Annotated in this window: 51 protein-coding genes and 4 tRNA genes (1 of these 55 running past the window's edge); 20 read left to right on the top strand and 35 right to left on the bottom strand. The window is 73.7% G+C overall.

What is annotated here, in order from left to right; genetic code table 11:
* From AB0J24_RS24160 to AB0J24_RS24145, 4 genes are all read right to left on the bottom strand, one after another.
* On the bottom strand, nt 1–119 hold the start of the coding sequence (locus AB0J24_RS24160; protein ID WP_358685151.1) for an oxidoreductase. The gene continues 775 nt to the left of window position 1, outside the view; 119 of the gene's 894 nt are visible here — the first part of the coding sequence; the start codon lies at nt 117–119; its stop codon lies off the left edge, out of view.
* Nucleotides 120–180: 61 nt separating this feature from the next.
* Complete coding sequence (locus tag AB0J24_RS24155) at nt 181–1,563, bottom strand: PepSY-associated TM helix domain-containing protein (protein ID WP_358685149.1); 1,383 nt, start codon at nt 1,561–1,563, stop codon at nt 181–183.
* Entirely contained in the window at nt 1,560–2,342 is a 783-nt protein-coding gene (locus AB0J24_RS24150) for a DUF5134 domain-containing protein (RefSeq protein ID WP_358685147.1), read from the bottom strand. The genes AB0J24_RS24155 and AB0J24_RS24150 overlap by 4 nt, the downstream gene beginning before the upstream one ends.
* A gap of 142 nt (nt 2,343–2,484) precedes the next feature.
* A complete protein-coding gene (locus AB0J24_RS24145; protein ID WP_358685145.1) occupies nt 2,485–3,084 on the bottom strand; it encodes a sigma-70 family RNA polymerase sigma factor in 600 nt (199 codons plus the stop codon).
* A gap of 147 nt (nt 3,085–3,231) precedes the next feature.
* Between AB0J24_RS24145 and AB0J24_RS24140 the strand changes: the two genes are divergently transcribed.
* Nucleotides 3,232–3,906, top strand: a complete 675-nt coding sequence (locus AB0J24_RS24140) for an ATP-binding protein (RefSeq protein ID WP_358685143.1) — start codon at nt 3,232–3,234, stop codon at nt 3,904–3,906.
* Nucleotides 3,907–3,974: 68 nt separating this feature from the next.
* Here AB0J24_RS24140 and AB0J24_RS24135 read toward each other — a convergent pair whose 3' ends face one another.
* Nucleotides 3,975–5,129: an aminotransferase class I/II-fold pyridoxal phosphate-dependent enzyme gene (locus tag AB0J24_RS24135; protein WP_358685140.1), complete on the bottom strand. Its 1,155-nt coding sequence runs from the start codon at nt 5,127–5,129 to the stop codon at nt 3,975–3,977.
* Nucleotides 5,130–5,328: 199 nt separating this feature from the next.
* On the opposite strand from AB0J24_RS24135, the gene AB0J24_RS24130 reads away from it, so the two are divergent.
* Nucleotides 5,329–6,978, top strand: coding sequence for a GMC family oxidoreductase (locus AB0J24_RS24130; protein WP_358685138.1), 1,650 nt, complete (start codon nt 5,329–5,331; stop codon nt 6,976–6,978).
* Nucleotides 6,979–6,986: 8 nt separating this feature from the next.
* On the opposite strand, the gene AB0J24_RS24125 is transcribed toward AB0J24_RS24130, so the two are convergent.
* Nucleotides 6,987–8,120, bottom strand: a complete 1,134-nt coding sequence (locus AB0J24_RS24125; protein WP_358685135.1) for a DICT sensory domain-containing protein — start codon at nt 8,118–8,120, stop codon at nt 6,987–6,989.
* Nucleotides 8,121–8,246: 126 nt separating this feature from the next.
* Nucleotides 8,247–9,404, bottom strand: coding sequence for an aminotransferase (locus AB0J24_RS24120; protein ID WP_358685133.1), 1,158 nt, complete (start codon nt 9,402–9,404; stop codon nt 8,247–8,249).
* A gap of 379 nt (nt 9,405–9,783) precedes the next feature.
* Between AB0J24_RS24120 and AB0J24_RS24115 the strand changes: the two genes are divergently transcribed.
* Nucleotides 9,784–10,800 (top strand): AraC family transcriptional regulator, encoded by a 1,017-nt coding sequence (locus AB0J24_RS24115; RefSeq protein WP_358685131.1) that lies wholly within the window; start codon nt 9,784–9,786, stop codon nt 10,798–10,800.
* A 160-nt stretch (nt 10,801–10,960) separates the two neighbouring features.
* Entirely contained in the window at nt 10,961–11,752 is a 792-nt protein-coding gene (locus AB0J24_RS24110) for a TetR/AcrR family transcriptional regulator (protein ID WP_358685129.1), read from the top strand.
* Nucleotides 11,753–12,402: 650 nt separating this feature from the next.
* Here the strand turns inward: AB0J24_RS24110 and AB0J24_RS24105 are convergent.
* A complete protein-coding gene (locus AB0J24_RS24105; protein ID WP_358685127.1) occupies nt 12,403–12,819 on the bottom strand; it encodes a VOC family protein in 417 nt (138 codons plus the stop codon).
* Nucleotides 12,820–13,000: 181 nt separating this feature from the next.
* Nucleotides 13,001–13,306, bottom strand: coding sequence for a hypothetical protein (locus tag AB0J24_RS24100; protein ID WP_358685125.1), 306 nt, complete (start codon nt 13,304–13,306; stop codon nt 13,001–13,003).
* Here AB0J24_RS24100 and AB0J24_RS24095 point away from each other — a divergent pair.
* Nucleotides 13,305–13,619 carry a M23 family metallopeptidase gene (locus AB0J24_RS24095; RefSeq protein ID WP_358685122.1) on the top strand — a complete coding sequence of 105 codons (315 nt, stop codon included), beginning with the start codon at nt 13,305–13,307 and terminating at the stop codon, nt 13,617–13,619. The two genes, AB0J24_RS24100 and AB0J24_RS24095, sit on opposite strands and share 2 nt — an antisense overlap.
* Before the next feature lie 133 nt (nt 13,620–13,752).
* On the opposite strand, the gene AB0J24_RS24090 is transcribed toward AB0J24_RS24095, so the two are convergent.
* Nucleotides 13,753–13,837: transfer RNA gene (locus tag AB0J24_RS24090), tRNA-Leu, on the bottom strand.
* A 97-nt stretch (nt 13,838–13,934) separates the two neighbouring features.
* Here AB0J24_RS24090 and AB0J24_RS24085 point away from each other — a divergent pair.
* Nucleotides 13,935–15,278, top strand: coding sequence for a M20/M25/M40 family metallo-hydrolase (locus AB0J24_RS24085; protein ID WP_358685120.1), 1,344 nt, complete (start codon nt 13,935–13,937; stop codon nt 15,276–15,278).
* Between the two features lie 91 nt (nt 15,279–15,369).
* Nucleotides 15,370–15,750 (top strand): VOC family protein, encoded by a 381-nt coding sequence (locus AB0J24_RS24080; protein WP_358685119.1) that lies wholly within the window; start codon nt 15,370–15,372, stop codon nt 15,748–15,750.
* 6 nt (nt 15,751–15,756) lie between these two features.
* Here AB0J24_RS24080 and AB0J24_RS24075 read toward each other — a convergent pair whose 3' ends face one another.
* The 5 genes from AB0J24_RS24075 to AB0J24_RS24055 all read right to left on the bottom strand — a co-directional run bounded on the left by AB0J24_RS24075 (nt 15,757) and on the right by AB0J24_RS24055 (nt 22,775).
* The gene (locus tag AB0J24_RS24075) at nt 15,757–17,763 is read right to left on the bottom strand and encodes a glycosyl hydrolase (RefSeq protein ID WP_358685117.1); all 2,007 of its coding nucleotides are present in this window, start codon (nt 17,761–17,763) and stop codon (nt 15,757–15,759) included.
* A gap of 305 nt (nt 17,764–18,068) precedes the next feature.
* A complete protein-coding gene (locus tag AB0J24_RS24070; RefSeq protein ID WP_358685115.1) occupies nt 18,069–18,806 on the bottom strand; it encodes a hypothetical protein in 738 nt (245 codons plus the stop codon).
* Nucleotides 18,803–21,130 (bottom strand): glycosyltransferase family 2 protein, encoded by a 2,328-nt coding sequence (locus AB0J24_RS24065; protein ID WP_358685113.1) that lies wholly within the window; start codon nt 21,128–21,130, stop codon nt 18,803–18,805. The genes AB0J24_RS24070 and AB0J24_RS24065 overlap by 4 nt, the downstream gene beginning before the upstream one ends.
* A 229-nt stretch (nt 21,131–21,359) precedes the next feature.
* The gene (locus AB0J24_RS24060; RefSeq protein WP_358685111.1) at nt 21,360–21,650 is read right to left on the bottom strand and encodes a DUF5703 family protein; all 291 of its coding nucleotides are present in this window, start codon (nt 21,648–21,650) and stop codon (nt 21,360–21,362) included.
* 135 nt (nt 21,651–21,785) lie between these two features.
* Nucleotides 21,786–22,775: an aldo/keto reductase gene (locus AB0J24_RS24055; RefSeq protein ID WP_358685109.1), complete on the bottom strand. Its 990-nt coding sequence runs from the start codon at nt 22,773–22,775 to the stop codon at nt 21,786–21,788.
* A gap of 135 nt (nt 22,776–22,910) precedes the next feature.
* Here AB0J24_RS24055 and AB0J24_RS24050 point away from each other — a divergent pair, with 135 nt between their 5' ends.
* The 4 genes from AB0J24_RS24050 (at nt 22,911) to AB0J24_RS24035 (ending at nt 26,057) form a co-directional block, all read left to right on the top strand.
* On the top strand, nt 22,911–23,732 hold the full coding sequence (locus tag AB0J24_RS24050; RefSeq protein ID WP_358685107.1) for an undecaprenyl-diphosphate phosphatase: 822 nt from the start codon (nt 22,911–22,913) through the stop codon (nt 23,730–23,732).
* Between the two features lie 37 nt (nt 23,733–23,769).
* Nucleotides 23,770–24,489 carry a histidine phosphatase family protein gene (locus AB0J24_RS24045; protein ID WP_358685105.1) on the top strand — a complete coding sequence of 240 codons (720 nt, stop codon included), beginning with the start codon at nt 23,770–23,772 and terminating at the stop codon, nt 24,487–24,489.
* Nucleotides 24,490–24,585: 96 nt separating this feature from the next.
* Entirely contained in the window at nt 24,586–25,173 is a 588-nt protein-coding gene (locus tag AB0J24_RS24040) for a DUF3090 domain-containing protein (RefSeq protein WP_358685102.1), read from the top strand.
* On the top strand, nt 25,170–26,057 hold the full coding sequence (locus AB0J24_RS24035; RefSeq protein ID WP_358685099.1) for an SCO1664 family protein: 888 nt from the start codon (nt 25,170–25,172) through the stop codon (nt 26,055–26,057). Before AB0J24_RS24040 ends, AB0J24_RS24035 begins: the two co-directional genes overlap by 4 nt.
* Before the next feature lie 18 nt (nt 26,058–26,075).
* Here the strand turns inward: AB0J24_RS24035 and AB0J24_RS24030 are convergent, their stop codons facing one another.
* Nucleotides 26,076–28,445, bottom strand: a complete 2,370-nt coding sequence (locus tag AB0J24_RS24030; protein ID WP_358685097.1) for a UvrD-helicase domain-containing protein — start codon at nt 28,443–28,445, stop codon at nt 26,076–26,078.
* Nucleotides 28,446–28,608: 163 nt separating this feature from the next.
* On the opposite strand from AB0J24_RS24030, the gene AB0J24_RS24025 reads away from it, so the two are divergent.
* Nucleotides 28,609–29,484 (top strand): alpha/beta fold hydrolase, encoded by an 876-nt coding sequence (locus AB0J24_RS24025; RefSeq protein ID WP_358685094.1) that lies wholly within the window; start codon nt 28,609–28,611, stop codon nt 29,482–29,484.
* Between the two features lie 115 nt (nt 29,485–29,599).
* A complete protein-coding gene (gene gndA, locus AB0J24_RS24020; RefSeq protein WP_358685091.1) occupies nt 29,600–31,036 on the top strand; it encodes an NADP-dependent phosphogluconate dehydrogenase in 1,437 nt (478 codons plus the stop codon).
* 18 nt (nt 31,037–31,054) lie between these two features.
* On the opposite strand, the gene AB0J24_RS24015 is transcribed toward gndA, so the two are convergent.
* From AB0J24_RS24015 to AB0J24_RS23985, 7 genes are all read right to left on the bottom strand, one after another.
* A complete protein-coding gene (locus tag AB0J24_RS24015; protein WP_358685089.1) occupies nt 31,055–32,218 on the bottom strand; it encodes an FAD-dependent oxidoreductase in 1,164 nt (387 codons plus the stop codon).
* Nucleotides 32,219–32,290: 72 nt separating this feature from the next.
* Nucleotides 32,291–33,235 carry a pyridoxal-phosphate dependent enzyme gene (locus AB0J24_RS24010; protein ID WP_358685086.1) on the bottom strand — a complete coding sequence of 315 codons (945 nt, stop codon included), beginning with the start codon at nt 33,233–33,235 and terminating at the stop codon, nt 32,291–32,293.
* A gap of 23 nt (nt 33,236–33,258) precedes the next feature.
* Nucleotides 33,259–33,849 (bottom strand): DinB family protein, encoded by a 591-nt coding sequence (locus AB0J24_RS24005; protein ID WP_358685084.1) that lies wholly within the window; start codon nt 33,847–33,849, stop codon nt 33,259–33,261.
* A gap of 135 nt (nt 33,850–33,984) precedes the next feature.
* Complete coding sequence (locus AB0J24_RS24000; protein ID WP_358685082.1) at nt 33,985–34,287, bottom strand: hypothetical protein; 303 nt, start codon at nt 34,285–34,287, stop codon at nt 33,985–33,987.
* Between the two features lie 5 nt (nt 34,288–34,292).
* Nucleotides 34,293–35,954 (bottom strand): glycerol-3-phosphate dehydrogenase/oxidase, encoded by a 1,662-nt coding sequence (locus AB0J24_RS23995; protein WP_358685164.1) that lies wholly within the window; start codon nt 35,952–35,954, stop codon nt 34,293–34,295.
* A 165-nt stretch (nt 35,955–36,119) separates the two neighbouring features.
* On the bottom strand, nt 36,120–37,637 hold the full coding sequence (glpK, locus tag AB0J24_RS23990; RefSeq protein WP_358685080.1) for a glycerol kinase GlpK: 1,518 nt from the start codon (nt 37,635–37,637) through the stop codon (nt 36,120–36,122).
* Between the two features lie 48 nt (nt 37,638–37,685).
* A complete protein-coding gene (locus AB0J24_RS23985) occupies nt 37,686–38,537 on the bottom strand; it encodes an MIP/aquaporin family protein (protein ID WP_358685078.1) in 852 nt (283 codons plus the stop codon).
* Nucleotides 38,538–38,704: 167 nt separating this feature from the next.
* Between AB0J24_RS23985 and AB0J24_RS23980 the strand changes: the two genes are divergently transcribed.
* Together AB0J24_RS23980 and glpK (AB0J24_RS23975) are read left to right on the top strand one after the other, a co-directional pair.
* Nucleotides 38,705–39,466 (top strand): IclR family transcriptional regulator, encoded by a 762-nt coding sequence (locus AB0J24_RS23980; RefSeq protein WP_358685075.1) that lies wholly within the window; start codon nt 38,705–38,707, stop codon nt 39,464–39,466.
* The gene (gene glpK / locus AB0J24_RS23975) at nt 39,463–40,971 is read left to right on the top strand and encodes a glycerol kinase GlpK (RefSeq protein WP_358685073.1); all 1,509 of its coding nucleotides are present in this window, start codon (nt 39,463–39,465) and stop codon (nt 40,969–40,971) included. The genes AB0J24_RS23980 and glpK (AB0J24_RS23975) overlap by 4 nt, the downstream gene beginning before the upstream one ends.
* Nucleotides 40,972–40,999: 28 nt before the next feature.
* Here glpK (AB0J24_RS23975) and AB0J24_RS23970 read toward each other — a convergent pair whose 3' ends face one another.
* The gene (locus tag AB0J24_RS23970) at nt 41,000–41,578 is read right to left on the bottom strand and encodes a MarR family transcriptional regulator (protein ID WP_358685071.1); all 579 of its coding nucleotides are present in this window, start codon (nt 41,576–41,578) and stop codon (nt 41,000–41,002) included.
* A gap of 441 nt (nt 41,579–42,019) precedes the next feature.
* Between AB0J24_RS23970 and AB0J24_RS23965 the strand changes: the two genes are divergently transcribed.
* Nucleotides 42,020–42,922, top strand: coding sequence for a hypothetical protein (locus AB0J24_RS23965; protein WP_358685069.1), 903 nt, complete (start codon nt 42,020–42,022; stop codon nt 42,920–42,922).
* A 102-nt stretch (nt 42,923–43,024) separates the two neighbouring features.
* Complete coding sequence (locus AB0J24_RS23960) at nt 43,025–44,029, top strand: TerC/Alx family metal homeostasis membrane protein (protein WP_358685066.1); 1,005 nt, start codon at nt 43,025–43,027, stop codon at nt 44,027–44,029.
* A 43-nt stretch (nt 44,030–44,072) separates the two neighbouring features.
* Here the strand turns inward: AB0J24_RS23960 and AB0J24_RS23955 are convergent, their stop codons facing one another.
* The gene (locus AB0J24_RS23955; RefSeq protein ID WP_358685063.1) at nt 44,073–44,390 is read right to left on the bottom strand and encodes an antibiotic biosynthesis monooxygenase family protein; all 318 of its coding nucleotides are present in this window, start codon (nt 44,388–44,390) and stop codon (nt 44,073–44,075) included.
* A gap of 109 nt (nt 44,391–44,499) precedes the next feature.
* On the opposite strand from AB0J24_RS23955, the gene AB0J24_RS23950 reads away from it, so the two are divergent.
* The gene (locus AB0J24_RS23950) at nt 44,500–45,507 is read left to right on the top strand and encodes a WYL domain-containing protein (protein ID WP_358685061.1); all 1,008 of its coding nucleotides are present in this window, start codon (nt 44,500–44,502) and stop codon (nt 45,505–45,507) included.
* A 144-nt stretch (nt 45,508–45,651) separates the two neighbouring features.
* On the opposite strand, the gene AB0J24_RS23945 is transcribed toward AB0J24_RS23950, so the two are convergent.
* The 6 genes from AB0J24_RS23945 to orn form a co-directional block, all read right to left on the bottom strand.
* Entirely contained in the window at nt 45,652–48,222 is a 2,571-nt protein-coding gene (locus AB0J24_RS23945; RefSeq protein WP_358685059.1) for a PEP/pyruvate-binding domain-containing protein, read from the bottom strand.
* Nucleotides 48,223–48,324: 102 nt separating this feature from the next.
* Entirely contained in the window at nt 48,325–48,957 is a 633-nt protein-coding gene (locus AB0J24_RS23940; protein ID WP_358685057.1) for a methyltransferase domain-containing protein, read from the bottom strand.
* Between the two features lie 118 nt (nt 48,958–49,075).
* Nucleotides 49,076–49,151: transfer RNA gene (locus AB0J24_RS23935), tRNA-Lys, on the bottom strand.
* Between the two features lie 20 nt (nt 49,152–49,171).
* Nucleotides 49,172–49,244 (bottom strand) — tRNA-Lys (locus tag AB0J24_RS23930).
* A 92-nt stretch (nt 49,245–49,336) separates the two neighbouring features.
* A tRNA-His gene (locus AB0J24_RS23925) sits at nt 49,337–49,409 on the bottom strand.
* 90 nt (nt 49,410–49,499) lie between these two features.
* Nucleotides 49,500–50,141, bottom strand: coding sequence for an oligoribonuclease (gene orn / locus AB0J24_RS23920; protein WP_358685054.1), 642 nt, complete (start codon nt 50,139–50,141; stop codon nt 49,500–49,502).
* A gap of 80 nt (nt 50,142–50,221) precedes the next feature.
* On the opposite strand from orn, the gene AB0J24_RS23915 reads away from it, so the two are divergent.
* On the top strand, nt 50,222–51,790 hold the full coding sequence (locus AB0J24_RS23915) for a helicase HerA-like domain-containing protein (protein WP_358685052.1): 1,569 nt from the start codon (nt 50,222–50,224) through the stop codon (nt 51,788–51,790).
* Here the strand turns inward: AB0J24_RS23915 and AB0J24_RS23910 are convergent.
* Both AB0J24_RS23910 and AB0J24_RS23905 read right to left on the bottom strand, forming a co-directional pair.
* Nucleotides 51,753–53,324 (bottom strand): PH domain-containing protein, encoded by a 1,572-nt coding sequence (locus tag AB0J24_RS23910; protein WP_358685050.1) that lies wholly within the window; start codon nt 53,322–53,324, stop codon nt 51,753–51,755. The two genes, AB0J24_RS23915 and AB0J24_RS23910, sit on opposite strands and share 38 nt — an antisense overlap.
* A gap of 236 nt (nt 53,325–53,560) precedes the next feature.
* Nucleotides 53,561–54,106 carry a PH domain-containing protein gene (locus AB0J24_RS23905; protein ID WP_358685047.1) on the bottom strand — a complete coding sequence of 182 codons (546 nt, stop codon included), beginning with the start codon at nt 54,104–54,106 and terminating at the stop codon, nt 53,561–53,563.
* Nucleotides 54,107–54,247: 141 nt separating this feature from the next.
* Here AB0J24_RS23905 and AB0J24_RS23900 point away from each other — a divergent pair, with 141 nt between their 5' ends.
* Complete coding sequence (locus tag AB0J24_RS23900; RefSeq protein ID WP_358685045.1) at nt 54,248–54,733, top strand: GNAT family N-acetyltransferase; 486 nt, start codon at nt 54,248–54,250, stop codon at nt 54,731–54,733.
* A gap of 96 nt (nt 54,734–54,829) precedes the next feature.
* Here AB0J24_RS23900 and AB0J24_RS23895 read toward each other — a convergent pair whose 3' ends face one another.
* Both AB0J24_RS23895 and AB0J24_RS23890 read right to left on the bottom strand, forming a co-directional pair.
* Nucleotides 54,830–55,723, bottom strand: a complete 894-nt coding sequence (locus tag AB0J24_RS23895) for a carbohydrate ABC transporter permease (protein ID WP_358685042.1) — start codon at nt 55,721–55,723, stop codon at nt 54,830–54,832.
* Nucleotides 55,713–56,690: sugar ABC transporter permease (locus AB0J24_RS23890; RefSeq protein ID WP_358685039.1), on the bottom strand; the 978-nt coding region annotated here is incomplete at its 5' end. The genes AB0J24_RS23890 and AB0J24_RS23895, both read right to left, overlap by 11 nt.

Raw genomic sequence — 56,690 nt, 5'->3', positions numbered from 1 at the left:
ACCAGGGCGCGGGCGGTCTCCAGGCCGAGTCCGCTGGTGGCGCCGGTGACGATGACGGTGCGGCCCTGCTGGGGCGGGATGTCGTCGGTCGTCCAGGGAGCGGGTGAGGACCAGAACACTGCGGCTCCTTACGGGGTGCGGGCGTGCTCCGGTCTACCCGTTCGGCCACCGCACCATCCGCTACGACACGGGCCGCTGCGTCCGGTCCACCCCGGCGGGCGCCCGGCGGGCGGCGAGTGCGGCGTCCAGGAGCAGGAAGGCGATGAGCGAGATGCCGAGCACCGGCATGGCCAGTCCGATCCCGATCGCGGCCGCTGCCAGCACCGCCACCGACGCCGGTGACGGGCGCTCCCGTGAGCCCGGGGGGCCCGCGTACCGGCGGCCGCCGGGCAGCGTGGGCCGGCGCAGCCACCACATCCGGTACCCCCACACCACCAGGACGATCAGCGCGGAGGCCAGTGCGGCCAGCGCGACCTGGTTGGCGACGCCGAACAGCAGCCCCATGTGCGCGTCGACGCCCCAGCGGGCGAGCTTCGCCGCGACCGGCCAGTCGTCGAACGCGAGCCGGTCGACGATCGCACCGCTCACCGGGTCGACGGCGACCGAGTCCATCTGGGTGGGCCAGCTGCGCACGGTCCCGATCACCGACCACGCCTCGCCCGGATCACCCGGCAGCACCTCGACCGGACCGGTCAACCCGTCCGCCCGGGCCGCGTCCAGGACGAGCTCGGTGTCGGGACCGACGGTGTCCCCGGTGACCGGGACGCCTGCCGACCCGGCGAGCGGGGTGCCGCTGACCGAGGGGGTCGTCCAGTCCAGCGCGGTCCGCAGCGTGGACACGTTCGAGCCGGCGAACTGTGACCAGGTCAGGCCGGTCGCGGCCAGGAACAGGAAGCCGACCGACGCCCAGACCCCGACCGCCCCGTGCCAGGACAGGAGCCGGGAGCGGGGGGAGCCGGCGGCCCGGGGCAGCAACCGCTCGCGCCGGGCCCGCACCCGGCGGGTCAGCTGCACCACCAGCCCGGAGACGGTCAGCACCGCGAGCCAGGACGCGGCGAGCTCGGAGTAGACCTGTCCGGGTGGTCCGAGCAGCAGCGACCGGTGCAGGTTGTCGATCACCGCGCGGACCGGGAGCCACTCGGCGTAGGTGTCCAGGGTGGCCCGCACCTGCGCGGTGTAGGGGTCGACGAAGACGGTCCGGTTGTAGCTGGGGGGCAGATCGGCGTCGAACGACACCCGGGTGGTGACGCCCGGCCCGGGTGAGGGCCGGACCTCGGTGACCGGCAGTCCGGGTTGGGTCGCGACGGCGGCGGCGACCTGCTCGGCCACCGGCAGCTCGGGGCCGCTGACCGGGGCGTACAGCGCGTCGGAGTGCGCCCAGCGCTCGATCTGCGGGGTCAGCGTGTAGAGGAGCCCGGTGACCGCGGCGACCAGCAGGAACGGGCCGACGATCAGGCCCGCGTAGAAGTGGATGCGGGTGACCAGCGGGCGGAGCCCCCGGAACGTGGTGCCGCGGGGCGACGGGCCGGGGGTGGCGGGGCGGGTCCGGGACGCGGTGGTCACCAGCCGGCCACCATCGCCGCGAGCATCACGACCATGCCGATGCTCATCAGTGCGTGGCATCCCGCGTCGGTGCGCGGGCCGAACAGCGGCGGCCGCGCTGCGCCCGGGGCGGGCCGCTCGGCCGTGGCAGTTCCGGTGGCGCCTGCAGTGGCGGTGCTGGTGGTAGCGGCGGTGGGGGCACCGCCCCGCGGGCCCAGGGGGGTGCCGGGGAAGTCCCCGTCCGCGGCGTGCCCGTGGTCGTCGGCGGCCAGGGCCCGGACGGTCCAGAATCCGGCGACGGCCAGCAGCGCTGCGCACAGCACCACGGTCACCCCGACGGCCCAGCCGGCCTGTCCTGCAACGTGTGCGGCCTCGTCGGCGCCGGCCCCGTGCCCGGCGTGCCCGGTGTGCCCGCCACCGCCGGCCGGTGCCTCGACCGGGGCGGGCATGATCAGCGGCATCGCGGCGAGCATCCACACCATCGCCGCCGCCATGAGCGCGTGCGCCGAGCCGCCGGTGCAGCCGTGCAGCTGCAGGCGCCTGCGGCGCACCGCGTCGGCCGCGAAGAACACCGCGAACCCGCCGAACAGCAGGATCTGGAACCACAGACCGGCGGTCCCGTACCAGGTCCAGGTCATCACGACCATCGCCACACTCATCAGGAGGTGGGCCAGCTCCGAGGTGCGCCGCCCGGGCGGGGCGGACCCGGCGACGGCGCCCGACCAGCGCAGCAGCGCGTAGCCGCCGGTCAGCAGGAACAACACGGTCAGGGTGAGGGCCACGGGCAGGGACGCGATCACGGGATCTCCTGGGGGAGCGGTGGGTCCGACGGGGGCACGTAGCGAGTGGTCGTCGCCGTCACCCGGCCGGTTCCCGGTGCGATCCGGATCACGCCACCGGCCCCGATCCGGCTCCCGCGGCCTGCTCCGACCGGCCCCCGGATCAGCCCCGGATCATGCGCGGCGCGGCCCGGCGCGCCTGCCCGTGATCCGGTGCGCTGTCCGCCTCGAACGCGCGCACCAGGTCCTCCCGGGCTCGTGCGACCCGGGACCGGATGGTGCCGACCGGACAACCACAGACCTCGGCGGCCTCGGCATAGCCGAGATCCAGGAGCTGGGTGAGGACGAACGCCTCGCGGCGGTCGGGTGCGAGACCGTCGACCAGCGCCCGCAGCAGGACCGCCTCCTGCGCCCCGCTGCGCGGCACGGTCCGCTCGATCGTCCGCAGCGCGTCGTCGCCGAGCTCGCGGATCCGCGGCCGGCGCACGGCGGCACGGACGGCGTCGGCGGCGACCCGCCGGGCGACCGACAGCAGCCAGGTGCGCGCGCTGGAGCGGCCCTCGAACGTCGACAGCGTCCGCAGCGCCCGCAGATAGGTCTCCTGGGTGAGGTCCTCGGCGTCGGCGGGACCGTTCAGGTGCACCAGGAAGCGGTGCACGTCGGCCTGGGTGGCCCGGACGAACGCCGTCAACGCGGCCTGGTCGCCGGCCCCGGCGGCCAGCGACCATGCCGTCACGGTGGCATCGTCGTGGCGTTCGGGCATTCCGTCACGGTAATACGAGGATCGGCGGCCGCAACGGTCGCCCACCTGCCGATCCGCGGGCGGGGGACGCGTTGCGCGACGGATCGTGACCGTCCGGTTCGGGTGCTCGGTCGTTCCGGCGGTGGCGCAGCGGCTAGCGTCGCCGCCGTGACCGACGTCTGGGTGAGCTGGTCCGGCGGGAAGGACGCGGCGGCCGCGCTGGCCGCGGCGCGCGCGGCCGGGGCGCGGGTGACCGGGTTGCTCGCCACGACCGGCGTGCGCGACGGGCGGCCCGAGATCCCAGTGCACGGAGTCCCGCGGTCGCTCGTCGCGGCCCAGGCCGAGGCGCTCGGGCTGCCGCTGCACACCGTCGAGCTGCCGACGCCGTGCCCGGACGGCGAGTACACCGCACGGATGCGGACGGCGCTCGGTGCGGCCCGGGCCGCCGGGGTGTCCCGGCTGGTCTGCGGCGATCTGGCGCTCGCCGACGTCCGCGCGTTCCGCGAGGCCGTCCTGGCGGGGACCGGGGTCGACGGCCAGTTCCCGCTGTGGGGCACCGGCACGGCGGAGCTGGCCCGGCGGATCGTCGCCGACGGGCTGCGCGCGGTCGTGGTCGCCGTCGACCCCGCCCGGGTCCCCGCCACGCTCGCCGGACGGTCCTTCGACGACGCGTTCCTCGACGAGCTGCCCGCCGGGGCCGACCCGTGCGGCGAGAACGGCGAGTTCCACACGTTCGTCACCGGCGCGCCCTGGTTCGGCCACGAGGTCGCGGTGACGGTCACCGGTACGGTCGAGCGGGACGGGCACGTGCAGGCCGTCCTGGCCCCGGCCGGCGCCGGATGAGCCGTGCCCCGGGACACCGGTGCCGCGTGGCGGGCCCGGCGTCCCCGGGGCGCGGATCGAGACCGGGCTCAGCCGGCCAGCCGCCGGGCCAGCAGCCGGAAGGCCGGTGTCGGGAGTTCCGGCGCCAGGTCGACCGCGCAGGTGCGGGCGAGTATCTCCAGCGTCCGCGGGCAGGCGTCCGGGCCGTGGTCGATCTCGGCGTCGACCGCGGCGTACGGGTCCGCGGCCGGGTGCAGCGGGTTGCGGGCCTGCAGCGAGCGCCAGTTCGTGTAGACGTGCCGGCCGGTGTCGATCAGGCGGTGCACGCCGCGGTTCGCGCCGAACCCGGCGGCCGCGTCCGGCGAGTCGAACTCCAGCGCCAGCCCGACCGCGCGGGCCGGGTCGTGGTGCCTGACCGGCCGCAGGTCCCGTCCGACGCGCGAGGCCAGCGACTCCAGCACGATGCCGCGGTGCCTGCGCCGGCGGGCCAGCTGCGCGTCCAGCCCGGCCAGCTGCGGACGCAGCACGGCGGCGGACAGTTCGGGCATCCGCAGGTTCACCCCGACGATGAGGTCGGCGTCGGCACCGGAGAATCCGTCCCGCTCGTAGCTGCCGACGTCGTGGTACATCGAGGCCCGCTCGAACAGTCGCGGGTCGTTCGTCACCAGCGCGCCGCCCTCGCCGGAGCGGATGTTCTTGTGCTGGTTGAAGCTGAAGCACCCGGCGTGCCCGATCGACCCGGCCCGGCGCCCCCGGTAGGTCACGCCGATCGCCTGACAGGCGTCCTCGACGACCAGCAGGTCGTGCGCGGCGGCCACCTCCATGATCGCGTCCATGTCGGCGACGTGGTTGAGCATGTGCACGGGCAGCACGGCGCGGCTGCGCGGGCTGATCCGGTCCTTGAGGTCGACCGGGTCCATCGTCAGCGACTCGTCGACCTCCACCAGCACCGGGACGGCGCCGACGGCGAGTGCCGCGGCCGCGGTGGACACCCAGGTGTAGGCCGGTACCAGCACCTCGTCGCCGGGACCGATCCCGGCGCCGACGAGCGCGGCCACCAGCGCGCTGGTCCCGCTGTTGAGCGCCAGTGCGTGCCGGGTGCCGACCAGGTCGGCGAGTTCCCGTTCGAACCGGCCGACCTCGGAGCGGTCCCCGCCGGTGAACCGGCCGAGCTCACCTCGTCCCAGCACCCGGACGGCCGCAGCCATACCCCGCGCGCTCGTCGCCATCGCGGCGAGTCCCATACTTGTCCTCCTGGACCGGTGTTGCCGGACGAAGCCCGGCGCCCGGTCGTTCACGACATCGACCATTGCCCCGGCCACGACGGCGGAACCGGACAACGACGGTACCGACCGGCGCGCCGGAGCCGTGGCGCCCGCCCCGGGGCACCGGGCGGCAGGAGCCCTGCCGGCTCCGCCGACGACCTGAGAGGACCCGCGTCGCATGCTCATCGACACCAGGCGAGCGCTCCCCGGATCCTGGTTCGAGGCCGAGGTCTGCGTGATCGGGAGCGGCCCGGCGGGTGCGGCCGCCGCCGCGGAGCTGGCCGACCGCGGACTGCGGGTGGTCGTCCTGGAGGGGGGTGGCCCCGGCATGGGCCGCACCGCCAGGGACACCTACCGCGGGATCTCCGGGCGCGGCGCGCACGACCCGGTCGACGCGGTCCGGCAGAAGCGGCTCGGCGGCACCTCGATCGTGTGGGGCGGGCGCTGCGCCCCGCTCGACGACATCGACTTCACCGAACGCGAATGGCTGCCCGGCACCCGCTGGCCGATCACCCACGACGAGCTCCGCACGTGGTACCCGGTCGCGCAGCGCCATCTCGACGCCGGAGCTTGCGAGTACTCGGCGGCCCGTTCGGGCTTCCCGCCCACACCGCCCGGGGTGTCGTCGGAGACGCTGCGCTGGGACGACCTGTGGCGGTGGAGCCCGCCCACGTCGTTCGCGCCGCGGATGGAGGCGATGGCGAAGGCCGGCCGGATCCGGCTGTTCCTGCACGCCACGGTGGCCCGCCTGGAGCGCGATCCGGTGTCCGGTGCGGCGACCGAGGCGGTGGTCGTCCCCCGGCCCGGGCTGGAGGTGCGGGTCCGGGCGAAGCAGTTCGTCGTCGCGGCCGGCGGTCTGGAGTCGACCCGGATCCTGTTGGCTTCCGACGGTTACGGCGGAACCGGGCTCGGCGCCGGGATCGGGGACGAGTACGGGCAGGTCGGCAGGCACTACATGACCCACCCGGTCGGTGAGGTCGGCCGGTTGCGGTTGACCCGGGCCGGACGCGAGCTCGGCCTGGGCTACCTGCCCACCGACGACGGTGTGTACGCCCGCCGGATGCTGGCGCTGTCCGGCCGCGCCCAGGAGGATCACCGGCTCGGCAACCTCAAGGCCGCGCTGTGGTTCGCCGACCCGAAGGACCCCGACCACGGTGACGCGCTGCTGTCGACGTTCGCGCTGACCTACTGGGGGATGGGGAAGCTGCGGGCCGGGTTCAAGGCGGCCGGCACGCACGCCCAGTACGCGCGGACCACCGGCATCGGCCGGCACGTGCGCAACGTGGCGGCCGACCCGCTGCGGGTGGCCCGGTTCGCCCGCGGCTGGGTCCGGCCACGGATCACCGGGGAGCGACGGCTGCCCTCGTTCATGCCGCTGGACTCGGGGCACTGCCGGCTGCGGTTCGACGCCGAGCAGACCCCGGACCCGGCGAACCGGGTCACCCTGGACCGTGACCGGGACGCGCTCGGCCAGCACCGGCTGCGGGTGGACTACCGGGTCTCGGCGGCCGACCGGGACGCCATCGCGACGTCGTTGAGCCTGATCGGCAAGGAGCTGGAGCGGGCGGGCCTGGCGTTCGTCGACATGTCCGACGTGGAGCGCGTGCACGACATGGACATGACCGACGGCACCCACCAGATGGGCCTGCTGCGGATGTCGGACTCGCCGCGCACCGGGGTCGTCGACGCGCGGTGCCGGGTGCACGGGACGCCGAACGTGCACGTCGCCTCCAGCGCGGTCTTCCCGTCCGCCGGGGCGGTCGGGCCGACCCTCGCCCTGGTGGCGCTGGCCTGCCGGACCGCGGACCTGATCGCCCGGGAGTCCTGAGCCGCCGGTCAGCTCTGCAGCAGGGTGACCCCGGTGCCGGTCGCACCGTCGAGGGCGGCCCACAGGGCGTCCAGCGGGAGCGGCCGGTTCCGGGTGCGGGTGATCACGGCGTGGCAGGGTGTCGGCACGAACGGGAACGCCGAGGACAGCCCGGTGACCGTCTCGCACAGCCTGCGGGCCACGGTGGCGAGCGATCGGACGTCGTGCCCGGGCAGGATCAGCAGGAACTCCTCCCGGCCGACCCGGACCGCGCGTCCGGAGGCACCGGAGTGTGCGGTGAGCAGCCGGGCGACCCCGCGCAGCACGGCGGTCTCGGCCCGGAACCCGTGCCTGCGGTTGACCGTGCCGAGATCCTGCACCCGCAGCAGCACCAGGCCCAGCGGCAGCGTTCCGGAGGCGGAGCCGGCGGTCCAGCGGTCCAGGAACGCCCGGGTCGGCAGCCCGCTGCGCGGGTCCCGCTCCGCACCGGGTTCCAGCTCGTCGAGCCGGTTCTCGGCCTGGTCGGCCCGCCGGCGCTCCTCGGACAGCTGCCGGGCGAGCCGGTCGGCGGCGGCGTCGTGGCGGTGGTCGGTGGCGGTCCCGGGGATCGGGAGCACCCGGGACAGCACCTCGTCCAGCGCGCCGGTGCGGCGTGCGCCGAGCCGGGCCCCGAGCTGGTGGCGCAACCGCAGCAGCTCGGTGTGCGCGTCGGCGTGCCGGAACGACCAGCGGGCGGAGAACAGTCTGCCGCGTTCGAGCGACCGGGCCGAACCGTCGACCGACTCCATGTCGTGGGCCACGAGGGTCGCGCCGGACCGGGGGGTGAGCACCGTGACGCTCCACTCGCGGGCCGCCGGTTCGCCGTCGGCGAGCCGGACGCAGGCCAGCCCGGGCGGGATCTGCGGCGGTGGCGCCCCGGCCACCGCGACCGCGGCGCCGTCGCCGCACTCGTGAGCGATCCGTTCCCATGTCGTGAGCTGCGGGGTGAGGTAACGGGTCCGCTGGAAGAGCCCCACGACGGCCATCGGCCGGTCCCGGGCGGGCGCGAGGGCGAAGTCCTCCACCGCGCGTGACAGAGCGATCAGCAGCGGCTTGGTGACGGTGCGTGACCGACGGTCGTCGTCGTCGGGTGCGGAGTCGGATCCCGGCTCGGCATCGCGCACCCGGCTCCCTTCACACCCCCGCAGTAACGCCTGTGATCGCCTGTGATCATTGTCCACCGAGTGTGCCTGATCGCGGATCAGCGGGGGTGCGCACGGGTGAGCGGGATGTGGCAACCGGCCCCGGGGTCAGCCGCCGATCGCGGCGAACCGCCGGGCGAGCGTCCGGGCGGCCTCGGCGTCCACCCGTCCGACACTGACCCTCAGCATCCGCCGGTCGTCGGGCAGGAACGCGGTCCCGGGGATGACGATCGTGTCGTGCTCGAACAGCAGCTCGCGGACCACGTCGGTGCTGGAGCGCCCGGTGAAGGGATGGCGCACCCAGGCGAAGAACCCCCCGGAGGAGACCACCTCGAAACCGCCGGGCCGTGGCGCGAGCGCCGCCACCAACAGTTCCCGGCGCCGGGCGATCTCGGCGACCCGCTCGGCCCGCCAGGCACCTGCCCGGGTGAGACCGGTCAGGGTCGCCTCCTGGCCGGCCCGCGGTGCGCAGATCGCGATGCAGTCCAGCACCTTGAGCACCTCGCGGTTCAGCTCCGGCGCGCCCACGACGGCCCCGACCCGGTGACCGGGGATCGCCAGGTCCTTGGAGAACGAGTGCAGGCTGATCACCGTGGAGCGCCACCCGGGGTCGGCGAACAGCGGGTGTGCGGGCGCGTCGGTGTCCCGGAACGAGCGGTAGGTCTCGTCCAGGACGAGTGCGACGTCGTGCCGCCGGGCCAGCTCCGCGAACGCGGCGATCTCGGCGGGCGGGATCGTGACACCGCTCGGGTTGCCGGGTGTGACCAGGACGATCGCCCGGGTCCGCGAGGTGATCAGCGCCGCCGCGTCGGCGGCCCGGGGGACCAGCTCGGCGTCCGGTTCCAGGTACACCGGGCGGACGGCCTGCAGCCGGAGCCACATGTCGTGGTTGAAGTAGTACGGCAGCGGCACGACCAGCTCGTCGCCCGGGCCGGCCAGCGCGGAGACGACGGTGGTGAAGGCCTGGTTGCAGCCCGCCGTGATCACGACGTCGGCCGGGTCGATCCCGCCTGCGTAGTCCCGGCTCAGCTCCTCGGCGACCGCCCGGCGCAACGGCGGCAGGCCGGGGACCGGTGCGTAGCCCGAACCCGCCGGGTCCCGTGCGACCTCGACGATCCGCTCGACGATCTCGGGCGCCGGCGGGTACGGCGGCGCCGCCTGGGAGAGGTCGAGCAGCGGGCCCCGCCCGTCGTGCTCGGCGAGGAGCGCCTGCGCGGCGCCGATCGGGGAGTCGATCCCACCGGTCGTGGTCGGGTCGAGTCGCACGCGGTCCGCCGTTCTGTCGGTGTCGGTGTCGCTGTGGCTGTGGCTGTCGGTGTCGCTGTGGCTGTCGCTCTCGGTGTGGCCGTCGCTGTACCGGTCGCTGTGGCCGTGGTTGCCGGTGCCGGGCGACACTGGTCGGATGTCCGTTCCGGGGCCCGGAGCAGTGTAGGCGGCCGTCCTGCAGGGATCACAACCTCATTGAGATGGGATGTCGCTATCGGCGGCGGCTGGCGCGTAAACATGCCGCAAAGGGGTACACGGCCGACTTGTCCAACCTGGAGCCCGGACTTACATTGGTACGCCTCTTGTAACATTGACTGGCGGTTCGAGAGCCGGGCCGCGCGGTGATCCGGAACCCGAGGGGGTTTCCATGGGAGAGCCGGTGAGCTCTCGCGCGGTGGCGCTGCGGACGTGTGCCCCACACGGGCCGACCATCACCCTCGACACGACCGACGTCGAGCGTGCCCGTGCGGTGGTGGGAGAGGCGTACGCGCCGCACACCATCACCGTCCGCGGCGATCCCGGTCGTTTCCGCGCCGTCCAGGCCTCGCTGTCCGACGGGTCGGTGTCGTGGGACGAGTTGCGCTACGGCACCGAGTGCGACGTCGTGGCGACGGCGCCGCTGGGCCGGGTCCACTGTGTGGTGCAACCGATCCGCGGCACGGTCACGGTCAGCGGTGGCCGGTCCTCGGAGACGCTCGTCCCCGGTCGGTCGGTGGCGCTCGACGCCGAGATCGAGTTCCGGATGCACTGGGAGGACGGCGCCGCGATCAACGGGATCCGGATCGACCGGGCCGCGTTCGACGCGGCGGTGGCCGACATCGTCGGGGACGATCCGGTGCCGCCGCCGCGGTTCCTGCTCCGCTGCCCCGTCTCCGAGCGCGACGCACGGCTGTGGCAGTCGGGTGTGCAGCTGCTGGAGCGGTCGCTGCGCTCGTCGGCACTGCGTGAGGCCGGCCCGCTGTGGTGGGCCGAGCTGCACCGGCACCTGGTCGGGGTGCTGCTGGCGACCCACCCCACCGAGTCCCGGAACCGGTCGGTGCCATCGGGGCCGGCGCCCCGCTCGGCCGCCTCCCGGGCCGTCGACTACCTGCACGAGCACGCAGGCGAGCCGTTCAGCGCGCGGGCGCTCGCCCGGGCGAGCGGCACGTCGGTCCGCTCGATGCAGGAGGCGTTCCGCCGCGAGCTGGGCACCAGCCCGCTGCAGATGCTGATCCGGATCCGGCTGGCGAAGGCCCGGGCGGAACTGCGGGCCGGTGACCCGGCCGCGGTCACGGTCGCCGACGTCGCCAGCCGCTGGGGGTTCGGCAACCTCGGCCGGTTCTCCCGGCGGTTCCGCGAGGAGTTCGGCGAGCTCCCCTCGGACGTCCTGCGGAACTGCCCGAAGGGACAGCTGTGACCTCTCCGGTCGGGTTCGGTTGTGCACGATCAGGTGAGGCTTCGGTTAGTGTGTCCGCACGAACTCGTTCTGCCGGGGGCGGGCGGGACCGTGCGGTCGGTGGGTGGCGGCCGGGCGGGGCCCCGGCCCCGGTGGCCGCCACGGAGGTGTCACCGCGCCGATGTCGAGGGGTCGCTCCGCTGCCGGGAACGCCCGGCACCTCCGAGCGGACGGCCCCCACCTCGGTCGCGATCCGGAATCGGCCGGCGCCACCGCGGACCGGGTGCTGTCCGCCGCCCGCCGGGTCGTGGAGGACTTCGGTCTCCGCCGGTTCACGATGGACCAGGTGGCGCGGCGGGGCCGGGTCTCCCGGATGACCGTGTACCGGCACTACCCGCGCAAGGACGAGCTGATCCACGCCCTGCTGATGGCCGAGCTGCGCCGGTTCACCGCGGAGGCCGACGCGATACTCGACGCGGAGCCGACCGTCGACGGCAAGCTCGCCGCCGGAGTGCGGTTCTGCGTCGAGCGACTGCGCCGGCACGCGGTACTGACCCGGTTGTTGCGGACCGAGCCCGGGGTCCTGCTGCCGCACCTGACGACCGCGGGTGGGCCGGTCATCGCGGCGGCGACCGAATGGATCTCCCGGCACGTGCGGAACGAGATCGGTGCGGCAGGCCTGCAGGTTCCGTCCGAGCACGTGCAGCCGGTCGCGGAGCTGCTGGTCCGGCTCGTGGTGTCGCTCGTCCTGAACCCCACCTCGACCCTCGATCTCGACTCCGACGAGGGGTGGGAACGGGTGCGCACCTTGTACCTCGCACCGTTCCTGGCCGTGCTGGCCCGGCCGGACCGGACGCCGGATCGGTCGGTCGCGCCGGTCGTTCCCGCGGACCCTGCGGCGTCGACGTCCGCCGACGTGGCGACAGCAGCCTCGCTGCAGGCCGGCCCCGGCGACTCGCGCGCGGCACTCTGACGGTCGTGTCCGCGCCCTTGGACGGGCCGATCACCTGCTCCAGCCGCCCGAGCTGGGCGGCCGAGCCGCGCCGGTGCCCGGGTCGTCGCCGACACCACCCCACCGGAGCAGCGGCCCGGCAGTCGGTGTCCCCGCGTCGTCCTCACGCCGACCCGGACACCGGGTGCAGTCGCGGTCCCGGGGCCGCCGGAGCGCGTACTCCGGCGGCGTGGACGAACCTCACCGCTGACGGGGTGGTTCGAGCCAGCGTTCCGTAGCTGTTGTGGTACGACCTGCCGGGTCTGGGATGGGTGAACCTGAGCGCTGCCCAGGCCTCGTCCACCCGCAGACAGGTGCTTTCGACCATGCCCAGGTCGTAGCCGATCCTGATGACGGATCTGAGATCGAGATCGGAGCCGTGTCGACGCCCCTTGGGCCACGACACCCACAGGGCTCCTCCCCGGCGGAGACGGCCGGCCAGCGGCGGGAAGCCGTGCCGCATGGCGCGTCCTGGGTGGTGACGAAGAGGTGCAGGTAGTCGACCTCACCCACCAGGTCATCGGTCGACTCCAGGTCGGGGAGGGCCATCGCGGCCGCGACCCCGGTGGGCCCGTCGACGATGTGCGCCCGGCTGCCCGCCCTGATCCGCATCTTGTCGGCGACCGTCCTGGTCATGACCGTCGTCCTCCGGCCAACACGTCGAGGTAGTGCTGGTTGCGCATCACGCCCAGCACGTTGCCGAAGGGGTCGACGACCGAGGCGGTGACGTAGCCGTCGCCGCGCACGGTCGTCGGCTCGTGCACCGACGCCCCGAGGCCGACGAGCCGGTCGACCGACGCGGCGATGTCGTCGACGGCCCAGTAGGCCACGACGCCGGCAGGGTGATCCGGCCGGGGGTGGGGGGCGAACCGGGCGTCCACGATGCCGAGTTCCTGGAGGTAGTCGCCGATACGGAACTCGACGTAGGCCGGAGCGTTGCCGGCGGAGCGGACGAAGTACGCCTCGACGCCGAGGACGTCGGTGTACCACCGCTGTGCAGCGGCCACGTCCTCGGCGACGTAGATGATCGTGGTCAGTCCTCGTAACACGGGATGCTCCTCTCGGGTGGCGCGACGGCGTGTCCAGATCACCGCACCAACCGGTCACCTCCTGTCCGCAATCGGAGCCGAGGTGCGGGACGGCCGCCGGCATCAGCCGTCCGGACGGTGCCCCGGAGCGCTCCCGTCGGGCGAGCCCGACCACCGACCCGGCGGTTCGGGTCCCGTCCGGTCATTCGTCGGTGGTCAACCGCGCCGCGAGCGTCGTCAGGAGTTCGAACACGGCGGACACCTCGTCCGGGGCGAGCCGCGGACGGGCGACGCTGAGGCCGATCGCGACGAGGTGCGGGACCAGCGCGGCGGTGCGTGCCCGGTCGGCGTCACCGAGGAGGCGGGCCCAGAGGTCGGAGAGGAAGACGAGGCGGGCGCGGTCGAGCCGCTCCTGTGTCGCCCGTGCCGACGGATCGCTGATGCTCCACGCCCGAACGGCCCGTTCCAGGTCGTTGTCGATCTGGTCGACGACCTGCGCCGTCAGCATGGCGAGTGCGGCATCCGCGGGGTGGGTGGCGCTGGCGGGAAACCATGTCGTGGTCGACAGCGGCGGCGTCCTCGTTGCGCTGTGTCATCTGCAGCAGGGCAGCGTCCAGGTCACCCGAGGTGGCCGGGTGGGGGCAGGGGACACGGTCGGTCGTTGCGGCAACTCCGGCAACAGCACCGAACCCCACGTGCACGTCCAAGCGGTCGACAGCCTCGACATGGCACGCGCGGCCGCCGTCCGCCTGACCTTCGACGGTTCGTTGCCCGCCAACGGCGAGATCGTCGACGCCGACAGGACTCGTCGCGCTCGCTGAGCCGCCGCAACGGCGGGCCCACCCCGTGAAACGGCCGACGGTGCCACGACGGCGAGTCCGGCGACAGCGGGCTCCGGGGCTGACCCGGGACGAGCGAACACACGCCGTATGCGGCAGGTCTGCAGGATGTGAGTGTCCGAGGGGGGACTTGAACCCCCACCCCCTAATACGGGGACTAGCACCTCAAGCTAGCGCGTCTGCCATTCCGCCACTCGGACGCCACGATCTCTCGATCGCGTGCCGGTGAAGCATAGCCGAGCCCCCGCAAGGGGTTGCGGCCGGGTCGGTGGAGGCGCCGGTGGTAGGAAGACGTCCATGAGCGTCGACCCGAACGGCACATCCAGCAGCGAGGCGGCCAGCGCCGAGGCGGAGGTCGTCCAGCTCTGTTCCGAGCTGATCCGGATCGACACCACCAACACCGCCGACCCGGAGACCCTGGCCGGGGAGGCGGAGGCGGCCGACTACGTCGCGGACAAGCTGCGCGAGGTCGGCTACGAGGTGGAGGTCGTGCAGTCCGGCATGCCGAAGCGGACGAACGTGATCGCCCGGCTGGCCGGGGCGGACCCCTCCCGGGGGGCGCTGCTGATGCACGGCCATCTCGACGTCGTCCCCGCGGAGGCGAGCGAATGGTCGGTGCACCCGTTCTCCGGCGCGGTGCAGGACGGCTACGTCTGGGGCCGCGGCGCCGTCGACATGAAGGACATGGACGCGATGATGCTGGCGGTCGCGCGCCGCTTCAAGCGTGAGGGCGTCGTCCCGCCGCGGGACATCGTGTGGGCCTTCGTCGCCGACGAGGAGGCCGGCGGCAAGTGGGGCGCCCAGTGGCTGGTGGAGCACCGGCCGGACCTGTTCGAGGGTTGCACCGAGGCGGTCGGCGAGGTCGGCGGCTTCTCGCTCACCCTCGGCGAGGATCAGCGGGCCTATCTGATCGAGGCCGCCGAGAAGGGCATCGCCTGGATGCGGCTGCGGGCCAAGGGCAAGCCGGGCCACGGGTCGTTCCTGCACGACGACAACGCGGTCACCATCCTGGCCGAGGCCGTCGCGCGGCTCGGGAACCACACGTTCCCGCTGGTCGTGACGCCCACGGTGCGGGCGTTCCTGGACCGGATGACCGAGCTGACCGGCGTCGAGTACCCGCAGGACGACCTGGAGGGTGCGCTGGCCAAGCTCGGCCCGATCTCCCGGATCGTCGGGGCCACCGTGCGGGACACCGCGAACCCGACGATGCTCAGCGCCGGTTACAAGGCCAACGTCATCCCGTCGACGGCCGAGGCGGTCGTCGACTGCCGGGTGCTGCCGGGGCGTGAGGAGGCGTTCCTCGCCGAGGTCGACGAGCTGCTCGGACCGGACGTGGAACGCGAGTGGGTCACCGACCTGCCTCCGGTGGAGACGCCGTTCGAGGGCGCGCTGACCGACGCGATGCAGGCCGCGCTGCGGACCGAGGACCCCACGGCCGAGATCGTGCCGTACATGCTGTCCGGGGGAACCGACGCGAAGGCGTTCTCCACGCTCGGGATGAAGTGCTACGGCTTCGCGCCGCTGCGGCTGCCGCCGGAGCTGGACTTCGCGTCGCTGTTCCACGGCATCGACGAGCGCGTTCCGGTGGACGCCCTGACCTTCGGGACCCGGGTGCTGGACCGCTTCCTGCGGACCGTGTGACGGCCCGGCGGCGCCGTGCGTGACGGACCGGAGCGCCCGGTGCTCAGCGCGGGTTGACCTCAACCCGGGTCGAGGTTGCACGGTGGAGCGCATGGCAGAGCTGAACCACACCATCGTCCACTCCCGGGACAAGCGTGCCGGGGCCGCGTACCTGGCCGCGGTCCTCGGCCTCGCCGAGCCGCAGCCGTTCGGGCCGTTCCAGGTCGTCGAGACCACGAACGGGGTGAGCCTCGACTATCTCGACGCCCCGCCCGGTACGGAGATCACGTCGCAGCACTACGCGTTCCTCGTCTCCGAGGCCGAGTTCGACGCCGCCTTCGGCCGGATCCGGGAAGGGGGCGGCCCGTACTGGGCCGACCCGGGCCGGTCCCGGCCCGGTGAGATCAACACGCACGACGGCGGGCGCGGTGTCTACTTCGAGGACCCCTCGGGGCACCTGCTGGAGATCCTCACGGTCCCCTACGGCGGCTGAGTGGGCTCAGCGCTGCGCGAGGATCCAGGCCGTCAGGTACGAACGGGAGTTGCCGTCGTCGATCCGCTCGTCCGGAAGTGCCCGGGCCGCGGTGGCCGCCGCGGCCGGGTCGGCCAGCGCCAGGTACATCAGGATCGAGTCGGCGTAGGGCACGTCGAACCCGGCGGGTGTCGCGGCCGCGACGTTCTCCCGGATCCGCTCCGGATCACCACGCAGGTACCCCGCGACCGGTGACATCGGGATCAGCTGGATCGCCAGGATCGCCGACGGCTCGGCGGAGAACCACGTGGCGTGGTCCCGCTTGCCGCCCCAGTTGATCCCGATCACGCGGTGCGCGAAACCGGGGAAGGCCGCCAGATCCGGCTCCACCCAGTGCCGCATCGCCGAGGCGGCCTCCCGGGACAGCATCGCCACCGCCCGGTCCCGCTGCGCGGTGTTCCCGCGCAGCTCCGACCACAGCGCCAGGCCGTTGTAGGCCGAGACCGACTCGGAGCTGGACTCCTGGTTGTTGCCGTCACCGAACGGGCTGAACCCGGACGCCCAGGAGTGCCCGGCGAAGGCGTCGAACGCCCGGTACTCGGGGAACTCGGGCGTCCGCACCGGGCTGCCGACGTCGGCGGCCAGCAGGTCGATCACCGGGCCGATGCGTTCGACGAGGTCCGGGTCGTCCCGGCCCAGCAGCGCGGCGGCGTAGAGGAAGTAGCCGTAGTGGAACTGGTGGTCGTTGAACTCCTCGGAGCCGAACGAGGTCTCCAGACCGACCATCCCGCGGACCGCCGGGTCGTAGACGAAGCAGTGCGTGCTCCGCCCGGCGCACCCGGCCGGGTCCGCCCACCGCTCCAGCAGTGGGACGAGCTGGTCGCGCACCCGCCGGGCAGCCGGTTCCATGCCCAGCTCGGACGCCAGCTGCATCAGCGTCGCCGCCCGGACCAGCTGCTTGCCGCCGAAGTAGGTGTCGGCGGCGTCGAGCGTCAGCCCTGCGACGTCGCGCTCCACCAGTGCGGTCAGCTCGGCCCGTTCCGCGTCGTCGAGCCCGGACAGGTCCAGCGCCCCGGACGGCGTCAGTGCCGGTTCGGTGACGGTGAGCGTCGAGGCGCGGCACACCGGCATCGGGCCGTAGACGGTGGCGAACCGGCCGACGGGTTCGCACCCGGCGTCCGCACCCGGCATCGCGCCGGCCACGGTGTCGCCACCCTCGGTGCGGTAGCCCAGGGTGGTGCGGACCGTCCCGCCCGAGACGTCCTCGGTCACCGAGCCTCCGGTCACCGCGACGCGGGCGGCGTCGGCGAACACCGCCGGGTCTCCGTCCGGCGGGACCGCGTAGAAGGTCGCCGACCCGCCGGCCGGGAGACGCAGCGCGGAGCCGGTGAGCTCCCCGTCGGTGACGACGCCGTAGCGGCCGTCCCGGATCACGACCGTCCCGTCGGCGTCCAGCGGCTGCGGTCCGACCGTCAGCTCCTGCCCCGCCGTGGCGGTGTAACGGACGAACGGCGATCCGCGGGTGAGCACCAGGCGACCGGCCTCGTCACCGCCGGCGCCGAGCATCGCGACGGTGACCGTCAGGTCGTCGTAGCCGACGACGCGCAGGTCACTGGTCCCGAGCGGGACGTCCAGCGCCGGGGTGTGCGAACCGAAGATCGTCGTGCCCTCGGCGCGCACCTCGGGCAGTCCGAGCGACACACCGTCGGTGCGGACCGCGACCGACAGCGGCAGCGGGAACACCGGCTGCGGTTCCTCGGGGAAGACCAGCCCGGAGAACCAGCGGTTGGTCGGCGGGACCTGGTCGGGGGCCAGCCGCATCGCAGGCGGGGCACCGACCGGACGTTGTGGCAGCCCGGCGACCGTCGCCGCGATCACCGGATCACCGGCACCGGTCCCGTCCGGGTCGCCGGTGCCCGGGAGCGTCAGGGCCGCGGTGACGACGACCACGACGGCCACGGTGGTGAGGGCGAGCAGCGCCAGCGGCCACCGTGGGCGGCGGGAACGCCCGGGCCCCGGCGAACCGGCCGCCACCCGGTCAGGCCGCGGTGCCGCGCCCCGGACCGGTGCGTGAACCGCAACCCGGGCCGGTGCGCGGGTCTGCGGCGGTGCGGGCGCGCGGACCGGCGGCACGTGGGCGGGCGGTACCTCGGCCGGTGGCAGGTGGGCGGGTGGTGCGCCGGCCGGCCGCGGCCGGGGGACGGCGGTGTGCAGCGGTGTCGTCGGCGAGTCCGTGCCGGGCGGGCCGGCGCCGTGCCGCCGCGGTCCCCCGGCGTCGGCCGGTGCCTTCGGGGGGACGTGGACCGACCAGGCGTCCGGACGGTCGGCGGAGTGCCGGCTCACGGCGCGGACCCGCCGATGCCGGTGAGCTCGCTGACCCACGTCGAGGCGCGGGTGACGATGTTGTCGTTGCGCAGGTGCAGGGTCGCCTCCACCGGTGTCCCGACGGCGAACAGGCCGTCCGACGTCGAGTCCGCGAGCTCGGGGCTGTGCGCCTGGACGACGGTGCGGGCCTCGCCGTTCTCGGTGCTCACCTGCACCCGGCCGGCCTGCGCGGTGATCCGCTCGTTGTTCGGCAGCACGACCTCGACGGTCGCGTTCGGCGGCAGCCGGGCGTAGTCCGGTGCGGTCAGGAGGAACTCGGCCTCGACGTAGAGCGACCCGGCCCGCTGGACCGTCGCCAGCTCCGAGTTGGCGGCCACGAACGAACCGAGTGCGTAGCCGACGGACTCCACCCGGCCGGGATCGGTCGCGGTGACGACGAGGGTGCTGCCGTCCTTGATCCCGTAGGGCACCTTGGCCGGGTCGATCAGGCCCTGTTGCAGGTCGCGGGACAGGGTGGCGCTCTGCACCTCGAACATCGGCTGCCCGACAGCGACCTCGTCCCCGACCTGGACGAGCTGCGCGGTGACGGTGCCGGAGTAGTCGGTCCCGACCGGGTAGCTCTGGGCGCCGAGCGCGGCGGAGTGGCAGCGCACCACCCCGTTGCGGGCGTTGAGGGTCATCGTGAGGACCGCGACGATCAGCAGTACCGCGGCGATCCCGAGTCCGAGCCGGAGCCTGCGCCCGGCGCTCACCCGGCGCTCCGCGCGTGCCGGGCCGGGCCGCGGGCGGGCAGCGGGTTCGGTCCGCTCACCGGTTGCCTGGGCCGCGGGACCGGGAGCGCCCCGGCCCCCGGGCGGGGCCCGTCCGGCTGCCCGGGGCCGGTGACCGGGGCACCCGGGGAGCGGGACCGGTCGGTGGCACCGGCGCGGGGTGCGCCGGGGCCGCCGGCGGGCCGGTGGGCCGCGGTGCGGGGCACCACCGGGAGGCCGGGCGGACCGGCGAGGGCGGGAGCGGCGATCGCGTCGGGGGCGACCGGCCGGACGTCCCCGTGGACCGGCCGGGAACGGCGGCGGGGCTGTCCCGGGTCCGGCCGGGAACCGGAGCGGACCCGGGCGGGACCGGTCGACGGCCCACCCGGCCGCTCCTGCGACGGGCGGACGGGATCCGGTGCCGCGTCCGTCGTGACGGGTGGGCGCCGGGTGTCGCGCGGACCGGCGACGGCGGCCGCGGAGCGCCGGGACGCGGGCGGGAGGCCGTGCGGGCCGGTGCCGGTCGTCGCGGCGCCGGGGCCGGGGCCGAGCGGCACACGCGCGGCGAGCGCACCGGGGCGGGCACGCGGGCCGGGCAGCACCGGCGTCGGCACCTTGCGGTCGTGCTCGCCGGCCGGTTCGCGGCCGAGCCTGCGGAGCCGGGCCAGCTCCCGGGCGTCGGCGCGGATCCGCCGGTCCTCCCGGACCGCGGTGGCCACGAACGCCCCGAGCACGGCCGTGTTGAGCAGGTTCCAGAACAGGGCCAGGTCGAACGTCCGGATCTGCTGCGCCTGCCACAGCCCGACCACCGACGTCGCCGCCAGGAACACGAACGCCAGCACCTGTGGTCCGATGAAGGCGAACGGCGAGTTCCGCACCCCCTTGCGACCGGTCACGCTCCAGGCCTGGTCCCGGCGCAGCAGCGCGTTCACGAACGCCTTCACATAGATCGGGAACGACGCCGACGCGAGCAGCAGCGTCTCCCAGCGGAACGAGCCGATCGTGAACAGCGCGACCGCGACCTGCATGAAGTAGAAGCCCACGTAGTACAGCACCCAGGTGAGCACCGGGACGTCCGGCGAGATCGGGGTGATCCCGAAGTAGATCTGCAGCGGAGGCACCAGCAGCAGCAGCCCGGGGGCGATGCCGACCAGGTAGAACGTGGCCGTGCCGAGGTACTGCAACCGCTGGTCCAGGGTGAGGTTGCGACCGCGTCCCATCGGATTGGCCCGCAGCAGGATCTCGAACCCGCCGGTGGCCCACCGCAGTTGCTGCTTGGTGTAGGTCTCGATGGTCTCCGGGGTGTGCCCGACGGCCAGCTCCAGGCCGATGTAGACCGAACGCCAGCCGCGTTCGTGCAGCTTCATCGAGGTCCACACGTCCTCGGACTTCGACTCCTGCCAGATCCCGCCGATCTCGTCGACCGCGCTGCGCCGGAACACCACGTTCGTGCCCACGCAGAACGCGGCGTTGAACCGGTTCTTCCCGGGCTGGGTGAACTTGTAGAACACCGTCTGCATGTAGCCGGCACCGCGCGAGATCAGCCCGCTGAGGTTGCCGTAGGTCTGTGGTGTCTGGACGAAGGCGACGTCCCCGTCGGCGAAGAAGGGGACCGTCTCGTAGAGGAAGTCCCGGCGGACGACGAAGTCGGCGTCCAGGATCACGAACAGCTCACCGTCGGTGATCGACAGCGCGTGGTTGATGTTGCCCGCCTTGGCGTGAGCGTTGCCCTCCCGCGCGACGTACTCCGCCCCCAGCTCGGCGGCCAGCTCGCGGACGGCCACCGACTTGCCGTCGTCGAGCACGTAGACGGTGTGCTCGCCGTCCATCGCGACGGCGGCGGCGACGGTCCGCCGGATGTCGGCGAGCGACTCGCCGTAGGTGGTGACGAACACGTCGACGCCGACCGGGACCCCGTTCAGGTGCAGCGGATCGGCGCGCCGGCCGATCCCGATCGCCCGGGTGGATTCGCCGTCGCCGTCACCGCCGCCACCGTAGAGCCGCCGCTGTGCCTCGTTGAAGGTGAAGTCGCGCGGGTCGTAGCCGCTGGACAGGATGGTCCACAGCGACAGCAGGGCCTGCAGGACGATGATCGACTCGGCGAGCAGCACCAGCACGTACGCCGGCCAGTCGCCCCGGTTGGAGAAGTCGAACAGAAAGACCGTGTACGCCAGCACCCCCAACGCTGCGACCAGCACGATCGCCATCAGCGACGGCGAGGCGGCGACGTCCTGGCTGCGGGTGCGGCGACGGTCGTCGGGGGCGGTGACGTGGTTCGACCGTGCGGCGGCGGGCCGCGAACGGTGGGCGGACGTGAGGACGGACACGAGGACGGACTCCCGGGGATGGGTCGCGAGCAGTCCCTGGACGTCCTCGGCCTGGGCACCGGGCGAAGCGGATCGGGCAGCACCGGCGCCGACGAGGGGGAGCGGCGGGTGGCGCGAGCCTCATCCTTTCGAGTGGTGGCAGCGCGACACAACGTCGCGAGGTTCACGCTCCGTGCTGTTAACGCGGAGAGCGTTCACCGCGATGGCCGATCCCACCGGCCGTAACGCCTCAGATCGTCGGTTCGGGGAGCAGTCCGACATCACGGTGGGTGATGCGGCGCCGGAGCACGACCTTCCGGACGCCGCCCGGGTAGAGCCGCAACCGGGACAGCTCCCAGCCGGAGAACTCGGCCTGGACGGCGAGCCGGACCGACGCGGTCAACCGGGTGACGTCGCCGTCGATCCGCACCGGGCGGTACTCGTAGCGGTCGTCGGTCCAGCTCGCGCCGTCGCGGGTGGCGGTGGGCCGGCCCCCGCCCCGGCGATTCCCGTCGATCTCCTCCGGACCGCTCTCCGCCATCCGTACCTCCCGGAAACGCGCTGTCTCGCCCGTGCGCCGTCCCGGTTCCCGCCGGGTGAACGCCGGGTGGTGACGACGGCCCCACCATAGGCACGACGCCGCCCCGGATCCACCGTCGCAGCGCTATCGGACGCGCTACCGGACGGGGTCGCTGACGTCGTCCAGGGCGGTCCGGATCTCGGCGGGCAACGTCACGTCCTCGGCGGCCAGCGACGCACGCAGCTGCGCCGCGTCCCGCGCGCCGACGACCGCGGCCGCCACCCCCGGCCGATCGCGCACCCAGGTCAGCGCGACCACCAGCGGCGAGGTGCCGAGCCCGTCCGCCGCGGTCAGCACCGACTGCACGATCCGGGCCGAGTGCTCGGTGCGGCGGGCCTCGACGTAGGAGGCGAGCAGCGCGCTCGCGCCGCGCGAGTCGGCCGGTGTGCCGTCGGTGTACTTCCCGGTCAGCACACCGCGTCCGAGCGGCGCCCAGGCCAGTACCCCGAGCCCGTGGAACTGCGCGGCGGGCAGGAGCTCGGCCTCCGGTTCGCGGGCCAGCAGCGAGTACTCGACCTGGGTGGACACCGGCCTGCTCACCGCCGGGTCCGGCCCGGCCCCGGCGGCGGCCGCGACCGTCGCGAGCTGCCAGCCCCGCGGGGCGGCCAGGCCGGCGTAGCGCACCCGCCCCGAGTACACGGCGACCTGCACCGCGGACAGCATCTCGTCCACCGGCACCCGCGGATCCCATCCCGGGAACTGCCACAGGTCCAGGTGGTCGACACCGAGCCGGCGCAGCGTGCCGTCCAGCGAGCGCAGCAGCGCCGCCCGGGACGCCCGCTCCGGCCCGCCCCGGCCCGGGGAGCCGGCCACCCCGCTCCGCCCCGGAGCGCCCATCGCGCTGCCCCGCCCGGCCAGCACCACCTCGTCGCGCGCGACCGTGCCGCGCAACAGCCCGCCCAGCACCTGCTGGGCTGCGCCGCCGCCGTAGTCGTCGGCCGTCTCCACGAGGTTCCCACCGGCATCGACGAAGGCCCGCAGCTGATCACCCGCCTCGGCCGGTGAGGTGTCCTCGCCCCAGGTCATCGTGCCCAGGCCGATCCGGGACACCTCCAGGCCGCTGGAGCCCACGGGTCTGCGTTGCACGGCTCACGAGCCTAGGCGTGCGGCGGCCCGGCACCGTCGAGGGCGCGCGCTGTGACCCCCGTCTCCGCGAGTACGGTGACCGCCCGTGACCGATCAGGTTCCGCGTCCGGCAGGCACGTCCGTCGGGGGTCGCCCGTGAGCTGGCTCGAGGTGATCGTCCTCGGCCTGGTGCAGGGTCTGACCGAGTTCCTCCCCGTCTCCTCCTCGGGGCACATGCGGATCGCCTCCGAGGTGTTCTTCGGGCGCGATCCGGGGGCCGCCTTCACCGCCGTCTCGCAGATCGGGACCGAGGTGGCGGTGATCGTCTACTTCGCCAAGGACATCTGGCACCTGTTCACGACCTGGCTGCGCGGCTTCCGCGACGCCGAGGTCCGCCGGACCGACGACTACCGGCTGGCCTGGCTGGTGATCATCGGGTCGATCCCGATCGCCGTGCTCGGCGTGCTGTTCAAGACCCAGATCGAGACGGTCGCCCGGAACCTGTGGCTGGTCGCGGTGATGCTGATCGTGTTCGGCGTGCTGCTCGGGCTCGCCGAGCGGTACGGCAAGCAGACCAAGCCGATCGAACGGATCACGGTGCGCGACGGCATCGCGCTCGGCTTCGCCCAGGCGATGGCGCTGATCCCGGGGGTCTCCCGGTCCGGCGGCACGATCACCGCCGGGCTCGCGCTCGGGCTGACCCGTCCCGCGATCGTGCGCTACTCGTTCCTGCTGGCGATCCCGTCGGTGTTCGGCGCCGGGCTGTTCACGCTGCCCGACGTGTTCGCCGGGGACGGGCCGTCCGGCCTGCAGATGCTGGTCGCGGTGCTGATCGCGTTCGTGGTCGGCTACGCGGTGATCGCCTGGCTGCTGCGGTTCGTGCAGAACAACACGGTCTACGTGTTCGTCGCGTACCGGATCGCGCTGGGCGTGGCCCTGCTCGCGGCGCTGTCGATCGGCGCGATCTCCGCGACCTGACCGGCGCGGCCGTGCGGCCCGCGTAGCCTCGGACGGCGTGACGACCTTGATCCTACTGAGGCACGGGCGTTCGACGGCGAACACCGCCGGTGTCCTCGCCGGGCGAACCCCCGGCGTCGAGCTCGACGAACGCGGCCGGGAGCAGGCTGACGCCGTCGTCGACCGGCTCGCGGACCTGCCGATCGCCTCGATCGTCACCTCCCCGATGACCCGCTGCCGGCAGACCGTCGCACCGCTGGCGGCCACCCGCGGCCTGGAGCCGGTCGTCGAGGACGACCTGGCCGAGGTCGACTACGGCTCCTGGACCGGGCGGCCGATCTCCGAACTGGTGTCCGAGGACCTGTGGAAGGTCGTGCAGGCGCATCCGTCGGCTGCCGAGTTCCCGGGCGGCGAGTCGCTCGCCGCGATGCAGGCACGCTCGGTCGCCGCGGTCCGCCGGCACCTCGACCGGGTCCGGGCCGAGCACGGCGAGCACGCCGTCCTGCTGGCGTGCAGCCACGGAGACGTGATCAAGTCGGTGCTCGCCGACGCGCTCGCCTGCCATCTCGACAACTTCCAGCGGATCGTCGTGGACACCTGCTCGGTGAGCGTCGTCACGTACACGTCGTTGCGGCCGTTCGTGGCCCGGATGAACGAGCAGTCCGGGGATGTGGCGAGCCTGGTCCCGCCACCGCCGGAAGAGCGGTCCGACCAGGGCGCGGGGGCCACGTCGGCCACCGCGTCGGACGCCGTGATCGGCGGTTCCACGAACGCCTGACCCGCGATCACCGCCGCCCATCGGCGCAGGTCGCGGCGAGGGCGCGGGGTGGCGGGGATGCCTGCGGCCCCGCCGTCGCCTACCCTGGGAAGGGTCATGGCACGCGTCATCCACGTCTTCCGCCGCCCCGACCGCTTCGTGGCCGGGACCGTCGGCGAGCCCGGCGACCGCGCCTTCTACCTGCAGGCGGTCGAAAGTTCCCGGACGATCAGCGTGCTGCTGGAGAAACAGCAGGTCACCGTGCTCGCGGAGCGGATCACCGCGCTGCTCGGCGAGGTGGCGAAGCGGTTCGGCGAGGAGAACCTCCGGGAGGACTCCGAGGGCGCGTCGCCCCGGTCGGACACCGATCCGCTGGCGGTGCCGCTGGAGGAGGAGTTCCGGGTCGGCACGATGGGCCTGGGCTGGGACGCCGACTCCAGCTCGATCGTCGTTGAGCTGCTGGCGGTGACCGAGGACGAGGTCGACGAGTCGGTCGTGCTCGACGACACCGAGGAGGGCCCGGACGCGCTGCGGGTGTTCCTCTCGCCGAACGAGGCGAAGGCGTTCGCCGACCGCGCGGAGAAGGTCGTGTCCGCGGGCCGGGCGCCGTGCCCGCTGTGCGCCGAACCGCTCGACCCCGAGGGGCACGTCTGTGTCCGGCTCAACGGCTACCACGACCGCAACCCTGTGGCCGAGACCGAGTGAACGGTCCGGCCCCCGACCTGCGCGACCCGGCCGTCCTCGAGGTCCTGGCCCGCGGTCGCATCGAGATCACCGGCCGGTTGGTGGACGCCTCCAACGCCACCCTGTTCGGCACCGCCACCCTCGACGGGATCGAGCTGCGCTGCGTCTACAAGCCGGTCCGCGGCGAGCGCCCGCTCTGGGACTTCCCGGACGGCACCCTCGCAGGCCGTGAGGTCGGCGCCTACCTGGTCGCCGAGGAGTCCGGCCTGCGGGTCGTCCCGCCGACCGTGCTGCGCCCCGAGGCCCCGTTCGGCCCGGGGATGGTGCAGGCGTGGGTCTCCTCCGGTGACGACTGCGCGCTGACGGCGGCCTCGGACGCCGGCGAGCTCGACGGCGAGATCGACGAGGAGACGATCCAGCTGGGCGCGGAGTCGCTCGTCGAGCTCTGCGAGCCGGGGGAGATCCCCGACGGCTGGCTGCCCGTGCTGCGCGCCCGCGACGGTGCCGGCGACCCGGTCGTCCTCGTGCACGCGGACCACCCGCAGCTGCGGGCGATGGCGCTGTTCGACGTGGTCGTCAACAACGCCGACCGCAAGGGCGGACACGTGCTCCTCGGCGGGGACGGCGGTGTCTACGGCGTCGACCACGGACTCACCCTGCACAGCGAGCCGAAGCTGCGGACGGTGCTGTGGGGCTGGATCGGCGAGGAGCTCGGCGAGGAGCACACCGCCGCGCTGAAGGAGCTGCGCGCCAAGCTCGCCGGTGACTTCGCCGACACCCTCGGCGAGCACGTCACCCGGCGCGAGATCGCGGCGTTGCGCTCGCGGATCGACCACCTGCTCGCCGAGCCGCGGTTCCCGGGGCCGGACGGGTACGGGCCCGCCATCCCCTGGCCGGCCTTCTGACGCCCGGCCCCGGCCCGCTCACGGCGTGACGTGCAGCTGCCCGAGCCGCTGGGTGGCCCGGGTCATCGACACGTAGAGATCGGCCGGTTCACGCTCCCTGATCCGGTCCGGGTCGACGATCAGGACCGAATCGAACTCCAGCCCCTTCGACGACGACGGCGTGTGCACCGCCGCCCCCGCGGTCCCGTCCGGCAGCGGATCGGCGTCCTCCGGGACGATCACCGCGAGGGTGCCGCCGCCCGGCCGGGCGGCCTCGGCGGCCAGCACCGCGTCCAGCACGGCGGGCAGCTCGGCAGCGGTCACCGTGCGCTCCCACGGCTGCTCGCCGGTCTCGCGCACGGACTCCGGCGGACGGTGCGCCGGCGCGTAGGTCGCCAGCACCTCGGCGGCCAGGGTCATGATCTCGGCCGGGGTCCGGTAGTTCACCGTGAGCGTGCGGTGCGTCCAGCGCTGTGCCAGGTGCGGACCGAGCACGTCGGCCCAGCTCCGGGCGCCCGCCGGGGCGCTGCGCTGGGCGAGGTCGCCGACCGCGGTGATCGACCGGGACGGGCATCGGCGCAGCAGCACGTGCCAGTCCATCGCGGACAGCTCCTGCGCCTCGTCGACGACCAGGTGCCCGTAGCGCCAGTCCCGGTCGCCCGCGGCCCGTTCGGCGACGGTCAGCGGGACCCCCGGCACGTGCCGGGCGGCGAGCTGCTCGGCGGTGACGAAGTCGGTGGCCCGCAGCTCGTCGGCGTCCTCCCCGGCCAGGTCCCGGTCGGCGGAGGTGAGGACGGTCAGCACCCCCTCCGCGTACCGGGCGTCGGGCTCGCCCGCGGTGCCGGTGCCCCCGGCGGGCCCGGTGCTCGCGGACTTGTCGGGAAGCGGTCCGAGCAGCTCGTCGAGCTCGTCGAGCAGCGGGGCGTCGGAGATCGTCCACGGCGAACCCGGCGCGCGGTGCAGCCGGGACAGGTCGATGCCGTTCACCGGGCCGTCTGCCGAGCCTTCTCCTGGGCCGCCGCCCGGGCCCGCACCTGGGCCGCGACCCGCGGCGGCGAGCCGTTCGGTGGAGCCGAACAGCTCGGTGAGCGCCCGCTGCGGGGTCAGCAGCGGCCAGAACTCCTCGACGGCCTCGTGGAACTCGGGCGCCGAGCGCAGCTCCTCGCGCAGCTCGTGACGCAGCTCGGCGGACACCTCGGCGGCACCGGCCGGTTCGATCTCGGGCAGGTCCAGACCGGCCAGCAGCTCGGCCAGCTCCGGCGGATCCTCCAGCCGGGTGTCCAGCCGTTCCAGGCCCTGGTCGACGAGCAGCCTGCCGAGGGTGTCCCGGAACGTCGCCCGGGCGGCGTTGTGGGTCAGACCGCTCGCCCGGGCCCGGCGGCGTGCCTCGGCGACCGTCGCCCGGTCGAGCCGGAGGGTCACGTCCTCCAGCTCGATCTCGACGACGGCGGCGGGCAGCTCCTGCCGGTCGGCGACGGCCCGGCGCAGCACGTCGACCATCGCCAGATCCCCCTTGAGCCGGGCGACCTCCGGCGGGTCGACCGCGGTCGCGACGATCCCGTTCGCCAGCCGTCCCGGCGTGGTGAACACGACGGCCGACTCACCGAGGGCCGGCAGCACCCCGCCGACGTAGTGGATGAACCCGGCGCTGGGCCCGACGACGAGCACACCGCTGCGGGCCAGCCGGTCCCGGTGGGTGTAGAGCAGGTAGGCGACCCGGTGCAGGGCGACCGCGGTCTTGCCGGTGCCCGGCCCGCCCTCGATCACGACGGTGCCGGCCAGCGGCAACCGGATGATGTCGTCCTGCTCGGCCTGGATCGTGGTGACGATGTCGCGCATCGTCGATCCGCGCGGTGCCTTCAGCGCGGCCAGCAGCGCCGGGTCCGACGCGGCCTCGGTGCGGTGCGCGAGCTCGCCGTCGAGCACGTCGTCGTGAAAGGTGGCGACCCGCTCGTCGGGGGCGGTGCCGGCGAGCTGGAAGTGCCGGCGCCGGGTCACCCCGAGCGGGGTGACCGGGGTGGCGCAGTAGAACGGGCGGGCGGCCGGTGCCCGCCAGTCGATCAGCGCGCTCTCGCCGTCGTCGGGATCGGTGAGCCCGATCCGGCCGACGTAGGTCGGGTGACCGCCGGTGTGGTCGAGCCGCCCGAAGCACAGCCCGGCCCGGGCGGCCCGCAGCGCGCCTGCCCGCTCCGACCAGCGGACGTCCGAGACGTCGCGTTCCCAGCGGGCGCTGAGCTCCTCACCGGCGGGGGTGGCCCGGGCGGCCGCGGCACGGGCCTCGACCTCGGTGAGTTCGTCGGCGAGCAGGGAGTGCAGCCACCGGAGCCGGTCGGTCTCGGCGGCGATCTCCTCGGCGAACCGGGAGCTGGCATCGGGGTTCTGGGCCGTGCTAGACTGATGTTGTACCACTGTGGCTTTGCGGTCTGAAGGCACCCTGCAGGGTATCGCACGACGTTGCCCAGTCGCACATCCTCGGTCGCGCATCCTCGAGCGCCGCCGGTTGCGTCGCCGTCCTCCGCCGCGTCCCTCGGTGTTGGCCCGGCGGACCCGCGGTCAGGTTAGGGTCGCGGCCATGGCCCCACCCCGTCCGGCCCTCCCCGATCCACAACGGATCACCGTCCCCGGCCCCACGCCGTCGGGGACCACCCTCTCCGTGCTGGACACCGGCGGATCCGGCGCACCGGTCGTCCTGCTGCACGGCTGGCCGGACCGGGCGACGCTGTGGGCCCACCAGATCGAGACGCTGGCCGCCGCCGGGCACCGGGTGATCGCACCCGACCTGCGCGGCTTCGGCGACTCCGACCGCCCCGACGGTGTCGAGAACTACCGCATCGGAGCGCTCGCGGCCGACGTGCTCGGCGTCGCCGACGCACTCGGTGCCGACGAGTTCGCGCTCGCCGGGCACGACTGGGGTTCCTCGCTCGGCTGGGCGATCACAATGCGCTCGCCGCGGGTCACCCGCTACGCCGCGTTCTCCGTCGGCCATCCGGCCGCGTTCGTCACCGACGGCCTCGTCCAGAAGGCCAAGTCCTGGTACATGCTCTGGTTCCAGTTCCCCGGCGTCGCCGAGCAGGTACTTCCCGCTGACGACTGGGCGTTCCTGCGGTCCTGGGCGCACGTGTCGTTCGACGACGGTGATCCGCTGCCCGCACAGCAGATCGCCGACCTGTCCCGGCCGGGTGCGCTCACCGCCTCGCTGAACTGGTACCGGGCCAACATCGACCCGGCTACCTTCGTGCCCACCGCGCCGCCGCAGCTGCCGCCGGTGCGGGTCCCGGTGCTCGGCGTCTGGAGCGAGCGGGACCTGGCACTGACCGAGAGCCAGATGCGGCGCTCCGCTGAGTACGCCGAGGACTTCCGGTACGAGCGCGTCGAGAAGGCCGGCCACTGGATCCCGGCCGAGGCCCCCGAGCGGACCAGCGAGCTGCTGCTCGACTTCCTGGGCTGACGCTGCGCGGGTGACCGAGCGGACACCGGAGGTCCGCTCGCGCCGCGAACGGCGAGGATGGGACGGAACCGACGGCGCGGCCACCGGCGCGCCCGGCGAGACGGGAAGGAACACGATGGCGGAGAAGAGCCGGATCGGGGTCACCGGACTGGCGGTGATGGGGGCGAACCTGGCCCGCAACATGGCCCGTCGTGGCTTCACGGTGGCGGTGCACAACCGCACCACCGCGAAGACCACCCAGTTCATCGAGGACTACGGCCACGAGGGCGCCTTCACCGGCGCCGAGTCGCTGCAGGAGTTCGTCGACGCGCTCCAGACACCGCGCACCGTCGTCGTCATGGTGAAGGCGGGCAAACCGGTCGACGCCGTCATCGACGAGCTGGCGCCGCTGCTGGACGCGGGTGACATCATCGTCGACGCCGGGAACTCGCACTTCCCGGACACCGATCGGCGCACCGCCCGCTGCGCGGAGCTGGGCCTGCGGTTCATGGGCATCGGCGTGTCCGGTGGCGAGGAGGGCGCGCTCAACGGGCCCAGCATCATGCCCGGTGGGGACCCGGCCGCCTACGCCGAGATCGCCGACGTGCTGACCGCGATCGCTGCGGACGTCGACGGCACCCCCTGCTGCACGCACGTCGGGCCGGGCGGCGCCGGACACTACGTGAAGATGGTGCACAACGGCATCGAGTACGCCGACATCCAGCTCATCGCCGAGGCCTACGACCTGCTGACGCACGTCGGCGGGCTGTCCGCGCCGGAGATCGGGAAGATCTTCGAGCAGTGGAACACCGGTGACCTGGAGTCGTTCCTGATCGAGATCACCGGCATCGTGCTGGCCAAGACCGACGAGCGCAGCGGCGGGCCGCTGGTCGACGTCATCGTCGACGAGGCCGCGCAGAAGGGCACCGGCCGCTGGACCGCGATCGACGCGCTCGACCTCGGTGTCCCGCTGACCGGCATCACCGAGGCCGTGTTCGCCCGCACGCTGTCCGCGCTGCGCGACGAGCGCCGGACCGCGTCGGCGACGCTGGCCGGCCCGGCCCCGAAGCCGGTCGCCGACGTCGACCGGCTGGTGGACGACGTCCGGCAGGCGCTCTACGCGTCCAAGGTGGTCGCCTACGCACAGGGCTTCGCCCAGATGCGGGCCGCCTCCCGGGCCAACGGCTGGGATCTCGACCTCGGTGCGATGGCCCGGATCTGGCGCGGCGGCTGCATCATCCGTGCCCAGTTCCTGAACCGGATCACCGAGGCCTACGAGTCGCACCCCGACCTGGACAACCTGCTGATGGTCCCCTACTTCACCGAGGCCGTCGGGAACGCGCAGGACGCCTGGCGCCGCGTGGTGGTGACCGCGACCGAGCACGGCGTGGCGATCCCGGCGTTCTCGTCGAGCCTGAGCTACTACGACGGCTACCGCCGCGAGCGCGGCCCGGCGAACCTGATCCAGGGGCTGCGCGACTACTTCGGCGCGCACACCTACCACCGGACCGACTCCGACGGTGCGTTCCACACCCGGTGGAGCCAGGACGGTGCGGAGGTGCGGACCGACTGAGCCCGGCGCGCGGCGGGATCAGGCGGCGAGCGGGAGGCCGCGCAGCACGGCCCTGGCCGCTGCGCGGCCCGCCCGGTCCGCTCCGATCGTGCTGGCCGAGGGGCCGTAGCCGACCAGGTACACCCTCGGGTCGGCGACGACGCCGGTGTCCAGCGGCTCGCCCATCACGATCCCACCGCCCGGCCCGCGCAGCCGCAGCGGCGCGAGGTGCCCGAGCGCCGGCCGCCAACCGGTCGCCCACAACACGACGTCCGCGGGTTCGGTCGTGCCGTCGGCCCAGCGCACCCCGTCCGGGGTGAGTGCGGCGAACATCGGCCGACGCCGCAGCACACCGCTGGCGATGCCCGCGCGCACCTGCGGGGTCAGGCCGAGCCCGGTCACCCCGACCACGCTGCGCGGCGGCAGACCGGCCCGGACCCGCTCCTCGACCAGCGCCACCGCGGCCCGGCCGCGCTCGGCGTCGAACGGGCCGTCGTTCCACTCCGGTTCGCGCCGGGTCACCCAGGTCGTCGCCGCGGCGTGCGGAGCGATCTCCAGCAGCAGCTGCACCGCGGTGATCCCGCCACCGACGACGACCACCCGCAGACCGGTGAGCTCGGCGGGGCCCGGGTAGTCGCGGGCGTGCAGGCTGCGCCCCCGGAACGACGTGGCCCCCGGGTAGGCCGGCACGAACGGCCGGGTCCAGGTGCCGGTCGCGTTGATGACCCGGTCGGCGGTCCAGCTCCCGCGGTCGGTCTCGACGAGCAGCGGTCCGGTCCGGTCGCCGGGGGCGGCATTGCGCACGGTGTTGTCGATCGTGCCCCGCACGGTGTCGTCGATCGTGCCCCGCACGGTGTGCACCCGGACCGGGCGGACCACCTGCAGGTCGAACCTCCGCTCGATCTCCGCGAAGTACTCCGGCACGGCGTCGCGGGCCGGACGGTCGGGATCGGCACCGGGTTCGTCGAACCCGGAACGGACGCCGGCCAGGTCGTGGATGCCGTTGACGGTGCGCATCACCAGGGTCGGCCAGCGGTGCCGCCAGGCACCACCGGGGCCGTCCTCGCCGTCGAGCACCACCATGTCCCGGCCGGGGACGAGCCCGCCCCGGCGCAGCCCGGCCGCCGCGGACAGACCCGCCTGCCCCGCGCCGATCACCACCACCGATCCCCGCCACACGTCCCGCGCAACGGCGCGAGCCACCGGGCTCATCCCGGGGACCACGGTCGCGAGGGGCGACGCCCGCCACGCGGACGCCCGTGCCAGGACGGGCGGTCAGCCCGGGACGTCGGCGTTACGGCCGCAGATCACCAGGGCGAGCCGGGCGTCCGGGTGGAGGTCGAGCACCCGGCGCGCTCCCGGGACGAGGCAGCCGGCGGCGGGCTCGGCCCAGATCCCGGCGTGCTCCGCGAGCTCGACCGAGCCGCGCACCGCGTCCGCGTCCGGTACCACCAGTACGTCCTCCACCAGCTCGCGGACGTGGTCGTAGGTCAGCTGCGACGCCGACGGCGCGGACAGCGTGGTGATCGCCGAGGTGATCGTCACCGGGGTCGGGCCGCCCGCGGCCAGCGCCGCGGACATCGCCTCCGCGCCGGCCGTCTCCACACCCCACACCCGGACGCCCACCAGCAGCGCCCGCACCGCCACCGCGACCCCGGACAGCAGCGCCCCACCACCGATCGAGACCAGCACGTCGGTGGGGGGCTCGCCGAGGGCGAGCGCGTCGTGGGCCAGCTCCAGCCCGACGGTGCCCTGCGCGGCGAGGGTCACCGGGTCGTCGAACGGGTGCAGCAGCGTCATCCCGGCCGCCTGCAGCTCCGTGGCCAGCGCGAACGCGGCCGGGATGTCCGGGGTCAACCGGACGTCGGCGCCGGCCGCCCGGGCCGTGGCCACCGAGCGGGCCGGCGCGTTCTTCGGCATGACGACGACGGCGGCGATCCCGGCCGCACCCGCCACGTCGGCGACGGCGAGACCGTGGTTCCCGCCGGACACCGCGACCAGACCGGCGGCCCGCTCGTCGGGCGAGAGGGTGGCGATCTTGGCGAGCACCCCGCGCGGCTTGAACGAACCGGTGCGCTGCAACTGCTCCAGCTTCAACAGGGTCGGTGCGCCGAGCAGTGCACCCAGCCCGGGGGAGGGGACCGTCGGGGTGCGCAGCACGCCCCCGGCGATCCGCGCCGCCGCGGTCTCGATGTCGTCGAGGGTCACCAGGTCGGCCATCGCCCCGACGGTAGTGCCCCGGATCAGCCCATCGTCTTCCGGCCGTCGATCGCCTCGCGGATGATGTCGGCGTGGCCGGCGTGCTGGCTGATCTCGGCGAGCACGTGGATCGCGACCCGGCGCACCGACCAGCTGACGCCCGGCTCGAACCACGGTGCCACCGGCAGCGGGTGCGCCGAGTCCAGGTCGGCGGAGCGCAGCACCTGTTCGGTGCGGGCGGCGACCTGCTCCATCCGGGTGCGCAGGTGGTCCAGGGTCTCGTGCTCGGCGAGCACGAACCGGGTGTCGACCCATTCGGCGGCCGGCTGGCCGCCGTCGTCGGACGCGGCGTCGATCGCATCCCAGTCGACGTCGCCGTAGACCTCGTGGTCGAGCCCGAACGCCTCTGTCCCCTCCACCGCGAACCGGAACCACTGCTCCTCGGTGTCCGCGACGTGCTTGAGCAGCGAGGCGATCGTCAGCTCGCTGACCGTGCTCGCGGTGCGCGCCTGCTCCTCGGTCAGCGCGTCGGCGGTCTGCAGCAGGAACCCGCGGTGCCGCTCCAGGGTGGCGATCAGCTCGGCGCGCTCACCGGTCGGGGTCTGCTCCGTGGTGCTCTCGGCAATGGCGTTCATGATCGGGTCGCCTCTCGGTCGTGGGGTGCCCGACCGGTTCCTCCCGGCCCGACGAGGGCGACGTTACGAGCCGATGCGGACAGCTCCGGTCCTCGATCGGCGGCGGGATCCGCGGCTCCTGCGCGAGACCGGTGGTCATCCCCGCAGCGCGCGCAGGGCGCCGTCCCAGCGGGCGCGGCGGGTCTGCTCGTCCTGCTCCCACCAGGGGGTCCCGCGTTCGCCGAGACCGCGCTTGGCGGCGTCGACCCGCTCGCGCGCGGCGGCGACGCACCCGTCGTCACCGGTCCGCTTCCCGGCCCCCACCTCGGCGCGGGCCCGGCCGAGATGCTGCTGCAGCTCGGACCGCACGTCTTCGGGCAGTGCCGGGTCCGCCGCGCGCCACCGGCGGCCCCGGACGACGACGTAGCGCCCGTCCGGGGTCCGCTCCGGCTCGGTCACGCGGATCAGCCGCTGACCGGCACCACGTCCGGCGCGCCGAGCCGGGCCGCGTCGGCGGTCGCGTCGTCGGGCATCCGCTGACTCTCCCGCTCCGCCTCGACCCGCTTGACGTAGTGGTCGACCTCGCGGGCGACCTGCTCGTCGTTCCAGCCGAGCACCGGCGCGACCAGGTCCGCGACCTCCTGGGCGGCACCGACCCCGCGGTCGAACGTCTCGATCGAGATGCGGGTGCGGCGGGCCAGGACGTCCTCCAGGTGCCGGGCGCCCTCGTGCGACGCGGCGTAGACGACCTCGGCGCGCAGGTAGTCCGACGCGCCCGCCAGTGGCTCGGCCAGCGTCGGGTCCACCGCGGTGAGATCCAGGACCTCCTGGATCAACGAGCCGTAGCGGCCCAGCAGGTGCTCGATCCGCCCCGGGTGCAGACCGGACTGCGCGGCCAGCCGGGCGGTGGCGTTGCGCAGGGCGTGGAAGCCCTCGGCGCCCAGCAGCGGCACGTCGTCGGTGACCGAGGCGGGGACCTTGGCGTCCAGCCCGTGCACGGCGGCGTCCACCGCATCCTTGGCCATCACCCGGTAGGTCGTGTACTTGCCACCCGCGACGACCACCAGACCGGGCACCGGTGTGGCGACCGCGTGCTCCCGGGACAGCTTCGACGTCGACTCCGACTCCCCGGACAGCAGCGGGCGCAGGCCCGCGTAGACGCCCTCGACGTCGTCGTGCGTGAGCGGCTGCTCCAGCACCTCGTTGACGTGCCCCAGCAGGTAGTCGATGTCGGCCGCGCTGGCCGCCGGGTGCGCCTTGTCCAGGTCCCAGTCGGTGTCGGTGGTCCCGATGATCCAGTGCCTGCCCCACGGGATGACGAACAGCACCGACTTCTCGGTGCGCAGGATCAGCCCGGAGTCACCGCGGATCCGGTCCCGCGGGACGACCAGGTGGATGCCCTTGGACGCCCGCACCTTGAACAGGCCCCGCTCACCGGCGAGACCCTGGGTCTCGTCGGTCCACACACCGGTGGCGTTGATGACCTGCTTGGCCCGGACCTGGATCTGCTGACCGCTCTCCAGGTCCTGCACGGTCGCGCCGACCACCCGGCCGGCGTCCTTGATCAGCCCGACCACCCGCGCCCGGGTCGCGACGTGCGCGCCGTAGGCCGCCGCGGTGCGGGCGATGAACATGGTGTGCCGGGCGTCGTCGACCTGTGCGTCGTAGTACTGCAGAGCACCGACGAGGGCGTCCTTGCGCAGCGACGGGACGACCCGGCGGGCGCCCCGGCGAGTCAGGTGACGGTGGTGCGGCACGCCCCGCGACCGTCCGGAGAGGAAGCCGAGCGTGTCGTAGAGGGCGACCCCGGCCCCCGCGTAGAGCCGCTCCCAGCCGCGGTGCTGCAGCGGATAGAGGAACGGGACCGGGCGGACCAGGTGCGGGGCGAGGTGCTGGATGAGCAGGCCGCGCTCGGCGAGCGCCTCGGCGACCAGCCGGAAGTCCAGCATCTCCAGGTACCGCAGGCCGCCGTGGACGAGCTTGGAGGACCGGCTGGAGGTGCCGGAGGCGAAGTCACGGGCCTCCACCAGGCCGACCGACAGGCCGCGGGTGGCGGCGTCGAGCGCCGCACCGGCGCCGACGACACCACCGCCGACGACGAGCACGTCCAGCTCGCGGTCACCCATGGCCTGCAGCGCCGCGGTACGGGCGTCCGGAGAGAGCGCCACCGATTTCATGATCGGACCCTTCTGACTCGTCGTGTCACTGGGGACTACCCGCTGCGGGGGTGAGCTCCCGCGGATGTGTCCGGTGTCGCCCCGACGGGTGACCGGGGCGACACCGGGGGAGGATCAGTCCACGTCCACCCAGTCGAGCGTCCGCTCGACCGCCTTCTTCCACTTCGCGTACCCGGCGTCGCGCTGCTCGGCACTCCACTGCGGCTCCCAGCGGCGCGCCTCGTTCCAGTTCTCCCGCAGCTCGTCGGTGGAGGACCAGAAGCCGACGGCGAGGCCGGCCGCGTAGGCCGCCCCGAGCGCCGTCGTCTCCGCGACGACCGGGCGGGACACCGGGACGCCCAGCACGTCCGCCTGGATCTGCATGCACAGCTCGTTCAGGGTGACGCCGCCGTCGACCTTCAGCACGTCGAGCGCGACACCGGAGTCGGTCGACATCGCCTCGGTGACGTCGCGCGACTGGTAGCAGATCGCCTCCAGGGTCGCCCGCGCCAGGTGTGCGTTGGTGTTGAACCGGGAGAGGCCGACGATTGCACCGCGCGCGTCGGAGCGCCAGTAGGGCGCGAACAGCCCGGAGAACGCCGGCACGAAGTACACCCCGCCGTTGTCCTCGACCTGTCGCGCCAGCGACTCCGACTGCGAGGCACCCGAGATGATCCCGAGCTGGTCACGCAACCACTGCACGGCCGAACCGGTGACCGCGATCGAGCCCTCCAGGGCGTAGACGACCGGTTCGTCGCCGAACTTGTAGCAGACGGTGGTGAGCAGGCCGGACTCCGAGCGGACCAGCTCGGTACCGGTGTTGAGCAGCATGAAGTTGCCGGTGCCGTAGGTGTTCTTGGCCTCGCCCGGGGCGAAGCACACCTGTCCGACGGTGGCGGCCTGCTGGTCCCCCAGGTCGCCGGTGATCCGGACCTCGCCGCCGAGCGCCCCGTTCGCCAGCGTGCTGCCGAAGGCGTCCGCCGACGACGAGGGCTTGATCTCCGGGAGCATCTGCCGCGGGATGCCGAAGAATCCCAGCAGTTCGTCGTCCCAGTCCAGGGTCTCCAGGTTCATCAGCATGGTGCGGCTGGCGTTGGTCACGTCGGTGACGTGGCGGCCGCCGTTCGGCCCGCCGGTGAGGTTCCAGATCACCCAGGTGTCGGTGTTGCCGAAGATCGCGTCGCCGCGCTCGGCGGCCTCCCGGACCCCGTCCACGTTCTCCAGGATCCACTGGATCTTCCCGCCGGAGAAGTAGGTGGCGGGCGGCAGACCTGCCTTGCGCCGGATCACCTCGCCCTTGCCCTCGCGCTCCAGCGCGGTGGCGATGCGGTCGGTGCGGGTGTCCTGCCAGACGATCGCGTTGTAGTAGGGACGACCGTTGCGCCGGTTCCAGACGACGGTGGTCTCACGCTGGTTGGTGACGCCGAGCGCGACCAGGTCGTCGGCGCTGAGCTTGGTCGAGGTGAGCGCCGACTGCAGGCAGGCGTTGGTGCGCTCGATGATCTCGATCGGGTTGTGCTCGACCCAGCCGGCCTGCGGCAGGATCTGCTCGTGCTCCAGCTGGTGGCGGCCCACCTCGTTGCCGGCATGATCGAAGATCATGAACCGGCTGCTGGTCGTGCCCTGGTCGACGGCGCCGACGAACTCTGCCATTGAGCTGTCTCCTCGAAACGTTCGGGTCGGTACGTGGTCGGTCGGGCGTCAGGCCCGCCCGACCTCCTGCGGGGCGTCCTCGGCCGGGATGTAGCGGTCGACCAGCAGCTTGAACAACCCGCCGCCGACCAGCGCCCCGATGATCGGGGCGAGGATCGGCAGCCACCAGTACTGGACGCCGTCGCCGGTCACCCAGGCGTTCTGGTAACCGGTTACCCAGGACGCCAGCCGGGGGCCGAAGTCACGGGCCGGGTTGATGGCGTAACCGGCGTTCGCGCCCCAGGCCATGCCGATCCCGACGACCAGTATGCCGATCATGAACGGCGTCATGTTGGCCGCGGGACCCTTGTTGCGCGGGTGCACCAGCGCGAAGATCACGAAGACCAGTATGGCGGTGCCGACCACCTGGTCCAGGAACGCCGTCGGGATGGTCGCGGCGTCCGCCGGGAAGGTGGAGAAGATGCCCTGGGTCTCGGTCAGGGTGGGGTCCACCGACCGGATCAGGTCGGCGTAGGTGACCCGCACGATCAGTGCCGCGACGAACGCGCCGAGCGTCTGGGCGATGATGAACGGCACGACCTTGCGCCACGGGAAGCCGTCGTAGACGGCGAACGCGATCGTCACGGCCGGGTTGATGTGTGCGCCGGAGATCCGTCCGGCGACGTAGACACCGAGCATCACGCCGATGCCCCACGCCCAGGCGATCGAGTCGTACTCACCGGCCGAACCGTCCGGTGTGGTCACCACCTGGGCGACGACACCGACGCCGAACAGGATCAGGATCATGGTCCCGGCGAACTCGGCGCTCAGTTCGCCGAGCAGGGACGGCGGCCGTCCGCGGGCCGGTGTCCTCGGTGCGGCGGTGGTCTCCGCGTCGCCTGTCTTGTCGGAGCTCGTCATCGAACCCCCTCCTGGAACTCGTCCCCTGCGCGGAACCGGGCGGTCCCGTCGCGTGCCCGGGGACGGTAGGAGCGGGTGGGCCGTGCGGCAACGCGAGTCGTTCGACGATGTCGAACGATGCGGGTCGAACGGTCCATGATCGCTTTCCGATGCCTAGGATCGGCGATGTGACCCGGCAGATCCAGTCGGTCGAACGGGCTGCCGCCCTGTTGCGGCTGCTCGGCGGTGCGGGGCGTCCGCTCGCGCTGGCGGAGCTCGCCGCGGCGCTCGACCTGCCCCGGCCGACCGCGCACGGGATCCTGCGGACACTGCGCGAGGAGGGCCTGGTCGCCCAGGACGGCGCGTCCGGGCGCTACCTCCTGGGCGACGGTCTGAGCCGGCTCGGCACCCCGTGGGACCGGCACGATCTGCGGGCGCGGGCGATGAACTGGGCGGACGCGCTGGCGGCCGGCACCGGCTGCGCCGTCTACCTGGGGGTGCCGGCCGCGGACGGCCGTGGGGTGGACGTGGTGCACCACGTGTTCCGGCCGGACGGCAGCCCGCAGGTGTTGCGCACGAACACCGTGCAACCGCTGCACGCGACGGCGTGGGGACTGTGCCTGCTGGCGTTCGCGCCCGCGTCGGTGCGGGCCGCCGAGCCGCTGGAGGGGTACACCCGGCGCACCGTCGTCGATCCTGCGGCGCTGTCCCGCGAGCTGACGGCGACCCGGCGTCGCGGGTGGGCGGGTGACCAGGGCGGCTGGGAACCGGGGGCCGGCGGGCTCGCCGTGCCGGTGCGCAGCGGCGGTGGGCTGACGGTGGCGGCGCTCGGTGTGGGCGGGCCGGTCGAGGAGCTGTTCACCGGTGACGGCCGGGCCCGCCCGGATCCGCTGGAGGAGCTCACCGGCGCCGCCACCGAGATCGCGGCCGGACTGGAGGGGCTCGCGTGAGCACCCTGCCGTCGTCCGAGCGGGTGGTCGCCGCCATCGACCAGGGGACGACCTCGACCCGCTGCCTGCTGTTCACCCGGTCCGGTCGGATGGTGGCGGTCGCCCAGCGGGAGCACCGGCAGTACTTCCCGAGCCCGGGCCGGGCCGAGCACGACGCGGCCGAGATCTGGCGGGCGGTGACCCGGGTGGTGCCCGCGGCACTGCGCCGGGCCGGGCTCGGACCGGAGAACGTCGCCGCGCTCGGCATCGCCAACCAGCGCGAGACGACGGTGATCTGGAACCGGCACACCGGTGTCCCGCTCGCCCGGGCGATCACCTGGCAGGACACCCGCACCGACGGCATCGTCGCGGGCCTGGCGGACGACGCCGGGCTGTACGCGCGGGTGTCCGGGCTCGGCCCGGCCACCTACTTCGCCGGGCCGCGGCTGCAGTGGCTGCTCGATCACGTTGCCGGTGCGCGGGAGGGGGCCGAGCGGGGCGACGTGCTGTTCGGCACGATCGAGAGCTGGCTGATCTGGCGGCTGACCGGTGGCCCGGACGGCGGGGTGCACGTCACCGACGTCACCAACGCCAGCCGCACCATGCTGATGGACCTGCGCACCTGCGAGTGGTCTCCCCGGTTGTGCTCCGCGCTGCGGGTACCGCCGGCGATGCTGCCGCGGATCGTGCCGAACGCGCAGGTCTACGGCACGTGCGTCGGGATCCTGCCGGGGGTGCCGGTGGCCGGTGCGCTGGGTGACCAGCAGGCCGCGCTGGTCGGGCAGACCTGCTTCGCTCCTGGCGAGGCGAAGTGCACCTACGGGACGGGTGCGTTCCTGCTGAAGAACACCGGGTCCCGGATCGCCGGTTCGGACGCCGGGCTGATCCCGACCGTCGGCTACCTGTTCGGCGACGAGCCGGTGTACGCCCTCGAGGGCTCGATCGCGATGACCGGGTCGCTGGTCCAGTGGTTCCGCGACGCGCTCGGGATGATCTCCACCGCGGCCCGGATCGAGACCCTCGCGCTGAGCGTCCCGGACAACGGTGGCTGCTACGTCGTCCCCGCGTTCTCCGGGTTGTACGCGCCGCGCTGGTCACCGGACGCGCGCGGCGTGATCGTCGGGCTCACCTCCTACATCCACCGCGGGCACCTGGCCCGCGCGGTACTGGAGGCGACCGCCTGGCAGACCCGTGAGGTGCTGGACGCGATGAACGCCGATTCCGGGCTCGGCGTCACCCGGCTCAAGGTGGACGGCGGCATGACCGCGAACCACCTGCTCATGCAGTGCGTCGCCGACGTGCTCGACCTGACCGTGGAGCGCCCGCTCGGGTCGGAGGCGGTGTCGCTCGGCGCCGCCTATGCCGCGGGGCTCGCCGTCGGTTACTGGCCGGACCAGGAGGTGCTGCGCCGCAACTGGCACCGCGCCGCCGCGTGGGAGCCGTCGATGGACCCGGGTCTGCGCGACCGGGAGCACGTCAACTGGCAGCGGGCGGTGGAACGCAGCATGGGCTGGGCCCGGCGCTGACGGCCGCCCCGGTCTCGGCCCGCCCCGGTCACGCCGGACCGGTGTCCGGCCCGCGCGGGTCTCGATGCCATGCGGCGAGGTCGCGCGGGAGCCGGTCGCGAAGGGACTGGACCTGCCGGTATCCGCGGTCGGTGGCCCGCCCGACGAACAGCGACACGTACTCGACCCAGGCCGTGGGGATGCCGTCGAGCAGGAACCTGACGTCGAGGTCGGTGAGATCGGGCCACAGCAACTGCCGTGCCTCGGGGGTCGCCCGGGCGAACAGCCGTCGCCGGTCGTCCGGGTCCGGGTCGCGCACCACCAGCTCTCGTTCCTCGAGCCGGGCGAGGATCTGCGTGACGCCGCCCGAGCCGAGCCCGGTCACCGCCGCGACCTCCGACCCGCTCAGCCCGTCCGGCCGGGCGAGGAGCTCGGCCACCACGACCAGCTCGTTGAACGACAGCAGGTGCCGCCGGGCGACGACCCGCATCCGGTGGTACGCGACGAGACCCCAGCGCGCCATCGTCGTGGCGAGTTCCTCGGCGAGCTCCTCCCGGTGCCGCGCGGCGGCGGTGCCGGTCCGGGTCCGACGGACGCGTCTGGTGCGTCCGGCGGCGTCGGGGGTCATGCCGCCCGCCTCGGTCGGGCACGCTTCGGTCGGGGCGGTGCCGATGGCCGGACGCGGTGAGTCGCATCGTGGCGGGGGACGAGGGGAGTGCAGGTCGGCGATAACCGCTCACCAGGTGAGCGGTTATCGCCGGAACCCACCCCTCGTCCTCGCCCACCTCGGTAGCGGACGGGACGACAGCGGGTGGTGTCGTGGCGAGCCGGGGGAGGGAGGACGGAGCGGATCCGCTCACCGGGTGAGCGATTCCGGTCCGGAGCCGGGTCGACCGGCCGCGTGGCAGGGAGGGGCGACATCCCGGTGGAGTAGCACGGCGCCGCGGCCGGCCGCAGCGGTTCGACGGTGACCGGTGGCGATCGCGATCGGCCCCTTACCTGATCGGCCCGAACCTGATCGGCACTGTGGGATCGGCACCGAGCGGCCCCGCGGACTACCGTCACGATCATGAGCAACTCGGATGCCGCCGTCGCCGCCGGTCGTCTGGCCCGCGGGCTCGAGCCGCTGCACGCGCTGATCTACTTCGCGCCGGAGGCCGAGCCGCGGTTCGTGCGGGCCGGCCTCGACGAGGGCCGCATGACCTATTTCGCCCCGCGGGCCGCGCCGCTCGGTGCGGTCGGGCCGTCCACGGTGACCGCGACGTTCTACAACTTCTCGCCGCGGCTGGTCGCCGGGTCGATCCCGCGCGCCTGGGGGCTGGTGTCGCCGTCGGACCTGGTGGCGGTCCGGTTCGAGGTCGCCGACATGGCCCTGCGCAGGTTGCTGGGCGAGGACACCGTCGGTTCGCCGGAGCTGGCCGAGGCCGCGGCGCTCGCCCGCACCGCGGCCGAGGCGGTGACGCCCGAGGGGCGCCCGCTCGCGGCCGCGCACCTGGACGTCGAATGGCCGTCGCAGCCGCACCTGGTGCTCTGGCACGCGCTGTCGATCCTGCGCGAGCACCGCGGTGACGGGCACATCGCGCTGCTCACCGCCGCCGGGCTGAGCGGGTTGGAGGCGCTGCTCACCGCGACCGCGACGGGGACAGGATTCACGGTGCCGTTCGCGCGCGCGAGCCGCGGCTGGTCGAGGACCGAGTGGAACGACGGCGTCGCCCGGCTCGCCGAGCGCGGCCTGCTGGAGCACCCGGCGCCGTCCGACGACGTGGTCGAGCCGGTGCTCACCGAGGCGGGTGCGGCGCTGCGCAAGCGGTTGGAGGACGACACCCACCTGGTCGGGGCCGCGCCGTGGGCGGTGCTCGGGAGCGAGCGCGCCGCGCGGCTCGGCGAGATCGGTGGCGGACTCGTGCGGACCGCGCTCGCGAACGGTGCGTTCCCCGCGGAGGGGGTGTTCGCCGCGCCCCCGAAACGCTGAACCGGGGCGGAGCGCGGCGACCCCCGCTATCGTGCACTGCGCAACGCGGTGCCATACGGCCGGCCGTCCGGGCCGGTCGGGGCGCCCGCGGGAGGGGGTCCGGTGCTGGAGATCAGCGCGCTCGAGTGGGCGGTCACGATCGGTGTGATCGTCGCGCTGCTCGCGATCGACCTGTTGCTCGCCTGGTGGAAACCCCATCGGGTCGGTTTCGCGGAGGCGACCGGCTGGTCGGTCTTCTACATCGCCGTCGCGATCGTGTTCGGTGTCGTGTTCGCGACGATGCACGGTTGGGACTTCGGCACCCAGTACTTCACCGGCTACATCGTCGAGAAGAGCCTCTCGGTCGACAACCTGTTCGTCTTCGTGATCATCATGACGACGTTCGCGGTGCCCGAGGAGCACCAGCACAAGGTCCTGACCTTCGGCATCGTGCTCGCCCTGATCATGAGGGTGATCTTCATCGTGGTCGGCGCCACCCTGCTGAACCTGTTCTCCTTCATGTTCCTGCTGTTCGGCCTGCTGCTGCTGTGGACGGCCGTGCAGCTCTACCGGCACAAGGACGAGGAGCCCGACGTCGAGGACAACCTGGTCGTGCGGGGAGCGCGCAGGCTGTTCCCGGTGACCGAGACCTACGACGGCGGCAAGCTCTTCACCCGGGAGAACGGCCGCCGCGTCGCCACCCCGATGTTCATCGTGCTGGTCGCGATCGGCGGCATCGACCTGCTGTTCGCGCTCGACTCGATCCCCGCGGTGTTCGGCGTGACCCAGGAGGCCTACATCGTCTTCGCCGCGAACGCGTTCGCCCTGCTCGGTCTGCGCGCACTGTTCTTCCTGGTGAAGGGCCTGCTCGACCGGTTGGTCTACCTGTCCACCGGGCTGGCGATCATCCTGGGATTCATCGGCGTCAAACTGGTGCTGCACTGGGCCCACGTCGACATCTCGCCGGCCGTCCCGGAGATCCCGACGATGCTCAGCCTGGTCGTCATCCTGGGGATCCTGGCGATCGTCACCGTCGCGAGCCTGATCAAGACCAGGAACACCCCGGACCTGAAGGCCAAGCCCGGCTCGCTCCGTGCCCGCAAGGAGCGCACCGAGCAGCAGAACTGACCGGTGTCCCCGGTCGCCCGAGGGCGGCCGGGGACGATCCGGTTCAGGGCAGGCCGGGGCCGCCGAGCGGGGTGACCTCGATGTACTCCGGCGGCGCCGAGAGCAGTTCCAGCACCGCGCCGAGCCCGGCCTCACCGATGTCACGGTTGAGTGCGGCGTCCGACGCCGTGGCGTCCGCCCAGGTCTCGGTCACCCATACGGTGTCCGGCTCGTCGGGGGCGGCGTTGACCACGTAGGCCAGGCAGCCCGGCTGGGACGCCATACCGTCGGCCACCCGGAGCAACGCGGCGGCCAGTTCCGGGCCCTGTCCCTCGACGGCCACCATCCGGACGTACCGGCCCACCCGTTCGCTCGTCTCCACAGCCGCGACCGTAGACGGCCGCCGTCCGGCCGGTCCCGCCACCCCGGGGCTCGGCTCCGCCGGGCGATCCAGGACAGGAGCTGTCCGCGTCGGGCGGCACACTGGGCCGGTGATGGAGACTTCGGCCAGGCTGTTGCGACTGCTCGGGCTGCTGCAGGTGCCGCGTGACTGGACCGGCCCCGCCCTGGCCGAGCGGCTCCAGGTGGACGTGCGCACCGTCCGCCGCGACGTCGACAAGCTCCGCACCCTCGGATACCCGGTGCACTCCACCCCCGGTGCGGCCGGCGGTTACCGGCTCGGCGCCGGTGCGGCGCTCCCGCCGTTGCTGCTGGACGACGACGAGGCGGTCGCGGTCGCGGTCGGGTTGCGGACGGCCGCAGGTGGCACCGTCGCCGGCATCGAGGAGACCTCGGTCCGGGCGCTCGCGAAGCTGGAGCAGGTGCTGCCGAACCGGCTGCGCCGACGGGTCGCGGCGCTCGGCACGGCCACCGAGACTCTGGCCGGCCGGGGGCCCACGGTCGATGCCGACGACCTCTCCGCCCTGGCCGCCGCCTGCCGGGACCACGAGCTGCTGCGCTTCGACTACGCCGCCGCCGACGGCGCGCGGACGCGCCGGGTCGCCGAGCCCGAGGGGCTGGTGCACACCGGGCGCCGCTGGTACCTGGTCGCCTGGGACACCGGGCGCGACGACCGGCGGACGTTCCGGGTGGACCGGATGGAGTTGAAGCTGCCGGCCGGGCCACGGTTCGCTCCCCGCGACCCACCGGAGGGCGGGATCGCGGCGTTCGCCCAGCGGGGGATCACCAGCGGGGCCTACCCGTACCGGGCGCGGGTCCTGCTGGAGGCACCCGCCGAGCAGGTGGGGGAGTGGGTCGCCCCGGCATCGGGCACCGTGACCGACCTCGGCGACGGCCGCTGCGAGCTCGCGGTCGGGGCGTGGACGCTGGACTCGCTCGGCATGTGGCTGGGGGCGTTCGGCGTGGACTTCCAGGTGCTGGAGCCACCGGAGCTGGTGGACCACCTGGACGTGCTGGCCGCCCGGTTCACCCGCGCCGCCGCGGCGTCCCGCGACGCGATCGGCGCCCACTCAGCGGGGCCCCGGCGCGAGCAGCGGTAACGCGACCTCGTCGATGATGCCGGTGCCGACGTCACCGGGCGGGCGGCGTCGAGCCGTCCACGCCGGCGGCGCGGCGGTCGCGGTGACCGGTGCCGGTGGAGGCCGGGCCCCGGGCCTGCGCCGCCGTCGGTACTGCTCACCTGCTCAGCCTGCCCGACCGGCGTCGGCGACGGTGCCGGCATCCCCGTCGACCGTGACCTGCTGACCGTCGGTCAGCACCGTGGTGCCGGTGCCGGTGCCCATCACGGCCGGGATCCCGTACTCCCGGGCGACGATCGCGGCGTGCGACGCCGCGCCGCCGTGGTCGACCACCACGGCGGCGGCCCGGCCGAACAGCGGCGTCCAGGACGGGTTGGTCGCCGGGCAGACCAGCACGTCACCCGTGGCCAGCCGGGCGAACCCGGTGTGCGAGTGCACGATCCGGACCGGGCCGGTGACCCGGCCGCCGCCGGCCGGGGTGCCGGTCAGCAGCACGTCGTCGTCGTGGGTGCGGTCCCCGAACAGCACGGCGGGGGCGATCAACGGGACCCCGGCCAGCTCGTCGCGCCGGGCGGACCGGGCCGCGACCAGCGTGCGGATCCGGTCGCTCCCCGCCGCGGACAGCGTGTCCGGGGCCGGTGAACGCTCGATCTCCCCGCGGCGCAGGTGCAGGACGTCCGCCGGATCGTCGAGCACGCCGGCGGCGGTGAACCGGGAGCCGATCTCGCGCACCGCACGCTGCAGCACCGGAAGGGTGCGGGTGCTGTGGAAGTGCGTGTCCTCCCGCAGGGCGACGGCCGCGCGGGCGCCCTCGACCAGGCGGTCCAGCGCCCCGATCCGGCGCCGCCCGACCAGCGGGTGGGCGAGCAGCCTGCGCCGTGCCAGCTCGGCCCGCCCGGGGCCGGTGGGTGCCGATGGGGCGGAGGCGAGCGCGGCCACCGTCGACAGCACCGCCGCCGGATCCTCCCGCCAGGTCGGCCCGGACATCAGCAGCAGGCTGGTGGTCTCCCGGTGCCCGTACTCGTCGAGGAACGCCTGCAGCGCCTCCCGGAAACCGGCTGCCGCCGGATCCGTCGCGATCCGGTCGGCGAGATCGGCGAGGCCGGACCCGGAGAACGCCACCCGCAGGGCGGGGGTCTCCCGCACCGTGGCGGCGAGCGCGTCGAGCGCGGCGTTGGCGTCGCTGGTACGGGTCGGCCCGGCGGCCAGGTCGCCGAACAGCTCGCCCAGGCCGAGCGCCCCGAGGGCCAGCCGCAGCCGCAGCAGGTCGAACCCGGCCCGCGGCAGGTGATCCACCCGCAGGTCGGTGATCAGGTCCACGGCCTCGGCGGCGCGCCGCGGTAGCCGACGCAGCACGGTCCAGTCCAGGGTGGACGGATCGAACCCGGTGAGCCGTCCGACCTCCTGCTCGAACGCGGTGAACCGCCGGTCCGCGGTCCAGTCGGCGGGCCGGAACCGGCGTAACCGGGGCAGTAGTCGCCGCGGCGCGCCGAGCACCGCCGGTGTCGGCCGCGGTGACGGCGGCACGAACCGGTCCACCACACCGTCCACTTCGGGCAGCACGTCCGCGAGGTCGAGATGCAGACCCGGGAGCTCGGCGAGCATCCGCCGCAGCATCCGGCCCGGCCCGGGCAGCAGCCACGCGCTCATGTCCATCGGGTACGGGCGGAGGGGGACCAGCTCGGCGAACACCGGACCGAGGAACCGCTGCCGCCGGTTCAGCCGGATCGGTGGCGGCGGCAGCGCGGTCATCGGCCGGGCCTGGAGCAGTACGAACCGCTCGTCGTGGCGGGCCCACTCGACGTCCTGCGGACAGCCGAAGTGCGCTGCCACCGCCCGGCCCAGGTCGGCGAGCTCGCGCGCGACCGCGTCGGACAGCGGCGGCTCCGGGTCCTCGAGCCGGTCCGGCGTGATCCGCTCGACGCCGCCCGCCGGGAACTGGCGCAACACGACCTCGCGCCGCCCGGCCTGCCGCGACCGGATCCCCCCGTCCGGCCCGACGACGATGTGGTCCGGCGTGACCAGCCCGGACACCACCGACTCGCCGAGCCCGGCGCCGGCGTCGACGACCACCTCGTCGCGCGCACCGGTCACCGGGTTCGCGGTGAACAACACTCCCGCGAAGTCGGCCGGGACCATCCGCTGTACGACCACCGCGACGGCTGCCCCGGCCGGGTCGATCCCGCGCCGCCGGCGGTAGGCGCTCGCCCGGTCGTTCCACAGCGACCCCCAGCACTGCCGGACGGCGTCGAGCAGCGCCTGTTCGCCGACGACCCCCAACAGGGTGTCCTGCTGGCCGGCGAAGGCGGCGCCGGGAAGGTCCTCCGCGGTGGCGCTGGACCGCACCGCGACCGGCCCGGAGCCGAGCCGGTGGTAGGCGGCGGTGATCTCCTCGGCGAGGACGGGCGGGATGCCCACCGCGGCGAACCGTTCGCGCAGCACCGAGCCGATCGCCGAAGCGTCCGCCGGACGGCCGGGGCGGTCGTCGGACCCGGCACCGGGGCCGGCCGGGAGCGCGTCGCGGATCACCGGGTCCTCCTCGGCCACCGCCCGGTAGGCGGCGGTGGTGATCACGACGCCCTCCGGCACCGGGAACCCGGCCCGGACGAGCTCGCCGAGGTTGGCGCCCTTGCCCCCGGCGACGGAGAGATCGCCGCGGGTCAGCTCGGCGAGCGGGACGACCCAGCGGACCCCCGCGTCCGGGACGGAGGGGCCGGGCGGTGTCGGGTGCGTCATCGTGCGCCCACTCTCGACAGTGAACGTTGCGTCACCTCACGTTAACGGCGGCTCCAGGAAACGCAACGTTCGCCATCGGGCCGGCGCGGTCACATCCCGCCGTCATCCCGTGGAACGGGTGCCCTCCCCGTCGAGCGGGCGGAAGCGGGGCAGTGGCCGGCGGCACAGGAAGGTGCGGGCCGGAGGCGGGTTGCGCCACTCGGTCGCGGTCTCGACGACCTCGTCGAAGTGCTCGTCGAGCAGAGCACGCAGGTCACGCACCCGGTTCGGCAGCGCCATCCAGGTGATGATCATGCTCATGGCCCCGTCCGGGGCCAGCCGGCGTGCGATCACGTCCATGACCTTCGTCCGGAGTGCCTGCGGGAAGACCGCCCAGGGCAGGGTGGACACGAACGCGTCGACCCGGCCGATGCCGGCGTCGTCCAGGATCTGTTCGAGATCGGCGACGTCCCCCTGCACCGCCTCCAGCCAGGGCTTGTGCCGGCGCAGGTGGGCGACCAGCTCCTCGTCGATCTCGATGGCCAGGTAGCGGGCGTCCGGCCCGAGCCGGTCCCGGATCGGCTCGGCCAGCACGCCGGGGCCGGCGCCGAGTTCGACGACCACCCCGTTCGTCCCCTGCGGGACCACCTGGGCGAGCTGTCGGCAGAGCCTGCGACCGGTGAGGAACGGGGTCGCCAGCTGGTCCATCTTCGTGAAGGACCGCTTGAGGAAGACGGTGTGGTCGGGTCGGGCCATACGGACATCGTGGCGGGTCCAGGCGTATCGGTCATGTCCGGGCGACCGGTCTCACTCGCCTCCGGGCCCCGACGCCGGAGAGCGACCCACCGGGAATCCGGGGGCCGCTCTCGGAAAATGGTGCGCCGTCAGGGACTCGAACCCCGAACCCGCTGGTTAAGAGCCAGCTGCTCTGCCAATTGAGCTAACGGCGCAGGTATGGAATTGTGTGGCGTGCGCCGTCAGGGACTCGAACCCCGAACCCGCTGGTTAAGAGCCAGCTGCTCTGCCAATTGAGCTAACGGCGCGTATCCATGTTGAGGTGCCCGCCGCCCGAGCGATCACGACCCCGGAAGGCTATCAGCAGCTGTTCCGGGATCGATCGCCAGGTCGGCAACCGGGTGAGTGACGGGACTTGAACCCGCGGCCCCCTGGACCACAACCAGGTGCTCTACCAACTGAGCTACACCCACCATGCGTGCTCTCCCGGCCGTCGCCGGAAGCGCTGGTACAGCATAGCCGCCCGTTCTGGGCCGGCCGCGCGGGGGTTCCTGCGCGACCGGTCAGGTCCGCGGACCGCCCCCGGCCTGCGGATCCGCGCCGGTCGCGATGCCGGCGACGGCGGCCGCCGCGGCCTGGGCCTCCTCCGTGCTCGGCCCGGGCGGGGCGACGAACAGAACCCTGCGGTAGTAGGCCAGCTCGCGGATCGACTCCTGGATGTCGGCGAGCGCCCGGTGCGCCAGGCCCTTCTCCGGCTTGGCGTAGAACACCCGCGGGAACCACCGGCGGGCCAGCTCCTTGACCGAGCTGACGTCGATCATCCGGTAGTGCAGGTAGGCGTCGAGCTCGGGCATGTCGCGGGCCAGGAACCCGCGGTCGGTCGCGATCGAGTTGCCCGCCAGGGGAGCGCTGCGGGCGTCCGGGACGTGCGCCCGGACGTAGTCGAGCACCCGCTGCTCGGCCTCCTCCACGGTCACCGTCGCCCGGCGGACCTCCTCGGTCAGCCCGGACCGGGCGTGCATGTCCCGCACGACGTCCGGCATCGCGGCGAGCTTCTCCTCGGCACAGGCGATCACCACGTCGACACCCTCGCCCAGGACGTTCAGCTCACCGTCGGTGACCAGTGCCGCGATCTCGATGAGCGCGTCCTTGCCGAGGTCGAGCCCGGTCATCTCGCAGTCGATCCACACCAGCCGGTCGGTCATCGGTGCAGACTATGTGACTTCCGTTCGGGTGGCGCGCGCCTCGCGGTGCACGTCAGCGTGAGGCCCTACGCTGCGGTTCCGTGACCTCCGACACCCCCGCCAGCTCCGACACCCCGGCCCGCACGGTGGCCGCCGGCTACGCGACCGAGGGCGCGGCGCTCGAACTCGGCACGGTGCTGGTGGACGGCGTCTGCGACCCGCAGGCCAGGGTCCGCATCCCGCTCGCGACGCTGAACCGGCACGGCCTGGTGGCCGGCGCGACCGGCACCGGCAAGACCACCACGTTGCAGGCGCTCGCGGGCCAGCTGTCCGACCACGGCGTGCCGGTGCTGCTCGCCGACGTCAAGGGCGACCTGTCCGGGATGGCCCGTCCCGGTGAGCCGAACGCGAAGCTCGACGCCCGGGTCCAGGACACCGGCGACGACGACTGGACGCCGACCGCCTACCCGGTGCAGTTCCTGTCCCTCGGTGACGGCGGGATCGCGGTCCCGGTCCGAGCGACGATCACCGCGTTCGGGCCGATCCTGCTGGCCAAGGTGCTCGGGCTCAACGCCACCCAGGAGTCCACGCTGGGCCTGATCTTCCACTGGGCCGACCAGCGTGGGTTGCCGCTGCTGGACACCAAGGACCTGCGGGCGGTGATCACCCACCTCACCTCGGACGAGGGCAAGGCCGAGCTGAAGGGGATCGGCGGGGTGTCCCCGGCGACGGCCGGGGTGATCCTGCGGGCGCTGGTGAACCTGGAGGCACTGGGCGGCGACACGTTCTTCGGGGAGCCGGAGTTCGACCCGGCCGACCTGATGCGCCAGATCGACGGCAAGGGCGTCGTGACGCTGCTGGAGCTCGCCGAGCGCGCGGCCCAGCCGGTGCTGTTCTCGACCTTCCTGATGTGGCTGCTCGCCGAGCTGTACGAGGAGCTGCCGGAGGCGGGCGACCTGGACAAGCCGAAGCTGGTCTTCTTCTTCGACGAGGCGCACCTGCTGTTCGCCGACGCGTCCAAGGCGTTCCTGGAGCGCATCGAGCAGACCGTGAAGCTGATCCGGTCCAAGGGCGTCGGCGTGTTCTTCTGCACCCAGCTGCCCACCGACATCCCGAACGGCGTGCTGTCGCAGCTGGGGGCCCGGGTGCAGCACGCGCTGCGCGCGTTCACCCCGGACGACCAGGAGGCGCTCACCCGGACCGTCAGGACCTACCCCCGCTCCGAGGTCTACGACCTGGAGTCGGCGCTGACCTCGCTGGGCACCGGCGAGGCGATCGTCACGGTGCTCTCGGAACGCGGTGCGCCGACCCCGGTCGCCTGGACCCGGCTGCGGGCCCCCCGCTCGCTGATGGCTGCCATCGGCGACGACGCGGTGCGCGCGTCGGCGGCGGCGTCCCCGCTGCAGGCCACCTACGGCGAGCCGGTCGACCGCGACTCCGCCTACGAGCAGCTGACCCGCCGGATCGCCGCCGGCCCGGGCGAGGCGGCGACCCCGGTCGGGTCGCCACCGCCGCCGGCCGAGGCGCCTCCGCCGCCCGCACCGGAGGAGTCCGGCGGGTTCCTGTCGAAGATCGGCGAGTTCCTGTCGTCGCCGACCGGGCGGCAGCTCACGAACACGGTGACCCGGGAGATCACCCGGAGCCTGTTCGGGACCCGCCGCCGGCGCTGACCGCCGCCCCGGTGCGGAAGCCCTCGACGGCGACCGGGGTGATCTCCGCCATCAGCGCGACGGCGTCGGCCGGGGCCACGTCGAGCAGCAGCACCGAACCGGGGCCCGCTGCGGTCGTGGCCTCCAGGGTGAGGACACCTGCCCGGCGCTGGAACCGGCTCTGCCGGATCCGCCAGCCGATCACGCCGTCGCGCCGCAGCGCCGAGGTCGTCCGGACCAGTGAACCGTGCCGGGTGACGAGATAGCGCTCGTCGACCCGGTGCCCGAGCGCCCGGTAGCGATCCAGCCCGAGCGGTACGGCGGCGAGCACCAACAGCGCAGCGACGACGAGCGGCCACACCGGGCCGCCGAGGTAGCCGACGACGCCGGCGGCGAGGGGCAGCACCAGTGCGGGAACGATCGCGCGGACCAACCGGCGGGTGCGGGCGGCCGGCGGGTGCGGCGTCAACGTCCCCGAGGTGAGCGTGGGCTCCGCGCGGGCCGCGATCGCCGCGACCTCGTGGGCCCGGTCCCGGCGGACCGGCGGGCCGATGGCACCGCCACCGGTCTCCTCGCCGCCCGCCCCGGCCAGCCCGACCGTGAGGGCGCCGGCCTGGGCGCCCCTCCCGACCGCCCGGACCAGCAGCGGCTCGGTCACCGTGACACCGCGCAGCCGCTGCTCGGAGACCGACAGCGAACGCCGGGTGAGCAGCCCGCGGCGGACCCGCAGGGTGCCGTCCGGCTCCCGGGTCAGCCGGAAGCCCCACCAGCGTTCGACGAACAGCACGATCGCGCCGGCGACCATCACCAACAGCAGCAACGCCACGCCCAGCAACACCGACACCCAGATCGGCGCCGTGGCCAGCTCCCCGGTGACGGCGTCGGCGCCGGGCAGGGTGCGCGGGTCGATGTCGGCCTCGCGCAGCAGGTTCCAGCCGGCTCCGGCCAGCGCGCCGATGGCGGCCAGCGAGCTGACGGTCAGCGGGGCGTAGCGCAGCGAGGACCAGTCGATACGGTCGATCTCCTCGGCCTGTTCGGCGTCCGGGGCGGCACCGGGGGCGCCCGGCGCCGCGTCCGGTGCGCTGTGGGCGACGGGTCGGGCGAGCAGCTCACGGCGCAGGCGCTCGGCCTCGACAGTGCGCACGGCGTCGAGATCGAGGCCGGGGTCCGAGCCGGCGCTCTGCCCGGAACCGACCTTCACCACGCTCAGCCCGACCAGCCGGTGCAGCAGCGGCGCGGTGAGGTCGACCGTGCGGATCCGGTCCCGGGGGACCGAGCGGCGTTGCCGGTTGAGCAGCCCGCTGTGCAGCTCGACGCGTTCGGGGGTGAGCCGGTAGCGGGTGGTGCGCCAGCGGATCACCCCCGCCCCGACGGCGAGCAGCGCGATCGCGGCGGCGATCCACAGCTGCGTCGTGCTGCCCTGCCCGGCGCCGAAGAGCAGCAGCACGATCAGCGCCGGGGCGAGCTTGACCAGTGCGGTGGCCGGCGCGACGAGCAGCATCACGGCGGGCAGCCGCCGCCAACCGTCGTCCTGCGACGGGGCCGCGGCGCCCACCGGATCCGCGGCGTCCGGGACGGTGGGGGGCGGGTAACGGGCCCAGGGCGGCGGGATCCCCGCGGTCTCCCGGTGTCCGGTCGCGGCACCGGGCGGACGAGGGGGCGGCCCGGGTACGACGGGCGCCCCGGGACGCGGATGGGCCGGTGCGGGCTCCGGTCGATCCGGCCGCCCGGTGTCCCACGGTGCGCTGGGGCCCGGCACACCCGGGGCCGCTTCCCGATGCTCCCGATCGCTCACGTCGCGTCCCCGGGGTAGCGGCCGGTCGTCTCGGTCAGCCGCCGGGCCAGCTCACGGGCCTCGTCGGCGTCCAGGCCGGCGATCCGGACGGGGCCGCGTGCCGACGCCGTCGTCACCGTCACCGTCGCCAGCCGCAGCGCCTGCTGCAGGGGGCCGTGCTCGGTGTCGACGGTCTGCACGCGCGGGATGGGCGCGATCCGCCACTCCCGGACCAGCCAACCGGACCGGTGGTAGACGGCCTCGTCGGTGACCTCCCAGCGGTGCAGCCGATAGCGCAGGGTGGGCACCACGAGCGTCCCGACGAGCAACCACAGCACGGTCAGCGTGATCGTCGCGACCAGCAGGCCGTGCCACGGTGCGGCAGGCAGCAGGGCCCAGGCGATCCCCTGCCCGACCAGCAGCACGACGGGAGTCGGCACCGCCCGTAGCCGCCACCACCAGATCGCGCGCGGGCTCACCCGGTTCGCGGGCGGTCGCAGTGGTAGCGGGAGGGGGCCGGCGTCGACGCTGTCGCCGGTCGTGAGTGGGCCGGTGGCGGTCATGCCCCCACTCTGCCGAACCCCGGCGGCCCGGGCATGCGGCCGCGCCGTCCCGTCACGGAGCCGTGTCCGAAAAGGTGGGTGCACCGGCGGGGCCGGGGGTGCGGTGGAGCGCGGCAGGTGCACCGGAGGACGATACGGGCGATGACCGGGTCCGACCTGCCGACCGCACGGTTGCTGCTGCGCCCGTGGACGCCGCGGACCGCGGCGGCCGTCGTCGCCGGGGCGCGACGCAGCGGCTGGGCCGCTGATTTCCCCGCCGACGGGGACCGGGTCGTCGCCCGGCTCCTCGCGAGCGAGCCGGACGGCCCCGGCTGGGGCCGCTACGGGCACCGGTTGCTGGTGGAACGGGCCAGCGGGCTCGTGGTCGGCGGGGCGGGCCTGTTCCCGGACGGCGACGGCGGCCTGGAGGTCGGTTACGGCGTGGTCGCGTCGCGGCGGGGCCGCGGGTACGCGGTGGAGGCCGCCCGGGCGCTGGTCGAGCTGGCCGTAGCGGGTGGGGTGCGGCGGATCGTCGCCGGGGTCGAACCCGGGAACGTCGCCTCGGTGCGGGTGCTGGAGCGGCTCGGCATGCAGTACACCGGGACCGTCGACGGAGTCGACAGGTACGCCCTGCCACGACCCCGATGACAGCAGGTTCGGCCGCAGGGCAGGGGTTGATGGCGATGAGGGCCTGACCATGCCGTGTGTGGTGACGGCACTGCTGTGGTGCCGTCACCACACAGGTCATTTGAGGCCGGACCGCACGAATCCGTCGACGATGCGGCGCTGCAGTACGAGATAGAGCAGCAGGACGGGTAGACAGGTCAGTCCGGCGGTGGCCATCAACGGTCCCCAGTCGTTTCCCTCGGTGCCCATGAAGCTGCGCAGTCCTAGTTGCAGGACCGCATCGGTGCGCTGCAGCACCAGGGCCGGCCAGAAGTACTCGTTCCAGGCGTTGACGAACAGCAGGACGCCGAGAGCGGCGAGTGCGGGGCCGAGGTTGGGTACCACGACGGTCCACAGGGTCGACCAGGCGCTCCGGCCGTCCATCCGGGCCGCTTCGAGGAGTTCGAAGGGCACCGAGCGGACGTGCGAGCGCAGCATGATCACGGCCAGTGCCGAGCACAGGTTCGGGATGATCACCCCGGCGACGGTGTTCAGCGTGCCGAGCTGGTTGAGCAGCACGTAGTTTGGCACCATCGTGACCTGGAAGGGCACCAGCCAGGTCGCCACGAAGGCCAGGTAGAGCGCGTTCTGGAAGCGGAACCGGTAGGCCGCGAACGCGTAGCCGGCCAGCAGCCCGGTGAGCAGCTGGCCCAGCGCGATCATCGCGGCCATGACGAACGTGTTCAGCAGCAGCCGCGGCATGTCGACCGCTCCCCAGGCCTCGACGTAGCTCGCGCCGGACAGCGGCCACGGGAAGAGGGCGAGGGAGTAGACGTCCTCGGGTGCGCGCAGCGACGTCGCGTAGAGCCAGTAGACCGGCACGATGCAGGCCAGCCCGAGCAGGCCGAGCACGACATGGCCGATAGCGGCGCGAACCCGGGACTCCCGGTACCCCACCGCACCGTCCGAGGGCGTGTGGGCGGGGGCCTCGACGAGCGTCAGGGTCGACCCGGGAGCCGGTTCAGGAGTCATGGAAGGACAACCGTTCGGTGAGGCGGACCAGCAGCAGGGCGAGCAGCCCGAAGCCGAGGAAGAAGATCATCCCCGCGGCCGCGCCCAGGCCGGCGTCGAACGAGGTGAAGGCGTAGTCCCACAGCAGGTAGTAGATGTTGGTGGTGGCGTCCGACGGCCCGCCCCCGGTGAGTGTGTTGACCAGTGGGAAGCTCCACTGGGCGGCCAGCAGCAGCGTCATGAGCAGCAGGAACGCCAGCGTCGGTGACAGCAGCGGGAGCGTGATCCAGCGGGTGGTCTGCCAGTGGGTCGCGCCGTCCAGCGAGGCGGCGGCCGAGTACTCGGAGTCGATCCCGGCGAGCCCGGCCGCCAGCACCAGGGTGGCGAATCCGAGCACGTGCCAGCCGGTGATCACGATGATGGCCAGCTGTGCCGGTCCCGGCTCCTGCAGCCAGTTCGTCGACGTCCCGAGCAGCTGGTTCACCAGCCCGCCGCGGGGATCGAGGAGCCACTGCCACACCGCTGCGCCAGCCACCGGGGCGACGAGCATCGGGGCGAACACCAGCGCCTGGTAGACGGTCGCGGCGCGACCGTGCACCCGGCGCCCCAGCAGCCCCACGACCGTGGGGACGACCAGCGTGAAGGGCAGCAGCCCGAGGATCAGCACGACGGTGCGGCCGAGCGCCGCCGAGAAGTCCGGCAGCGCGAACAGCCGCTCGTAGTTGGCGAACCCGACGAACTCGGCGGGGCTGGTCGGCAGCAGGTTCCAGGAGAAGAACGACAGCTGCACCGTGGTGGCCAGCGGCCGGTAGACCCAGATGGCGAGCAGCACCAGTCCGGGGGCGAGGAACAGGTACGGCGGTGCCGCACGGGCGACCCGGGTCGCCCACGGTATCCGGACCGGCGCCGGCGGCGGGGGGGGGGCGGGGCCCCCCGGGGGCGAGATCGCAGCGGTAGTCCGCGATCCGGTACGGCCCGCGCACGACGA

The organism is Pseudonocardia sp. NPDC049635 (genome assembly GCF_040659795.1).
In the GTDB taxonomy this organism is placed as follows: Bacteria; Actinomycetota; Actinomycetes; order Mycobacteriales; family Pseudonocardiaceae; genus Pseudonocardia.
The sequence above is the reverse complement of the archived record's forward strand: the minus strand, read 5'-3'. Positions and strand labels throughout refer to the sequence as shown.

Excerpts from the sequence above, each read along its gene's own strand:
- AB0J24_RS24040 (WP_358685102.1), top strand. The coding sequence starts at position 24,586 with ATGGCACGCGTCATCCACGTCTTCCGCCGCCCCGACCGCTTCGTGGCC.
- AB0J24_RS24110 (WP_358685129.1), top strand. The coding sequence starts at position 10,961 with ATGTCGAGGGGTCGCTCCGCTGCCGGGAACGCCCGGCACCTCCGAGCG.
- AB0J24_RS24085 (WP_358685120.1), top strand. The coding sequence starts at position 13,935 with ATGAGCGTCGACCCGAACGGCACATCCAGCAGCGAGGCGGCCAGCGCC.
- AB0J24_RS23970 (WP_358685071.1), bottom strand. The coding sequence starts at position 41,578 with ATGACCCCCGACGCCGCCGGACGCACCAGACGCGTCCGTCGGACCCGG.
- AB0J24_RS24025 (WP_358685094.1), top strand. The coding sequence starts at position 28,609 with ATGGCCCCACCCCGTCCGGCCCTCCCCGATCCACAACGGATCACCGTC.
- AB0J24_RS24100 (WP_358685125.1), bottom strand. The coding sequence starts at position 13,306 with ATGCTGACGGCGCAGGTCGTCGACCAGATCGACAACGACCTGGAACGG.
- AB0J24_RS24130 (WP_358685138.1), top strand. The coding sequence starts at position 5,329 with ATGCTCATCGACACCAGGCGAGCGCTCCCCGGATCCTGGTTCGAGGCC.
- AB0J24_RS24005 (WP_358685084.1), bottom strand. The coding sequence starts at position 33,849 with ATGAACGCCATTGCCGAGAGCACCACGGAGCAGACCCCGACCGGTGAG.
- AB0J24_RS23945 (WP_358685059.1), bottom strand. The coding sequence starts at position 48,222 with ATGACGCACCCGACACCGCCCGGCCCCTCCGTCCCGGACGCGGGGGTC.
- orn (WP_358685054.1), bottom strand. The coding sequence starts at position 50,141 with ATGACCGACCGGCTGGTGTGGATCGACTGCGAGATGACCGGGCTCGAC.
- AB0J24_RS23985 (WP_358685078.1), bottom strand. The coding sequence starts at position 38,537 with ATGACGAGCTCCGACAAGACAGGCGACGCGGAGACCACCGCCGCACCG.
- AB0J24_RS24145 (WP_358685145.1), bottom strand. The coding sequence starts at position 3,084 with ATGCCCGAACGCCACGACGATGCCACCGTGACGGCATGGTCGCTGGCC.
- gndA (WP_358685091.1), top strand. The coding sequence starts at position 29,600 with ATGGCGGAGAAGAGCCGGATCGGGGTCACCGGACTGGCGGTGATGGGG.
- glpK (WP_358685080.1), bottom strand. The coding sequence starts at position 37,637 with ATGGCAGAGTTCGTCGGCGCCGTCGACCAGGGCACGACCAGCAGCCGG.
- AB0J24_RS24095 (WP_358685122.1), top strand. The coding sequence starts at position 13,305 with ATGGCGAGTGCGGCATCCGCGGGGTGGGTGGCGCTGGCGGGAAACCAT.
- AB0J24_RS23895 (WP_358685042.1), bottom strand. The coding sequence starts at position 55,723 with ATGACTCCTGAACCGGCTCCCGGGTCGACCCTGACGCTCGTCGAGGCC.
- AB0J24_RS24080 (WP_358685119.1), top strand. The coding sequence starts at position 15,370 with ATGGCAGAGCTGAACCACACCATCGTCCACTCCCGGGACAAGCGTGCC.
- AB0J24_RS23900 (WP_358685045.1), top strand. The coding sequence starts at position 54,248 with ATGACCGGGTCCGACCTGCCGACCGCACGGTTGCTGCTGCGCCCGTGG.
- AB0J24_RS23905 (WP_358685047.1), bottom strand. The coding sequence starts at position 54,106 with ATGACCGCCACCGGCCCACTCACGACCGGCGACAGCGTCGACGCCGGC.
- AB0J24_RS24135 (WP_358685140.1), bottom strand. The coding sequence starts at position 5,129 with ATGGGACTCGCCGCGATGGCGACGAGCGCGCGGGGTATGGCTGCGGCC.
- AB0J24_RS23940 (WP_358685057.1), bottom strand. The coding sequence starts at position 48,957 with ATGGCCCGACCCGACCACACCGTCTTCCTCAAGCGGTCCTTCACGAAG.
- AB0J24_RS23965 (WP_358685069.1), top strand. The coding sequence starts at position 42,020 with ATGAGCAACTCGGATGCCGCCGTCGCCGCCGGTCGTCTGGCCCGCGGG.
- AB0J24_RS24060 (WP_358685111.1), bottom strand. The coding sequence starts at position 21,650 with ATGGCGGAGAGCGGTCCGGAGGAGATCGACGGGAATCGCCGGGGCGGG.
- AB0J24_RS23995 (WP_358685164.1), bottom strand. The coding sequence starts at position 35,954 with ATGGGTGACCGCGAGCTGGACGTGCTCGTCGTCGGCGGTGGTGTCGTC.
- AB0J24_RS24010 (WP_358685086.1), bottom strand. The coding sequence starts at position 33,235 with ATGGCCGACCTGGTGACCCTCGACGACATCGAGACCGCGGCGGCGCGG.